The organism is Robertkochia sediminum, from assembly GCF_016786255.1.
Classification (GTDB): Bacteria; Bacteroidota; Bacteroidia; order Flavobacteriales; family Flavobacteriaceae; genus Robertkochia; species Robertkochia sediminum.
Map to the genome: position 1 here is coordinate 230686 of NZ_JADMKT010000062.1, position 57671 is coordinate 288356.

43 protein-coding genes and 1 tRNA gene (2 of these 44 only partly in view) are annotated in these 57671 nt (G+C 48.1%); 19 read left to right on the top strand and 25 right to left on the bottom strand.

Annotated elements, in window-relative coordinates:
• Window positions 1–1099: the 3' portion of a M13 family metallopeptidase gene (locus tag IS446_RS01290; RefSeq protein ID WP_203057552.1), read on the top strand. Its footprint begins 917 nt before the window's first position; the window shows 1099 of its 2016 coding nt (coding positions 918–2016); its start codon lies beyond the left edge, outside the window; the stop codon is at window positions 1097–1099.
• Between the two features lie 185 nt (window positions 1100–1284).
• Here the strand turns inward: IS446_RS01290 and IS446_RS01295 are convergent, their stop codons facing one another.
• Together IS446_RS01295 and IS446_RS01300 are read right to left on the bottom strand one after the other, a co-directional pair.
• The gene (locus tag IS446_RS01295) at window positions 1285–7605 is read right to left on the bottom strand and encodes an alpha-2-macroglobulin family protein (protein WP_203057561.1); all 6321 of its coding nucleotides are present in this window, start codon (window positions 7603–7605) and stop codon (window positions 1285–1287) included.
• Window positions 7606–7796: 191 nt separating this feature from the next.
• The gene (locus tag IS446_RS01300; RefSeq protein ID WP_235996359.1) at window positions 7797–8237 is read right to left on the bottom strand and encodes a nuclear transport factor 2 family protein; all 441 of its coding nucleotides are present in this window, start codon (window positions 8235–8237) and stop codon (window positions 7797–7799) included.
• 103 nt (window positions 8238–8340) lie between these two features.
• Here IS446_RS01300 and IS446_RS01305 point away from each other — a divergent pair, with 103 nt between their 5' ends.
• A complete protein-coding gene (locus IS446_RS01305) occupies window positions 8341–9276 on the top strand; it encodes a carbon-nitrogen hydrolase family protein (protein ID WP_203057563.1) in 936 nt (311 codons plus the stop codon).
• A 206-nt stretch (window positions 9277–9482) separates the two neighbouring features.
• Here IS446_RS01305 and IS446_RS01310 read toward each other — a convergent pair whose 3' ends face one another.
• From IS446_RS01310 to IS446_RS01340, 7 genes are all read right to left on the bottom strand, one after another.
• Window positions 9483–9938, bottom strand: coding sequence for a YybH family protein (locus tag IS446_RS01310; protein ID WP_203057565.1), 456 nt, complete (start codon window positions 9936–9938; stop codon window positions 9483–9485).
• A gap of 330 nt (window positions 9939–10268) precedes the next feature.
• Window positions 10269–11642, bottom strand: a complete 1374-nt coding sequence (locus tag IS446_RS01315) for an Ig-like domain-containing protein (protein WP_203057567.1) — start codon at window positions 11640–11642, stop codon at window positions 10269–10271.
• A 134-nt stretch (window positions 11643–11776) separates the two neighbouring features.
• Window positions 11777–13558: an Ig-like domain-containing protein gene (locus tag IS446_RS01320; protein ID WP_203057569.1), complete on the bottom strand. Its 1782-nt coding sequence runs from the start codon at window positions 13556–13558 to the stop codon at window positions 11777–11779.
• A 28-nt stretch (window positions 13559–13586) separates the two neighbouring features.
• Window positions 13587–15065: an SLC13 family permease gene (locus IS446_RS01325; protein ID WP_203057578.1), complete on the bottom strand. Its 1479-nt coding sequence runs from the start codon at window positions 15063–15065 to the stop codon at window positions 13587–13589.
• Window positions 15065–15850 carry a DUF4886 domain-containing protein gene (locus tag IS446_RS01330; protein ID WP_203057580.1) on the bottom strand — a complete coding sequence of 262 codons (786 nt, stop codon included), beginning with the start codon at window positions 15848–15850 and terminating at the stop codon, window positions 15065–15067. Before IS446_RS01330 ends, IS446_RS01325 begins: the two co-directional genes overlap by 1 nt.
• A 4-nt stretch (window positions 15851–15854) precedes the next feature.
• Window positions 15855–17276: a SusD/RagB family nutrient-binding outer membrane lipoprotein gene (locus IS446_RS01335; RefSeq protein ID WP_203057590.1), complete on the bottom strand. Its 1422-nt coding sequence runs from the start codon at window positions 17274–17276 to the stop codon at window positions 15855–15857.
• 17 nt (window positions 17277–17293) lie between these two features.
• Window positions 17294–20548 (bottom strand): SusC/RagA family TonB-linked outer membrane protein, encoded by a 3255-nt coding sequence (locus IS446_RS01340; RefSeq protein WP_203057599.1) that lies wholly within the window; start codon window positions 20546–20548, stop codon window positions 17294–17296.
• Window positions 20549–20730: 182 nt separating this feature from the next.
• Here IS446_RS01340 and IS446_RS01345 point away from each other — a divergent pair, with 182 nt between their 5' ends.
• Complete coding sequence (locus IS446_RS01345) at window positions 20731–21885, top strand: hypothetical protein (protein ID WP_203057601.1); 1155 nt, start codon at window positions 20731–20733, stop codon at window positions 21883–21885.
• 118 nt (window positions 21886–22003) lie between these two features.
• On the opposite strand, the gene IS446_RS01350 is transcribed toward IS446_RS01345, so the two are convergent.
• On the bottom strand, window positions 22004–22444 hold the full coding sequence (locus tag IS446_RS01350; RefSeq protein ID WP_235996360.1) for a nuclear transport factor 2 family protein: 441 nt from the start codon (window positions 22442–22444) through the stop codon (window positions 22004–22006).
• A gap of 368 nt (window positions 22445–22812) precedes the next feature.
• Here IS446_RS01350 and IS446_RS01355 point away from each other — a divergent pair, with 368 nt between their 5' ends.
• A complete protein-coding gene (locus IS446_RS01355; RefSeq protein ID WP_203057603.1) occupies window positions 22813–23724 on the top strand; it encodes a hypothetical protein in 912 nt (303 codons plus the stop codon).
• A 107-nt stretch (window positions 23725–23831) separates the two neighbouring features.
• On the opposite strand, the gene IS446_RS01360 is transcribed toward IS446_RS01355, so the two are convergent.
• Window positions 23832–24077, bottom strand: coding sequence for a hypothetical protein (locus IS446_RS01360; protein WP_203057605.1), 246 nt, complete (start codon window positions 24075–24077; stop codon window positions 23832–23834).
• Window positions 24078–24387: 310 nt separating this feature from the next.
• On the opposite strand from IS446_RS01360, the gene IS446_RS01365 reads away from it, so the two are divergent.
• Window positions 24388–24735, top strand: a complete 348-nt coding sequence (locus IS446_RS01365; RefSeq protein WP_203057607.1) for a four helix bundle protein — start codon at window positions 24388–24390, stop codon at window positions 24733–24735.
• A 22-nt stretch (window positions 24736–24757) separates the two neighbouring features.
• Here IS446_RS01365 and IS446_RS01370 read toward each other — a convergent pair whose 3' ends face one another.
• The gene (locus IS446_RS01370) at window positions 24758–25507 is read right to left on the bottom strand and encodes an arylesterase (protein WP_235996361.1); all 750 of its coding nucleotides are present in this window, start codon (window positions 25505–25507) and stop codon (window positions 24758–24760) included.
• Window positions 25508–25542: 35 nt separating this feature from the next.
• On the opposite strand from IS446_RS01370, the gene IS446_RS01375 reads away from it, so the two are divergent.
• Window positions 25543–26226: an ABC transporter ATP-binding protein gene (locus IS446_RS01375; protein ID WP_203057609.1), complete on the top strand. Its 684-nt coding sequence runs from the start codon at window positions 25543–25545 to the stop codon at window positions 26224–26226.
• Window positions 26223–28766, top strand: coding sequence for an ABC transporter permease (locus IS446_RS01380; RefSeq protein ID WP_203057617.1), 2544 nt, complete (start codon window positions 26223–26225; stop codon window positions 28764–28766). The genes IS446_RS01375 and IS446_RS01380 overlap by 4 nt, the downstream gene beginning before the upstream one ends.
• Window positions 28767–28997: 231 nt before the next feature.
• On the opposite strand, the gene IS446_RS01385 is transcribed toward IS446_RS01380, so the two are convergent.
• Both IS446_RS01385 and IS446_RS01390 read right to left on the bottom strand, forming a co-directional pair.
• Window positions 28998–29291, bottom strand: a complete 294-nt coding sequence (locus IS446_RS01385; protein WP_203057619.1) for a GIY-YIG nuclease family protein — start codon at window positions 29289–29291, stop codon at window positions 28998–29000.
• A gap of 67 nt (window positions 29292–29358) precedes the next feature.
• Window positions 29359–30405, bottom strand: a complete 1047-nt coding sequence (locus IS446_RS01390; protein ID WP_203057621.1) for an amidohydrolase family protein — start codon at window positions 30403–30405, stop codon at window positions 29359–29361.
• Between the two features lie 142 nt (window positions 30406–30547).
• Between IS446_RS01390 and IS446_RS01395 the strand changes: the two genes are divergently transcribed.
• The 3 genes from IS446_RS01395 to IS446_RS01405 all read left to right on the top strand — a co-directional run bounded on the left by IS446_RS01395 (window position 30548) and on the right by IS446_RS01405 (window position 33368).
• Window positions 30548–31399, top strand: a complete 852-nt coding sequence (locus IS446_RS01395) for a ChaN family lipoprotein (protein ID WP_203057623.1) — start codon at window positions 30548–30550, stop codon at window positions 31397–31399.
• A gap of 38 nt (window positions 31400–31437) precedes the next feature.
• Entirely contained in the window at window positions 31438–32250 is an 813-nt protein-coding gene (locus IS446_RS01400; protein WP_203057625.1) for a LytTR family DNA-binding domain-containing protein, read from the top strand.
• Between the two features lie 113 nt (window positions 32251–32363).
• Window positions 32364–33368: a S41 family peptidase gene (locus IS446_RS01405; RefSeq protein ID WP_203057627.1), complete on the top strand. Its 1005-nt coding sequence runs from the start codon at window positions 32364–32366 to the stop codon at window positions 33366–33368.
• Window positions 33369–33465: 97 nt separating this feature from the next.
• Here IS446_RS01405 and IS446_RS01410 read toward each other — a convergent pair whose 3' ends face one another.
• The 6 genes from IS446_RS01410 to IS446_RS01435 all read right to left on the bottom strand — a co-directional run bounded on the left by IS446_RS01410 (window position 33466) and on the right by IS446_RS01435 (window position 42428).
• Entirely contained in the window at window positions 33466–33612 is a 147-nt protein-coding gene (locus IS446_RS01410) for a hypothetical protein (RefSeq protein ID WP_203057629.1), read from the bottom strand.
• A gap of 445 nt (window positions 33613–34057) precedes the next feature.
• A complete protein-coding gene (locus tag IS446_RS01415) occupies window positions 34058–34729 on the bottom strand; it encodes an ion channel (protein ID WP_203057631.1) in 672 nt (223 codons plus the stop codon).
• A gap of 3 nt (window positions 34730–34732) precedes the next feature.
• Window positions 34733–37852 (bottom strand): efflux RND transporter permease subunit, encoded by a 3120-nt coding sequence (locus tag IS446_RS01420; protein ID WP_203057633.1) that lies wholly within the window; start codon window positions 37850–37852, stop codon window positions 34733–34735.
• A gap of 7 nt (window positions 37853–37859) precedes the next feature.
• The gene (locus tag IS446_RS01425) at window positions 37860–38960 is read right to left on the bottom strand and encodes an efflux RND transporter periplasmic adaptor subunit (RefSeq protein ID WP_235996362.1); all 1101 of its coding nucleotides are present in this window, start codon (window positions 38958–38960) and stop codon (window positions 37860–37862) included.
• A gap of 4 nt (window positions 38961–38964) precedes the next feature.
• Window positions 38965–41307 carry a TolC family protein gene (locus tag IS446_RS01430; protein ID WP_203057635.1) on the bottom strand — a complete coding sequence of 781 codons (2343 nt, stop codon included), beginning with the start codon at window positions 41305–41307 and terminating at the stop codon, window positions 38965–38967.
• 212 nt (window positions 41308–41519) lie between these two features.
• Entirely contained in the window at window positions 41520–42428 is a 909-nt protein-coding gene (locus IS446_RS01435; protein WP_203057637.1) for a DUF6607 family protein, read from the bottom strand.
• Between the two features lie 214 nt (window positions 42429–42642).
• On the opposite strand from IS446_RS01435, the gene IS446_RS01440 reads away from it, so the two are divergent.
• The 3 genes from IS446_RS01440 to IS446_RS01450 all read left to right on the top strand — a co-directional run bounded on the left by IS446_RS01440 (window position 42643) and on the right by IS446_RS01450 (window position 44330).
• On the top strand, window positions 42643–43152 hold the full coding sequence (locus tag IS446_RS01440; protein ID WP_203057639.1) for a c-type cytochrome: 510 nt from the start codon (window positions 42643–42645) through the stop codon (window positions 43150–43152).
• A 409-nt stretch (window positions 43153–43561) separates the two neighbouring features.
• On the top strand, window positions 43562–44026 hold the full coding sequence (locus IS446_RS01445) for a hypothetical protein (RefSeq protein WP_203057641.1): 465 nt from the start codon (window positions 43562–43564) through the stop codon (window positions 44024–44026).
• A 124-nt stretch (window positions 44027–44150) separates the two neighbouring features.
• Window positions 44151–44330, top strand: a complete 180-nt coding sequence (locus IS446_RS01450; protein ID WP_203057643.1) for a hypothetical protein — start codon at window positions 44151–44153, stop codon at window positions 44328–44330.
• Window positions 44331–44442: 112 nt separating this feature from the next.
• On the opposite strand, the gene IS446_RS01455 is transcribed toward IS446_RS01450, so the two are convergent.
• Window positions 44443–46800, bottom strand: coding sequence for a TonB-dependent receptor (locus tag IS446_RS01455; protein WP_203057651.1), 2358 nt, complete (start codon window positions 46798–46800; stop codon window positions 44443–44445).
• Between the two features lie 430 nt (window positions 46801–47230).
• Here IS446_RS01455 and IS446_RS01460 point away from each other — a divergent pair, with 430 nt between their 5' ends.
• Both IS446_RS01460 and IS446_RS01465 read left to right on the top strand, forming a co-directional pair.
• Window positions 47231–47815, top strand: coding sequence for a hypothetical protein (locus tag IS446_RS01460; RefSeq protein WP_203057653.1), 585 nt, complete (start codon window positions 47231–47233; stop codon window positions 47813–47815).
• A gap of 37 nt (window positions 47816–47852) precedes the next feature.
• Complete coding sequence (locus IS446_RS01465; protein ID WP_203057655.1) at window positions 47853–48473, top strand: hypothetical protein; 621 nt, start codon at window positions 47853–47855, stop codon at window positions 48471–48473.
• Window positions 48474–48956: 483 nt separating this feature from the next.
• On the opposite strand, the gene IS446_RS01470 is transcribed toward IS446_RS01465, so the two are convergent.
• Together IS446_RS01470 and mce are read right to left on the bottom strand one after the other, a co-directional pair.
• Window positions 48957–49030: transfer RNA gene (locus IS446_RS01470), tRNA-Ile, on the bottom strand.
• Between the two features lie 177 nt (window positions 49031–49207).
• The gene (mce, locus tag IS446_RS01475; protein ID WP_203057665.1) at window positions 49208–49612 is read right to left on the bottom strand and encodes a methylmalonyl-CoA epimerase; all 405 of its coding nucleotides are present in this window, start codon (window positions 49610–49612) and stop codon (window positions 49208–49210) included.
• A 120-nt stretch (window positions 49613–49732) separates the two neighbouring features.
• Here mce and IS446_RS01480 point away from each other — a divergent pair, with 120 nt between their 5' ends.
• The 3 genes from IS446_RS01480 to IS446_RS01490 all read left to right on the top strand — a co-directional run bounded on the left by IS446_RS01480 (window position 49733) and on the right by IS446_RS01490 (window position 51975).
• The gene (locus tag IS446_RS01480; RefSeq protein ID WP_203057667.1) at window positions 49733–50164 is read left to right on the top strand and encodes a hypothetical protein; all 432 of its coding nucleotides are present in this window, start codon (window positions 49733–49735) and stop codon (window positions 50162–50164) included.
• 212 nt (window positions 50165–50376) lie between these two features.
• Window positions 50377–50769 (top strand): 30S ribosome-binding factor RbfA, encoded by a 393-nt coding sequence (rbfA, locus tag IS446_RS01485; RefSeq protein WP_203057671.1) that lies wholly within the window; start codon window positions 50377–50379, stop codon window positions 50767–50769.
• Window positions 50770–50772: 3 nt separating this feature from the next.
• Entirely contained in the window at window positions 50773–51975 is a 1203-nt protein-coding gene (locus IS446_RS01490; protein ID WP_203057672.1) for an ABC transporter permease, read from the top strand.
• A 292-nt stretch (window positions 51976–52267) separates the two neighbouring features.
• Here IS446_RS01490 and dusB read toward each other — a convergent pair whose 3' ends face one another.
• Entirely contained in the window at window positions 52268–53260 is a 993-nt protein-coding gene (gene dusB, locus IS446_RS01495; protein WP_203057673.1) for a tRNA dihydrouridine synthase DusB, read from the bottom strand.
• A 77-nt stretch (window positions 53261–53337) separates the two neighbouring features.
• Entirely contained in the window at window positions 53338–55749 is a 2412-nt protein-coding gene (locus IS446_RS01500; RefSeq protein ID WP_203057674.1) for an outer membrane beta-barrel family protein, read from the bottom strand.
• A 154-nt stretch (window positions 55750–55903) separates the two neighbouring features.
• Between IS446_RS01500 and lepA the strand changes: the two genes are divergently transcribed.
• On the top strand, window positions 55904–57671 hold the 5' portion of the coding sequence (lepA, locus tag IS446_RS01505; protein WP_203057675.1) for a translation elongation factor 4. The gene runs 29 nt beyond the window's last position; only the first 1768 of its 1797 coding nucleotides appear in the window; the start codon lies at window positions 55904–55906; the stop codon falls past the right edge of the window.

Sequence of the window (57671 nt, forward strand, 5' to 3'; positions counted from 1 at the left end):
TACTCTGAGCAATTACGCCAGCTACCTGAGTACGCCTTTTACCGATGCGCAGTTTGCCTACAGCAAGCTCCTTTCCGGACAGGCCGAACAGCAGGAACGCGGAGAGCAGATCGCCTCACAGATCGACGGGATGCTGGGAGAAGCCCTCGGACAGATCTACGTAAAGAAATACTTCCCGGAAGAAGCCAAAACGCGTATGCTGGAATTGGTGAACAATACCCAAAAAGCCTACGCCAAAAGGATCGATAACCTGGAATGGATGAACGACACCACCAAAATGAAGGCCAAGGAAAAACTCTTCGCCATCACCAAAAAGATCGGGTATCCCGATAAATGGCGCGATTACAGCGGGGTGGACATCCAACCCGGAAAATACTTTGAAAATGTAGCTGCGGCAACCAAAGCTGCTTTCCAATACAACCTCAACAAACTGGGCAAGCCGGTAGATCGTTCCGAATGGTATACCACACCTTCGACCGTTACCGCCTATTACAATCCGAGCGCCAATGAGATCGTATTCCCCGCAGGGATCCTGCAACCCCCGTATTTTGACTACAAAGCCGATGATGCCCTGAACTACGGAGGTATCGGAATGGTTATCGGCCATGAGCTATCCCATGCCTTTGACGACCAGGGAGCGCAGTTCGATAAGGACGGAAACGTGAAGAACTGGTGGACCGAAGAAGATTATGAGCAGTTTAAACAACGTACGGGAGCTGTAGCCGACCTCTATAGCACTTTTACCGTACTCGACACCCTGCACATTAACGGGGCGATGACCGTTGGAGAGAACACTGCTGATGTGAGTGGTGTTGCCGCGGCCTATGATGCCTTTAAGATGACCGCCCAGGGACAGGACACGACCAAAATAGGAGGATTTACCCCGGACCAGCGTTTCTTCCTATCGATCGCCAGGATCTGGAGGGTGAAGATGAAGGAGGAATATTTAAGATACTGGATACAGAACGATCCGCATTCCCCACCGATCTGGAGGGTTAACGGTCCGCTGATGAACACTCCGGCCTTTTATAGCGCCTTTGACGTTAAGGAAGGTGATGCCATGTATTTACCGGAAGAAGACCGTATCGTGGTTTGGTAGTTATCACCTTCGCTAACGCTCAGGTGAATTATAGATTTTAGATGATAAATTGTGAATGGTCTGAAGCATTACACTTCAGACCATTCTTTTTTTGACGGGCATTTCAATTCCAGTGGCTTACTTAAGCCAAAACCTCTCGATACGATTTCGCAAAACAAAATCACTCAAGGGGACACATTAAGCAATTACTCCTTAATCCTTATTCTTTCTCCCATACTTTGGGCTGAGAATTCCGGGGCGTACATACTTTTCAAGGTAGCAAACCCATTGGTGAAGGCCCCGGCGTGATTGGCACGCACCCGGTATTCGATCACATAAACGCCTTTAGGCATACTGTCAAAGAAAAAGTGGGTAGCCAGATCGCGCGTACTTTGATAATACCCCAGTCCGTCCTGCCATCGGTATCCTGAGATCACATCAACAGGTTCGAGTCCGCTGGCACGCAAATCTTCCAGGTGTAAGAACTCCAGGTCGCTACCTGCAGTGATCTCCAGGCGCACGGTTACCAGGTCGCCTACCTCGATGGGGGCTGTTTCATCAACCTTTACCAGGCGCGACCCTGCCATGGTCTCTTTTTGTACAAAAACCTTTTTTGTTACCGACAGGTCCTTACTACCCGAAGCCCTAACCTTATCGGCGGCTTCAAAATAGGTCCAGTACACCCCTCCGTAACCGGGTACCTCACTTTTATTCTTTACTGTTATCTCTGCCATCTCAGGAGTAACTTCCTTCGACGACCAACGTAACTGCATGTACCCTGTCCCTGCTTCTTTTTCGGTTTCACGTAGTTTAGCCGAACGAATGGTGTTATCGCCCAGACGAATTACCGTTTGATCTTTTACAGACAGCCAATCACTACCCTCCATAATGAGGGCATAGATAGCCTCAGTGGTAGCTTTGGTGGTGGGCCAGTTCTTTATTTGCTTCTGCCTTAACAACCATATTTTCATAGCGTCAAGTACTTCCTTCTTCTCTCCCGCCTTGGCAAATCCTTCGATGAGCAATGCCTGGGTCTCTACAGGACTGCGGTACCAGTACCAGCCTTTTTTATTGGCCTTCCAGTACATGCCGTATTGGGTTTCCATCACCGACTGTTCTTTTAAGGCAGTGATCATTTTTTGGGCCTGCTCTTCCTTATTCCAGGAGAACAGATAATTGACCATCAAGGCACGGACATACATTTCTTCCTTTAACCAATCTTGTGCGGCAACCGAAAGATACTCGTCAATCATGGCTGTAACCGCCTCCTCAGGAGGAAAGGCCTCCCGGTAAAAGGCACGCATATACAGGTAATGATGCACGGCAGTGGTGATCGCCGGTTTACCGTCCCTTTCTTTCATCCTCCGGAATCGTTCCAGGGCATAGGCGTCTGTCCAATGCAGGGCCTTTTCAATGATCTTCTTTTCCTGTGTTGTGTACTCTTTACGTTGTTCCAGCACCTTCAAGTGCCCGAATCCTGCCAGGATATGCCTGGTAATAAAGGCATTATCTCTCCCTCCGGAAAACCAGGGGAAAGCTCCGGAAGATAATTGCAACTCTTTGAGCTTTGCCAGGGTATTATTGCCCATGACCTCCAAGGTTGTTTCATCGAACAACGCCGACAGCCGTGCTCTCTGCTGCTTATCGCTCTGCAAGTCTTTAAGCCATGGGGTAGCCTTTAGCAGGGCTTGTTGCTTAGCTTCTTCTTGCTTATTGATGTTTTTACTGTCTGAAACCCATTGATCAAACACCGCCCTTATCTCCGGGTTCTTCGCGAGTAAATGTCCCCCGAGGGCATTAGCATAATAGCGGGCAAAGGTTTGTTCTGCACATTCATAGGGAAACTCGATCAGGTAGGGCAAAGAAGTAATGGCCGTCCACGTAGGGTTAGAGGTATACTCCAAGGAAAAAGAGAGGTCTTCTCTTGTAGCCGAAGGGACTTTCATATTCTCAAAACCTACGGTAGTGCTACTCCCCGGGGGCACCCACAGTGCATGGGATTCCATCAGCAACCTGCGGTTTTCGAGTACTGGGATAACACCCCCTTCTCCGTCGGTATGAGTGCCTGCACGGGCGGTGATCTTATATTCCAAACCTTGCAGTCCATTGGGTACCACAAGAGTCCAACGGGCCACACCTCCCCTTTTTGCGGGAATCGTAAGCAGCTGACTTTCGTTTTGCCCCTGGAAAAACATTTTCACCGACTTACCGGTGGTGGCATCGCGAAGTTCAAGACGTGCTTCTGCCTGCATGGAGCCTTCGGTGAGGTTTTGCAAGCGGGCGGTCAGTGTCAGGGTATCTCCTGAACGCATAAACCTGGGCAGGTTGGGCAACACACTAAGCTCTTTTTGGGTGACAGCATACTTTTCGGTATACCCCTTCTTAACCGCTTTGGTATGCCCCAGCAGCATCATTCGCCATTGGGTGAGGGCCTGGGGCGCCTTGAAGTTCAGGTAGAGACCTCCCTTTTCATCGGTAGTAAGGTGGGGCATAAAAAAGGCGGTTTCTCCAAGATCGGTTCTGACCTTCACCTCAGCCTCTCCCGGTGATACTGTTGTAAGCTGCTCTAAAATTTCTACTCCTGCTGCCTTTGAAACAAGGACACTGTCTGCCTCTTCTTCTATCGCATAACCCACAACGACCACCTCCTCAAGCGCCTGGGAATCGGCTTCAAGGCTTACATTAATCACTGCAGGTATTTTATCGATCACTATTCTTTGAGTTTTATAGCCGATGTAAGTAACCTCCAGCACATCACCTATTTTGGCATCCAGACTAAAAAGGCCATCGAAATCCGTTTGGGTACCCTGACTGGTGCCTTGAACTATAACGGTAGTTCCTGGAAGTGGAAGTCCGTCTTCATCAACCACTACCCCCTTAACATTTCCGGAGCCCTTATTGGTAATATCTCTGGGAATATACCTATTAAAACTTCGTTCCGGATCCCCAAGATCGAGTCCAAACCATTCCAGGTGAGGATAATTTTTTAGTTGTCTTGACAGGTTCTGTTTACGTCCATAATTCAACGATCTATAATTGCCAAGCATAAATTGGTCGGTGTAAAAATTAACCCCGACATAATAGGTATATGCCTCCCAGGTCAGGTCAGTCTCCCAACGATGCTCCTTGAATTCCTCCAGAGAGTAATCGTACATACTGGCCAGGAACTCTGCATTAGCCGCCTGCCCTACATGATCTGTTACCTTAAAGCTCCAGGTTTCCCCGGCATCGGGCAATAAGCGGTCACGAAAGCTCAGGGTCTCTACTTTTAGTCCGCCTTCAGTTTCCGGCAAACGTAGATTCTTATTATTTTGAAAGCTACTATTATTCCATACCGACAATACGCCTACCTGTATATTTCCTGAAATTTTTGACGATAAGGGTATCTTCAGGTTTGTGGTTCCCGGGGCGATCTCAATGACCTTGTCATAAAACAATTCGCCATTATGCACGGCATAAACCTGAACAGGTAGCCCATCAACAGCGGTACGAAGCGCAATTTTCAAGCGGCGCTCTTCACTTATTTTTAAGGGATCTGTCACCTCCCAGGACAGAAAGACAGGGTGGGTGATCGCTTTTTCATCAACCGGCAGTAATTTCAGGTCTTTACGCACCGAAAGGGTATCCCCGGCCTTGTTCTTTGCAAAAAGTTTCACCCTATAGGTGCCTGCTTTCCAGTTGGCAGCACCGGGCAATTCTACACGAATGGAATCATTGACCTCTCCTGTAAACTCAAAAACCGGATCCCCTTCAGGCCAGTGCTCTTGTAATTCGACAGCCTCATAAACCTCGTGAGGAAACAATTCGAGATACTTTTGCTTATCGAGATATTGCCAATCAACAAGATCCCATCGTTTTGCCAATAACAGTCGTTCCGGCGCAATTAAGGGAACCACCTGGATATCAACCGAAGCCTCTGCCGGCAAGCCGTTCAGATCGGTTGCCGTAAGCTCCAAAGCGATCTTTTCATCGATACGGAAGGCTTCTTTCTGATGCATGTCCACCCTTAAGTTCTGATATCCCATTCTGAAGTCGCGTTCCCCGGTTCGTGTTTCCCCACTGATATCGGTCACTGTTGCTTCTATGGTATAATTAAACACAGGATATTCTTTTTTATCGGCCGTAACATCCGGAAGTGCAGGGAAGCTGATCATAAAATTACCATCGGCATCAGTGGTTGTAGTATCTGTGATGATAATCGTAGTATTTGCCGACATATATTCCCAAGGATCGTAGGCCTCTGTTCTCCTGGTTACCTTATATCGCACTTCGGCCTGATCAACAGGTGTACCCATAAAGGCCTGTGCCAATCCTTTGATCTGTACTGTATCTCCCAGGGCATAGTTGGTGCCCGGGGCTTCAAGGGCTACCGAAAACCGCGGACGCTTGTATTCTTCAACAGAAAAGTACACTTCCCGGTATTCAAAGTCATCCGGTTTCTCCCACCAGGGGTCATCATCTCCATCCTCGTTATAATCCTCATCCATTTCAATTGAAAATTCCCCGGTAAGCAATCCCATCGGTAGGGTATAGCTCCCACTGACACTCCCAAATTCATTGGTCTTTAACCTTTCATAATGAATCTCATCTCCATTGGTATCATAGATGTTAATGGTGACATACACCCCGGGCACCACCGAGGACTTCCCTTTACGGGTTTGGATGAGTAGCCCCTTATAGTATACAGTCTGGCCGGGACGGTAGATTGATCGATCAAGGAACAAACTGGCCTTCGCTAAAAACTCCTCATCTTCATCATCATCCCCATACCTACGTAAAAACACCTCGCTGGTTTTCAGGGTATCTCCCGGAGCCATAAGTTCGAGATATATATCACGTGATTTTCCTTCAGGTTTCTTAAAACGTATACGTCCGCGGGAGTCTGATTTTCCACTTTTATATGGCACCCCGTGCTCATAGGCTGTATATGACAAGTTGGCGAGTGCCAGCCCTGACTGACGGTCTACTGCGCGATATTCGATGTACTTATTGGTACTCAGGGTAAGCACCGCTATGGATGATACTTGTAATTCCTGATACCCAAACAGATCTTTTGGCCCCGGTTCGGGTGTTTCTGAAGCAACAAGCAGGTAGCGCCCGAGTGACAATGCGGGGAGATCGATCTCTGTGGTGTGTTCAAAATAATCAGTTCTGGGTTGCAATTGATAGAACCTGGTGATCACCGGCTTATTTGCCATCATATACTTTATGGCCTCTGCATCTCTATTGCCATATCGAGGGTCAGGTATATCGTTATCTTTCAGGGTATAGATATTTATATACAGGCTGTCGACTGCCTTAAACGCTACTTTGCTCAAAACAGGTTTTCCGGGTAATACCGTTCCCTGGGTGGTGAGGCTCAACTTAGGCTTTGCAATTCGGGGTTTGAGTATTCGTGCCATAATACCGCCATCGCTATCCGGATGATTTTCAAGCGCCCAATTCACATACTCCAATGCCCGGATACGATACTGTTTTAGTTCAGGGTCATTTTTACTATTACCGTAAGTGGTCTTATCAAAGAGCATTGAGGCCAGGGTGTGGGCGATCAATGCAGAAGCGGGATGATCTTCGTACTTATCTAAGGCCTGTTGCAGGGAATTAAAGAACAGGGAATCCTTTTGTTCGAGAAGTGTCTTTTTCCGGGCCTTCTCGAGGCGAAGGAGAAAGACATCTATCATGGCGGTAGTATCTGCTCTTTGATTGTGAATCGCCTCCAGTCGCTGGTAACCATTGAACGCTCTTCCTATGGAATGCACAGTGTCTTCTTCTACGAAAGTTAACTGTTGAAATTGATCGGGAAGTCCCAAAAGATGAGGACTTTTCAAATTGACCGAATCGATCTTTCTCGGAAGTCCCGGCCAGCTGTCTTCATGAAAATCAATAGCGCGATGGGCAAGGAGGTCGTAAAGGGTAGGCCGGTATGGAGCAGGTTTGTCTGCTTTGGTGAGTAAGATCCCGGCATCGGTAACATCAATGGCAAGTAGCTCTGAGGCCGGGACGAGAGACGCATCATAGCGTTTGTTGATCTCTTTTACCATGGTCAGGATATCCCACGACTGAAAGTTTGCAATATCAGGTTCCGCGGAAGTACTCAGGGGGGTGCGACGACTGATCCTGTATCTATTCTTTCGCAGGTATTGCTCCAGCATCCCGGCATACACTGATCGTAGCAGGTTTTTTGCAGGCACTTCAGCCCTATCGATCTCTTGTTCCAACCGCTTCAACACCTCGATCTCCGTGTCTTCAAACAACATCAGTTTGTACTTGGACCAATGCAGGTAAGCCTTGACCAACTGATAGGAATCCTTTTTCTTCGAGGCCCTTTTAAATATGGATTCCACAATGGGATAAGCACTTTGGGAAAGGCCCTGGACCTCCTGCTGATACACTTCTTCCCATTTTTTATCATACCAGGATTGGGCACTGGTCAATTGCGGAAGGAAGAAAAAGAGAATGAAGGTGATCCTGATCACAGACTTAAAACAGGAGGCAAGAGAAGGTTGATACATACTCAGAATGATCATGTTATTAACTAGTTAAATGTAGCTTTTATTCTACAAAAATGTAGTCAATTCGCGAATCAATTCATAAGTTGTTTAGACCGGGATGTTATTAAAGTCAATTTGAAAGACTGGTCTGTAATACCTTTTCGGACAGGTCTTAAGGTTGGCGCGGGCCTTCCTACTTATCTTGGGAAAGCATCACGAAGATAATGCTACTCATGTAAACTGATCACCCGGTGAATCTTCCAACCATTGGGAGTGTCTTTCCAAACCACCACAAACGTACTGGGAGCCGGCCTGCTATCGCCCTCCATATGGTTAATGAATATATGCTTGCCGATCTCAACCGCTCCGAACCCTGGCACCGGCGACACCTGTATACTTCCTTCCACTAACTCACGGCTTACCTTTCCGCAGATATTGTCCTTTATTGACTGTAGAAGCGCCTCCTTATCGGTTGACAGTCCGCCGCTATCGTGATAAAATTCCAGGTCTTCATCATAGATATCGGCCTGGGTCTCCATGTCGCAATTATTATAGGCTTCAAAGTATTTTTGATCCATAGCCTTGATGGCCTCGGTGAGGTCATCCTGGGCAAAACAGAAGAACGCATTGCCTAATAACAAGGCTGCTCCGGTAAATAATAATTTCATGATTCCGGTTTTTAATTGATGTACCTGTTAGTTGCAGGGTGGCATACTTTGTTACAAAACCTTTACCTTGTAACTCATAACCCGTAACCCGTAACGTTCAACAATGAAACTCGCTCTCGCACAGATCGCCCCGGTATGGCTCGACAAGCAAAAGACCCTGGAAAAGGTGGTGACCTATATCCAAAAAGCAGGAACAGAAAAGGCCGACCTCGTGGTTTTCGGGGAGGCCTTACTTCCCGGGTATCCCTTTTGGCTGGCGCATTTCAAGGGAGCGGAATTCGAGGCGGAGCACAATAAGAAACTCCACGCCCACTACCTTAAAAACAGCGTGTGTATTGAAAACGGCGACCTCCAACCGATATGTGATGCGGCCAAAACATCGGGCACTGCGGTCTACCTGGGGATCATGGAAAAACCCCAGGATCGCGGAGGCCATTCCCTCTACTGTTCCCTGGTGTATGTCGATAAATCGGGAACCATACGATCGGTGCATCGCAAGCTACAACCCACTTACGAGGAGCGCCTGTGCTGGTCGCCCGGTGATGGTAACGGACTAAAAACGCACGCCCTCGAGGAGTTTACCGTGGGCGGACTCAATTGTTGGGAGAACTGGATGCCCATGCCACGGGCAGCCCTCTATGCACAAGGGGAAAACCTGCATATCGCCGTATGGCCCGGAAACCTCAGCAATACCAAAAACATCACCCGGTTTATCGCCAAAGAATCCCGTAGTTATGTGGTTTCCGTAAGCGGGCTCCATACCAAAAATGACATCCCTGAAAACACCCCTTATTACGAGGAGCTCATCAAGGTCATGCCCGAGGTATCTGCCAACGGAGGTTCGTGTATTGCCGGTCCTGACGGGGAATGGGTATTGGAACCCGTCGTGGAAAGGGAAGGCCTTTTTACCGCAGATATCAGCATTGACAAGGTGCTGGAGGAACGCCAGAATTTTGATCCCTCAGGGCATTATTCCCGTCCGGATGTATTAAAGCTTCAGCTGAATAACGAAAGACAAGGCGTATTGAATCAAGATTAAAGAGTAAAGAATAAAGACAGGTTCCGGGAGTTGGGGAATCGGCCATTTACCCATTGCCCATTCGCCCTTTTGCTTTCTCCGCTTTCTTAGCGACTTGGCGACTTTATCCTTTTACCCACATTTGGGAGATCGGTTTGTCGCTTCGCTCCTCGCGAAGACAATGCGTTCTCTGGATACGAAGCCGCTTAGCAAAGGATAGCTTATCATTACTTATCCACAACCCTACTCCAGCTGTCCAGATACATCTTCCAGCCTTCTGCGGTCTTTTTCCATACCACCACATATTTACCCTTCCAGACTACAGTTTCTCCATTTTCATCCTGAGACGTGCCCGAATAATACCCGTAATCGTATGCGGTATCGCCTGAGACATGGATCTCTTCCGGAAATAAGTTATGCGAGGTCACCTCAGCCTCATTCTCATTATTCCAGTAGGCTTTAAGGTCATCTCCGCTAAGGATCTTGCTACCTGCCGGAAAGATCTTGGCATTGTCGGTATACATATTTGTCAGGGCTTCCCCATCACCGGCCACCAAAGCAGCAGAAAATGCGCGCATTTGTTCCAGAATGGCCTTTCCTTCCGCCTCATCTCCTGAAATGATCTGGGCATTACTCATTAAACTAAAGGTCAGGGCAAACAGCAATACAATTCTTGATTTCATATCTAGTTGATTTATTTTCAACAAGTTACGAATGTTTTAGGGAATAGGGATTCCTCCTTCGCTAAAGCTTTCTCCTTCACTTATTAGTTTCGGAGAACAAGGCGGACGATGAAATAGGGAATGGGGAATAATTATAGAGGATAGATGCACTCCCTTACCTCTTCACCTCTTTACACCTTTACTTCCCTTTGGCAGATCGCTTCAGTCACCATGTTCCTTCGCGAAAACATTTCCCTTTCACCCTGCGTAGCTTTAGCGAAGTAGGGCTTTAGCAAAAAACCCGGGAAGATCTCCCGGGTTTCTGGTTAGTAGGTATGTAAAAAGGATATGCTAATTCGATATCACTCCTTCCAGGTAAGAAATAAACGCCGATGAACCGTACATGGCACCCGCATCATGGGCGGCGTTGGGTACGGTGATCAGCTCGGTATGGTTTCCTGAAAAGTAGGTGTTCAGGTAGTTGTTGTAATTTTTTCCGCGTTCGAGCCTGTTGCTTCCCAGCAGTACGGCAGCACAATCGTCGGTATTCAAGGTTCCCGTGGTCGAGGTGTCGTTCTCCCCGTGAAAGAGGGTCATGTTCACCGCCGACAATCGCTGTACCACCTCGTTCTTCTCTACCCCGTCCAAATAGGCCGGAGCATAATCGTATCCGTATGGCCAGGAGGTGTATCCCCCGCAATTGGCAGGAGTACTCCAGCTGCCATTGGATTCATCGAAGCGCTGGCCTGTGGGGTAGAAAAAGTACTGACTGTTCAGCACGCTGTACCCAAAGTTCAGACCGGGGTGTTGCGCTGCTACCTCGCTGGAGAGGGCGTAGTAATGGGTGAAGCTCGCTCCGGAAGAATGGCCGGTAACCATCACATTAGCCATATCGGGAAAACGGGTATCTCCCGTAAACTCGTTGATCAGGGCATCGATCACCGCAAAGGAACTTACCGAGGTGCCGGCATTGCTGGCATTGGCACCAAAACGCCATGAGCTGCCCCAGAACAATTCGTCTCCACCTGCTGCAGCATCATCTTTAAAATACGGGGCGATCACCAGGGTCTTCCCTTCCAGTGCCGTTCCAGTAATGGTCTGGTTCATGATCCTGAAATAATTATCGGCATCACGGTTTTGACCGTGTACCACCACGATAAGATTTTTGATCCCGGCCCACACCTGCTCCGGGTCACCGGTGACATCGTAATTGCTGTAGAACTGGAATCCGTGACCGGTGCCATTCGCATCGATGGAAAACGAACGCAAACAGGCTGCTGTTCCCGAAGTACACGCGCTAAAGCTATTATCGGCTACCGTAGTAAACCTAAAGGTGAGTGCCTCTTGCAGGCGTTCTCCTTTTTCGCCCAGGCTTCCGGTACGCAGTTCGAATTGGTGTTCGGCCATAGGCGCAAGGTCATTCAGAGTAATATTCGCCGTAGCAGCCGCATTGGAGTAACTCACCTCAAAGGGTACAGCCCCGTTAGGGTCTGTAATGCTCAGCGCACTCTCAAAGGCCGATCGCTTCAGGGCCGATGAGAAATTTATACTGATCGTGGTATTCAGGGCCACCCCTTCAGGATTGCTCCTGCCATTCATTCCGCTTACCGTTACCCCGAAAACCGAAAGCGCCGGGGCGTCAGTCTCTTCGCTGCCGGAGCTACACCCCACAAGGGTAAGTAAGACCAGGCACAAAGGCATGAGGCGTTTAAAAAGATCATTCATAATAGATAGGGTTGGTTAAAAGTATGGGGATAAATATCGGGATTTCTCCTTCCATTTACCCCCAATCCACTTCCTGAACTTTACACAAACTCCCGTTTTCCTGAAGATCCCGCGAGTCGTGCAACTAATTATATTTAATTACATTCCGGGTACGGACATGCAGAGTTGGCGTTGCTGGTTGCTGTCGCCGCACAATCGAGTCCGCCAACCGTCCAGATACCATCCATCTTATAGGCCCAGGTACCGCTGTATTCCCAGCCTTCACCGGTTCCGTCTACATTGGCATCCCCATAGGTTTCGATCACCACACCGTTCTCAAAGAGCTCGATGGCATCGTCACCATTCTGGTTGGCTGTATCCTGAGAGTCGATCACCAGGTCGAACTTATTGGCACAACCTCCGAAATATGCGGTGATGGTTCCCGGCTCACGGGCGATAAGGATATTATCACCTTCCTTAGCAGAAACTGCCGGAAGCGTAAATTCTTGTCCGTCGGTTCCTCCACCGTTATTGGCAACCCCAATTCCGTAGATACTGAGGTCTTCTACATCTTTATTCACTCTCAGGTGCCATGCCTTACCTCCGTTGGTTCCACTTCCGTCCCACAGGAGGGCAAGCACTCCCTTAAGCTCAACGGCCGGGGCACAAAGCGGATACACACAAGATGAAGCATCCATGGTCGTCGCTCCTACGGTACAATCCACACCACCGGTGATCCATTCACCGTCGTACTTATACGCCCAGCTTCCGGTATACTCCCATGGCTCTCCTGTTCCGTCTACATTGGCATCTCCATAGGTTTCGATCACCTGGTCGCCACTAAAGAGTTCGATGGCATCGTCTCCGTTCTGGGTTACAGCAGTAGCCACAGGGATCACATGGTCGAATTCTGCAAAGCAGGCTCCAAAATAAGCCTCCAGCAGGGCAGGCTCACGCACCACAAGAATATGGTCTCCGGCAGCAACGCTTATCGCAGGAAGGTCCAGCTCGCGACCGTCGGTTCCTCCACCGTTATTCGCAATACCGAGTCCGTAAACACTCAGGTCGGCAATCGCTTCATTAGCGATAAGGTGAATGGCCTTACCGTCATTGGTTCCTGAACCATCCCAGGTCATGGCCATGATCCCTTTAAGTGATAATGGGGCTGCCTGTTCCTGAATGGTTACAACAACAGAAGAAGGCTCTCCGGCATCGGCATTGGTCACAGAGGCGATACCGATAATGATCTCTTCATTGATCTCATTCTCGCTATCGAGTAATGAGGTGATGGTGGCTGTTGCTTCCAGGCTCCCTGCAGGGATCACCACACTAAGTGGATCCAGGGTGAAGTCGGCATCCAGGGTAGCTGAACCTACTGATTCCAGTACTACAGTTACGTCGTTATCGGCAGGCTTATCAAGCGCTGCGGTAAGGGTGGCAGAACCACCGTTCTCTTCGATCTCGATCGTAGTTACCGAAAGCGATACCTGAGGCGGAATAAAGGCCTGGGTGGTGAACGATACTGAAAAATCGTCATTCAGGGTTTCTCCTTTAGCTCCATAAGCACCTGCAGGCAGGCTAATGGTATAGGTGGTTTCATAGGCCAGTTCATCGCTACTGCTCAACAGCAGGGTCGAATTCGTATTGGTGAAATCCACGTTGAAATCGGCTGCACCGTTCCCGCCGCTAATGCTCAGATTATCGGTAACCGCTGCGGTAACCATTTCATGAGAAAAGATCAGGCTTATATCAACATTGGTAAGCACGTCGGTAGCGCTATCCTTAAATTCGGCGCCATTGAGTTCTCCTTCCATAAAGATCAGGTTGGAGTCGTCTATAGCCGCCTCATCGTCGTCGTCACAGGAAACGACCAGGGTAAACATCCCCAGCATAAAGGCGGGGGCGATATACTTCAAAAGGTTAGACATTTTTTTCATATCAAAGTTTTAATGATTTCTGTGTTGTTTAATTGGTTGTTTTTACAAATTCCTGACCGAGTGACAGCGGATCGAAATCCCATACCAAGGGTAGCAGGAAATAAACGAATACCGACAAGAGTACAATGGAAATGATGTTCATCCATATTCCGGTACGTATCATATCGGGTATTCTCAAATATCCCGATCCAAACACCACGGCATTGGGCGGAGTAGCCACCGGAAGCATAAAGGCACAGGAGGCTGCAACGGTCGTGGCGACCATCAGGATATACGGATTCACCCCCAGCGAGATGGCTACCGGTGCCAGGATAGGCAACAGCATGGCCGTGGTCGCCAGGTTGGAGGTCATTTCGGTAATGAAGTTCACACTGGCGATAATGAGCACTACCAGCAATACCAATGGGAGGAATTGCAGCAGGGTCATACTGTTACCCAGCCAAACTGCCAGACCGGACGATTCAAAGGCGGCGGCCAGGGCCATACCACCCCCAAAGAGGATGATGATCCCCCAGGGCATCTTTACGGCCTCTTCCCAATTGATCAGGTTGCGCGACCCTTTGGCCGGCAAACAGAACAGGGCGATACCTGCGCACATGGCTATGATAGTATCGTCTATAGCAGGGAAGATCTTTTGTAAGAAGAACGAGCGGGTGATCCAGGCAAAGGCGGTAAGTACGAAAATGGTAAGCACCATCTTCTCTTCCCTTTTCATGGGTCCGAGTTCTGCAATGAGTCTTTGGATCTCTGCCTTACCTCCCGGGAACTCCTTTTGTTTAAAGGTAAAAGCCTTACGCGTGAGGTAGTACCAGCTTATGGCCAGCAGGAATACCGAAATAGGCAGCCCGAACATCAACCACTGGAAAAAGGTGATCTCGATATCGTACACCTCCTGCACATATCCGGCCAGCACCAGGTTGGGTGGTGTCCCGATCAGGGTAGCAATACCACCAATGGAGGCCGAATAGGCGATGCTGAGCATCAGGGCCTTCCCGAAAATAGCATTCTCATCGGCTACGGTATCGGGGTTGTCTTTAAGCTGACTAATGATCGACATGGCAATAGGCAACATCATCACCGAGGTCGCGGTATTGGAGATCCACATACTCATAAAGGCCGTGGCTACCATAAACCCTAAGATGATTCGGGTCACATTGGTTCCGATCAGGCTAATAATGTGCAAGGCAATACGCTTGTGCAGTCCCCATTTCTCTATGGCTATGGCCAGCATAAATCCGCCCATATAGAGAAAGATGTACTTGTGCCCGTACGACGCCGTGGTGCTCACCAGGTCGTTCGCCCCGGTGAGGGGGAACAGCACGATGGGGAGCAGGGCCGTTACGGCAATAGGCACCGCTTCGGTAACCCACCACAAGGCGATCCACAGGGTGGCGCTTAGCACATCCCAGGCCGCATCCGGCATGCCTCCGGGGGTGTCTATCGCCTGCATGATCAGGAATAGCACAGGCCCCAGGATGATAAATAAGTTCTTTTTAGTTTGGTTCATCAATTCGAAAAATTAGTGTTCGCTACATCAAATCGTTCTACAAGGTCTCTCAGGAATTTTCCGTTCTCCGGCAGGATAAAGGTCAGGTACAACTTCTCTCCATCTGCTGTGATCACCGACAGTCGGTTCGGGATCTCTGCCACCGATCGCCCCGTGAGGGTCTTATAGATCAGTAAGGCATTGAGGTAGGTCCCTTCCGGGGTCTGATGCTTGTCGTCAAAGAAGAGGTCGAGGTCCGGACGCAGGTTTCTGGCCTGCTCCCATACCATTCCGGCAGGGATCACGCGAACGCCCTTTTCTTTACCCAGCTTCAGATACTCCTCGGTGATCTCGGGTTGCATCACCGGATTCGAGTCATAGGCCCAGGTGAGAAAGAGCACAGGCTCTGCCTGCTTTTCCCTTACCAGGTCGATAAACTTCCCGGCGTATTCGCGAAAGCGTTCGGTATGGGCTATGGTGCTGGTACTGTGATCCTGTATGATCACGCGGCTCCATGACTCTTCTTCTAAACGCTTGCGGGTTTGGGTGTTCTTTTCTCCCTCCCAGTGTTGTTTCAGGTGACTACCACCCACGGTACTTTGAAAAGCATCAAGGTTCACGCCCTGGTCTTTGGCCATGGCCTCTACCAGTTGGGGAGTATTCCAGAAAAAGGTGAAACTGTTACCGATGAACAATACGCGTTCTTCTTCATTGTCCTGAGCGCTAACGCTGAGGCTGGCAAGCCCCAGGGTTAGCAATAGGATGATCCATTGTATTCGGGATATCATGTTCGCAATTTTATTCATCTACTTATTGGTTTACCGGGGTCGGTGCAAAGAAGTCCGGAATTGGGTTCGGAGCATTCTCATTACGATCTACTTCGGTTTGCGGGATCAGGAAGCGCTGTGGCAACTGGCTACCCGTGTTTGGTGTTACCGGAACACGCACTGACGCTTCTCCCTCTGTTCTTCGGGTGTCATTAAAAGTTTCAATTTGACCGAAAAGGGTAATATAGCGCTCTTCGAGGATCTCTCTGAGCAGGGCATCGGCAGGAGCGATCCCGTCGGTATTCTCGATCCCTCCGTTATCAAAGTCGGCTGCCACATAGGCGTCGTATTGAATATCGGCCGCATCGGCGCTGGTCATATAACCACCTCCGGCCAGGTAGGCTCGGTATTCGTTAAGATGGGTGAGTCCGGTATCGAAGCCTCCCGAACGCAGTCCGGCCTCGGCCAGGATGAGCATGTTCTCTTCGAAGGTCACCAAAGGAGCAGAAGCCTCCATAGCTGCAAATCCGTTATTCGTATTCGGCTGTATCCCTACACTGTTCTTGGTGAGCAGGTATTTAAAGCGTCCGGCCTCATTGGTCTTAGCGTTACCGCGGTAGTTCGCCGGGATCGGATTTCCTGTTCCCGGTTCGATGAGGCTCGCCATAAAGTCGGATACTACGAGGTCTGCACCGCGGGTTTCCAGGGCAAAGAACTGATAATAGAGATTGTTGGCTTCCTGGGCCGAACCGGCGGGTGCCATCATATTGTTAGCAGGATCTGCGATCCCGTTCTGAGCGGCACTATAGGCCATGGCATATTCTCCGGTGTGCATATAAAAACGGGCTTTCAGGGTATATGCAGCAGCGATCCATTGTTGCGGATTCCCGTCAAAATAGATCTCTGTTCCCGATTGTGGTCTTCCGGTTCCCGCAGCGAGGTCGGCAATGGCTGCATCCAGCAGGCCTTGTACCTTGGCATATACTGTAAGCTGATCTTCGTATACCGGATTCAGCACGTTCTCTTCGGCTGCTTCGTCAAAAGGAATATTCCCGAAAAGGGAGGTTGCCGTTCCGAAGGCATAGGCCTGAAGTACGCGGGTGATACCTCGGGAAACGGGAGCTTCTTCCCCATTTTCAGCGATCACATCTTCGGCGATCTTGGCATTTCTAATGGTATTTACAAAGGTGGCATACCACAGCGGATCAAAATCACTCGCAATAACCGAGTATTGAGAGAATCCCAAATGCTGACGATCGATCCCGGTAAATTGTCCGGCGAAGATCCCGGCTCTTCGGGCCGATTCTCCTGTTTGCAATACGATATTTCCGACCTCAGCCCCTGTGATAATATTCTCGTACGGACTGCTGGTCACATTGTTGGGGTCCTGGTTGATGTCTCCCACTGCTTCACTGCAAGACCAGAGACACAGGGCGGCTCCTAAACTATATATTAGCGTTTTCATTTTCATCGTTTTAATAATTACAGGTTCAGGGTTAAACTAAATACATACGACTTGGTACCGGGGTTGTTGAAGTAATCGATACCTCTTGCTTTACTTACCCCTGAGAGGTTGGTATCGGGATCGTTCCCTTCGAATTCGGTCCATAAGAAGAGGTTTCTTCCCATTACCGAGAACTGTACAGACTCAAAAGAGGTCTTCTCTTTCAACCAGTCTGAAGACCAGTTGTAGGAAAGGGCGATCTCACGAATACGACTCCAGGAACCGTCTTCGATGTAGAGCTCATCATTTCCTCCTCCGAAGAATCCTCCTTCACCGTTATACCAGGTTTCGGTAAGCGCTACCGGTCCACCTCCAAAGTCGGCTACATTCCCACGGAAGGTCTCCCCGATATTGATAATGTTTCCGTTCGCCTCGAAATAGTTTCGGGTTGCAGTCACTTCATTGGCTGTACTCTCCCAACGACCAAGGTCGGTAAGTACCGATTTGGTACCGGCGTAGATATCTGCCCCCTGGTAGGTTTCGAACAATACGCGCAGGTTAAATCCTTTATAGCTCAATGAGCTGGTCAAGGCACCCTGCCAATCAGGGTTAGGGTCTCCGATCACGCCTTCGGTCTGATCCTGTACCGGGAAACCGTACTCATCGAGCACCACATTTCCGGCTTCGTCTCTAAGGCTTTTAGATCCCCAAAGCACACCCAGCGGATAGCCTTCAACGGCTCTTGAACTCACTGCTGCAAGTCCGCCCAGGTTAAGGGAAGCAATGCCGCGTAGCTCGGTAACCTCATTACGGATTCGGGTGTAGTTACCTCCGATCTCCCAGTTCCAGTCTTCTCCGGAAATGATCTGATAACCCATATCGACTTCGACCCCTTTGTTGGTGATCTCTCCGGCATTGTCGTAGATCTCTGCAAATCCGGTGGAATTGGCCAGGGAAATATCGAGTAAGACATCTTCTGTAACGTTATCAAAGTAGGTTCCGCTAAAAGAAAGACGATCGTTAAAGAAACGCAGGTCTACCCCTATTTCGAACTCTTTCTTACGCTCCGGTCTTAGCTGGTTGTTACCCAGTCTTGCGCTTGGCACAAAAGCACCGTTCCCAAAGAGTCCTGTATTTAACTCACCTCCCAGGTTATCGCCAAAGGTAGGCTGCACATAGTTATTAAGTGTCCTGTAAGGTCTTGGCTCAACCCCCACCTCTCCGTAGGAAGCTCTCAGCTTACCAAAAGACAGGGTGTTATTCTCAGGGAAAAGCTCGGTAAACTGCCATGCTGTAGATACCGATGGGAAGGTAAAGGTGTCTCCGGACTCCGAACCAAAGGTTGAAGCCGCTTCCGTACGCAGGGAAGCATTGAGGAAGAACATCTCATAGGCCGAGAAGTTCATGGTTCCGAATACGGCCGCCTTGCGCTGACTCGTACTTCCGTATCCCGCCTGGATGTTTTCAGGCAGGGAATTGTTAAGGTCTCTTATCCCGCTGGCCACATCGATGAATTGGATGAAATTGGTCGCGGTGGCAGAATTCACTACAGAACGATCTGAGAAATAGTTGAATCCGACGATCCCGTCGAGAGAAAAGTCTTTGTGGATCTTAGGATCGATCTTCGCCATCCAGGTGGTATTGAATACGGTATTGTGGGCCTGAGAAACCGCCATATATCCCGGGCGGAACTCACCTGCTGCCGATCCCGGTGTGAGGAACTGTGATCTTTCTTCGGTATACTGGTCTAAACCGGTTCTTGAGATCAGGTCTAACCACGGTGTTGGCGATGCCGTAAATTCTACATTGGTAATGTAACGGTCTACCACGGCCAGGTTTTCCTGTTCGTTAATGGTCCATAATGGGTTGTTGTAGGTTGGTGTGCCATCGGCTCCCAGCGGCTCTCTGTACGATCGGTGTCTGTTAGCGATCGGGGAAGCATCGGGTGAACTGTAGTAATCTCCTCTATATCCTGAGATATCGAAATCGGCCGGGGTTCTGAGCAATCCAAGGTAGAGCCCTGAAGAACTCGCTCCCTTACGAATACGGTTCGAGCTGGTACGCGAATAGTTCGAGGTGAACTTCATACGCAGCCAGTCGTTAAAACGGTGTTTTGCATTAAAACGAGCCGTTGTTCTTCTGTAGTCAGAATTGTTCTTGATGACCCCTTGTTGGTCAAGGTCTCCTAAACTGAAGAATACAGAAGTGTTCTTTCCTCCTCCTGTAATACTGAGGTTATTCTCGAAGAAGTATCCGTTATCGAATACCTGGTCAAAGTTCGAATCGTCGTAGATACGCTGTGAATTCTTATTGATGATCGGATAGTAGGTGCGCCCATCCTGGTCTACATAAAACTCTCCGGTCGTATCGAACTCATCTTCTCCGCCTGCACGGTCGGCGATCTTATCTCCCCAGGAGTCACGGGCACGTTGGTCGTAAACCCCGTTATCTCCTTGTCCGAACCTGGTTTGCAGCGGATAACGACGGTTGATCTCATCGTAAGAGAAGGTACTCTGGTAGCTGATCGACATTTTTTCATTGAACTTACCACTCTTGGTAGTGATCATGATCACCCCACCGAGGGCCTGCGTTCCCCATAGGGCTGCAGCAGAAGCTCCCTTAAGTACCGACATGCTTTCGATGTCGTTAGGGTTAAGGTCATTCAAACGTGATTGCTGAGATACCCCACTGCGGTCACTGTTACCACGGGTGTCATTACTAATAGGCACCCCATCTACAATAATAAGGGGCTGGGTAGAACGATCTATAGAAGACAATCCACGAATCTGAATATACGAACCGGCACCCGGGTCACCCGAGTTCCTGGTAATACGCACTCCTGAAGATTTCCCTGAGAGTCCGTTAAGCAGGGTAGCCTCCTTGGCCTGTACCACAGCTTCTCCTTCTACCAGGGTGTTGGCATAACCCAATTCATCAGATCGCTCTTCAAAACCAAGTGATGTCACCACCACACCTTCAAGGGTGGTCACATCGGTTTGCATAATAACTTGCAGAGGGACAGTAGCATTAGCCAACGCAATCGTTTGCGTTTTAAAGCCAATATAAGAAAACACGAGGTTGGCGTTACCTCCGGAGACGGTCAGGGTAAACTCGCCGTCAAAATTGGTCACCGTACCGTTGGAAGTTCCTTCTTCCATTACGGCAACCCCGGCCATTGGCAATTGGGTGTCGTCTAAGACCGTACCCGTAATGCGCTGTTGATCCTGGGCAAAACTGATATGGGCAAGCAAGATCCCTAATACCAGAAAAGTCTTTTTTAGGTAAATTTTCATTCGTAATTGATTTAAGTTTCGGGTGAAATAACGATTGTTTAACACGTAATTACCGTAATGTTCATACGGCAATTTTGTCAATATTATAAAAATGGCTTCTGCTGAGCGGTGTTTTAAGCGTTTTTATCAATTTTTAGTGAATTTTATCCATATTTGCACTATCAACCAAGGCCCTACACATCATGTCGGATAAGAACCACATCGCTGCACTGCATCAAAATTTTATCGAATTGCTGGAACGTATCTACGGTTGCTTCGACAGGGAGAAGAATAAATTTGAATCGACCAGTAATTCGAAGATCGCCCGCGACCTTTTTTACAGTGATTCGCAATTCTCCAGGTTGATCAACGGAACGGCTTCTGAGGGTGAATTCGGAAGAGCGGTACGCAATGTGCAACGTTCCCTGGAATTGATGAAAGCCAAAGAGCACAGTAATGAGGTTGTTGTTGAAGTAAAAAAGAATCCGTTAAACAAACTTTTACTTGCCCTGGTTGCTGCCCTTGTGCTTGGCGGGCTTTATTTAGTGTATAAGTATACCCCTGTGATGCCGGCAGAAAATGACGTGGTATCTACATCCGATTCGCGTTATGACATGCTGAAATGGAGTTTCGAAAACCACTATATCAATCCTTATGTAAAGCTGAAGGAACTCCCCGACGATTGCTATTATCCCTGTTATAAGTACCAGGGGAAGTGGACGCTAAAGCAGGAATATAAGATCCCGTTCTTCAGGGAGCGCAACGGATTTCACTATGTGGCCAAGGAAGCCACCATGTATACCAATTGTTTACAAACGGGCGACACGCAGAATGGCGAGGCTTTTGAGGGTTACGAATACCAAAAACACGAGATCTGGTATGATGTGAGGGAGCTCCCTATTGATTCCTTTCTGGTGGAAGCCGGATCGACCAAGGTGCGTCCGGAATACAATAATTCCCGTATGGAAGACGATCAGAACTTTGTCAAGATCGCCTACATCCACACCTTTTTCCGTAGTGAATACCAAATAGATTCATTGGGAATTCACCGCCAGGGAAAGGTGATCGGCAGGGATATCGAGTTTGTCGAGCAGACAGCACTACTCGACGGATTGGGAGATGCGAAACTGGTTAGTGATGTGAAGTCGGAAATGAATGCCATCGCACAAAACCGACTGGAAGACTTCTCCAAACCCATAAGCTGTGATCCCGGGAAACTCCCCAGGGCTGACTTCCATGCTATTGATGAAGGTGATGAACTCGAGTTTAATTGTCAGTTTAGCACCGGCCGATTCCTGGTAGACTACAAGAAGACCTATGTGCTGGATTACCAGTATATCAATAATGTGTGTAGGTAGTGGTTAGGGAGTAGGGAGTAGGGAGTAGTGAGTAGGGCTTACCCTCCTTTCAGCTCTTTACCCATTAACCTTTTCATCCTCCGAAACCTTGGTACAGGAGGGATTTTTCCCCTTTACCTTAGTGCAAACTGATCACGCGGTATATCTTCCAACCCTCGGGGGTGTCCTTCCAAACCACAACAAACTTACTGGGTTCAGACTTACTGTCGCCTTCCATGTGGTTGATAAAGGAGTGTTTCCCTATCGCTACGGCACCAAAGCCCGGTATGGCTGAGACTTCGATGCTCCCCTCTAACAGTTCCCTGCTCACCTTACCGCAAATATTCTCTTCGATAGACTTCAGCAAAGCCTGCTTGTCGGTGACCAATCCGCCACTATCGTGATAGAATTCAATATCCTCATGATAGAAATCGGCCTGAGTATCCATATCACATTCGTTATAGGCCTTAAAATAAAGACTGTCCATTTTTCTTATGGTATTGGTAAGATCGCTTTGCGCCAACACCCCTAAGGTGCCGCTAAGAAAAAGCATCATACTGAAAGTCATTATATGTTTCATATGGTGGTGCTATTGATGATTCATATTGGTTAGTATCAGAAACCCGGATTTGTTACAAGGGTGAAATAGAGCGTAGAGAATGGAGAATGGAGAGTAGAGAATAGGTAGGGCGGAGATTTCATCCTCGCGAGTTCACCTCCCGGAGAGAGGCGGGTGGAGGACGACGTGGCGATCTCATGAGTTTGGTAGATGGGCATATAGGCTTGGGAGTTTTTAGGGAATGGTGATTTGTTGGCCGTGAGAAAAGGATCGATCAATTTGATCATAATCCACCCAAGTGTAACAATTTTGTTTTGACATCATCTTTAAAAGACCGAAGCACTTCTTGTGCTTCTGAAGCAATACATCATCAATCAAAAAACAGTATTATGTTAAAATCCTTTTTGGCCTTGTTTATGGCCCTTTTGCCTTTATGCGCCATAGCCCAGGACATCCCCGCACTTGCAGGTATCCAAATGAACGCACCGCTTGCTGAAGTGGAGGCCCTTATGCAAGAACGGTCTGCTTCCACAAAACTGATCACCATTGCCGAACCGCGGTTTCCGCTGGCGGAAAAGGAAGAGGCTCACCTTATTTGCCATGGCGTTACTACAGCCACTGGTACGCTGGAAAAGGTGGTTTTCACCTTTGCAGATAACCAGTTAGTCTATGTCGAAGCGCGAGGGAATGCCTCCGAAATATTTCCGAAGGCCGCAACCGATTCGATTCGTACCTATATGGACTACGACGTCTTCTTTGCCGATAAACTATTTATTCAGAAGAAGCAAGATACCGCATGGATACTCAGTGATGCCGCCCTGCATGTGAATCTCTTCGCCTGGGAAAATCCGTTTTTGCAAAACCCCGACCGTACAGCTTATCCTCCAATAAAAGAAACCGGGATACCGGCCTTTCTCACCATGGGAGCTTCCCTGGAGACCATGACCCCGTTAATGGAACAGCACAGTATGGTCACCTTTAAAGAAACCCTTGACGGTTCGGACCCTAACGCCCAGGTACAGGTGAATTGCTTTGGGGTAGATTATATGGGATTTCCGAGGAAGGCAGAAGCGCGCTTTGGCGACAACATCCTGAACGTAGTGTGGATTCTCACCGGAAAGGGAGAGGAAGACCGCATTCGCAAAGCCCTTAGGACAGCATATGGAGCGCCGGTATACACCAACGACGACTGGGAGATCTACAACAACTGGCAGGTCGGATTGCGAAAAGACAAACCCGAGGTATTGCTTATGGAGCAGAGCATCGGATCAGGATATAAAAAGAGCTATTTTAATCAGTAAAGAGCATGGAATTCCCTTGGCGAAAGGATGTCCTTGAAATAAAAAAAGGGTTTAACCACCTGATGTGCTCAACCCTCCTTCTATTTTAACGCTAATTCGAACTTTTCTTATTCACAACGATCAAGACAATCGCTATTGAGCGATCGCAAACGTTCTCCGCTGTAATAGGTGTCTTCACCTTTCACATCATCGGCATCCAACGGATCGGGAAGCCATTGGTTGATCTCGGGATAATAGGTGCATCCACAAGATTCCAGTTCATCAGAATCGTTGGTACAGGCAATGACAAGCGTGGCCATACCGAATACGATAGCCATAGCCCAACCCATTTGAGATAACTTTCTGTTTTTCATCTTACTTCGTTTATTGACTATTACACCGCAATATTAAAACACGCGGTTCACCCTGTAGTTAAGGCTGTGTTAGGGAAAGGTTAGAATTTCTTACAGGAAGATTAAGTTGAAGTAAACTCAGGGGTGAGTTTATTAAAGATACGGAAAAGTCGGGAAAGAGGGAAAGAGGGAAATGGGGAAAGAGGGAAAGAGGGAAAGAGGGAAATGGGGAAAGAGGGAAATGGGGAAACGGGGAAACGGGAATTAGTTTTGATATTGACAATAATAAATATAGATTATTTTCTACATTTATAGAAATAAAATAAATTAAATGCATACAGATTTAGACGTTTATAATCGCAGTATGGATCTTGTTGAAGAGATCTATAACCTCACAAAACAGTTTCCTGATTATGAGAGGTACGGGCTTGTTTCTCAAATTAACCGAGCGGTAGTATCCATACCGTCGAATATAGCTGAAGGTGCTGCCAGAGGAAGTACTAAAGATTACTGTCGCTTTATAAATATTGCACTGGGATCTGCATCAGAATTAGAAACCTTGCTAAGGTTATCAGAACGTCTTCGACTTGCCAATACCGAGAATATCATTAAGGATCGTCTTATCCCAGTACAGAAAATGCTATATAAACAAAGAGTAGGGCTTCAAAGAAGAATATAATAATCCCTAAATCCCGATTTCCCTACTTCCCTAATTCCCCACTCAAAACCTCCCACACATTCTCCATCAACACCTTCTGCCCTTCGGCGGTGGGGTGAATGCCGTCTTCCTGGTTGAGGCTGGGATCGCCGGCTACGCCGTCTAATAAGAAGGGAATAAGCGGCAGGTTGTTTTCTTTGGCGAGTTCGGGGTATATATTCTTAAAGGTGGTGGTGTATTCCGGTCCCAGGTTGGGTGGCATTTGCATTCCTGCGAGGATAATGGTGGCTTCCGGATATTTGGCTTTTACCTTATCGATCATCGTTTGCAGGTTCTTACGCGTTTCTGTAAGTGGGATTCCGCGTAAACCATCATTGGCGCCGAGCTCCAGGATAAAGATATCGACCTCCCCTTCCAGCACCCAATCCAAACGGGAGAGTCCGCTGGCGGTCGTATCCCCGCTCAATCCGGCATTGATCACCTTATAGCCGAGCTGTAGCGAATCCAGACGATCCTGCACCAGGGCAGGAAAAGCTTCTTCAGTATCGAGTCCCATCCCTGCGGTAAGGCTGTTCCCAAAGAAGAGAATGGTTTTGGTTTGGGCCGGATTGATTTCCTCAGATGGTCCCTTTTCATTATCCGACTCACTACTCCCTACTCCCAACTCACTACTCCTTACTCCCTCTTTACTATCGGCTTTTTCCTTACATCCTATAAAGAGTATCGATATGAGGCATGCCATTAAGCCCACCCATTTTCTTATCTTCACCGTTCCCAATGTATTTCGATGCATTGTTTCCTGATTAATGTTTCTGCAAAATACCAAAAATGGCATACATACTAAAGGTCGACAACCTCACGAAATCCTATTCCAGCGGCAACAGGTCGCTTACCGTGCTTAACGACGTTTCTTTTGTGATCCCCGAAGGATCGTCCTTTTCGATAGTGGGGCCTTCCGGTTCCGGGAAAACAACCCTACTCGGACTCTGCGCCGGATTAGACACCACCGACAGCGGGAGTATTACCCTGTGCGGTACCGAACTAAAGACCTTGAGTGAAGACCAGCGGGCGGTCTTACGCAACCAGAAGGTAGGTTTTGTGTTCCAGGATTTTCAACTGCTACCAACCCTTACGGCCATTGAAAATGTGGTCGTTCCACTGGAATTACAGGGCGTAAAGAATGCCGATGCTACGGGGCGCGAGCTTCTGGAAAAAGTAGGCCTTGGAGAGCGTATGCACCACTATCCCAATCAGCTTTCCGGCGGAGAGCAACAGCGGGTAGCCCTGGCGCGGGCATTTTCGAACAAGCCACAGATCCTCTTTGCCGATGAGCCCACCGGGAACCTGGACGAAGCCACAGGAGAGAAGGTTACCGAACTGCTCTTTAACCTCAATAAAGAAGCCGGTACTACCCTGGTGATCGTTACCCACGATATGGAATTGGCGAGAATGACCGATCATATGATACGCCTTAAAGGCGGGAAACTCATCGAAAACAAAGCTGCCCTATGAGTACTCCACGCACCTCAAAAGCCGGTTTTGGATGGCTGCTAAAAATGGCATGGCGGGATGGCCGTGCCAGCTGGGGACGTATCCTCCTGTTCATGGCCTCGACCATCCTCGGGATCGCAGCCGTGGTCTCCATACAATCGTTTAGCGACACCTTGAAAGACAATATCGCCCTCCAGTCCAAAGAGCTTATGGGGGCCGATTTCACCATTGACACCGATAAGAAGCCCAATGAACGGGTGACCTTTTTAATGGACTCCCTCGGCGGATACGATGCCCGGGAGGTGAGTTTTGCCTCTATGGCTTCCTTTTCGAATACCGACCAGACGCGATTGGTGCGCGTTCGCGGGATCGAAGGGAACTTTCCCTTCTACGGGAGCCTGGAAACCGAACCGGCAACGGCGGCGGCAAACTACCAAAGCAATGGCGGCGCATTGGTTGACGCCACCCTGATGATGCAATTTGGCATCAGTCCCGGAGACACGATCAACCTCGGAGAGATCAGCCTTCCCGTTCTCGGCGCCCTGGAAAAGGCTCCCGGAAGCACCTCCATGTTCGGAGCCATCGCCCCACCGGTGATCATTCCGCATCAGTTTATCGGTCCGTCCCAACTCGTACAGCTGGGCAGCCGCGTCGATTACAACTTTTATTTTGAAGATACGACCACCAATCTCGAGCTCCTCGATCAAAAGGTCGATCCCATACTCGACGATGAGAATGCCGATATGGACACCCATACTTCTACCAGCAGCCGACTGGGAAGGCGGTATGAGAATTTCGGAAAGTTCCTGAACCTGGTCGCCTTTATCGCCCTGTTATTAGGGTGTGTGGGTATTGCAAGCTCCATACATATCTACATCAAAGAAAAACTACCTTCGGCAGCCCTGCTCAAATGCCTCGGTGCCAGCCGTAAACAAACCTTTATGATCTACCTCCTTCAGATCGCCTTTATGGGACTATTAGGAGGTATTCTCGGGGTGGTCATCGGCCTGCTCTTACAACAGCTCTTCCCTTATTTCCTGGAAGACCTGTTACCTGTAAGCCTTAGCCTGAGCATCTCGGTACCGGCCGTAGTTAGCGGACTTCTCCTGGGAGTACTTATGAGCGTGCTTTTCGCCTTGTATCCGCTATTGAGCACCCTGGGGGTTTCTCCCCTGGCGACACTGAGAAAGCAGGACACCCAAAATGCCCTGCCCAAAAAGTGGGGATGGGGCGTTTTTGCCCTCATCCTGCTCAGTATCTTTTTGATCTCGCTGTGGCTCCTCGATAATGCCAAATATGCCATTTGGTTCGTAGTAGGTATTGCCATCACCTTTGCCATACTCAGCGGGGTGGCCCACCTCTTTATGCAGGGAATCAAAAAGTTCTTCCCCAAGCATTGGAATTTCGAGGCGCGACAGAGCCTGCTGAACCTATTTCGTCCGCAAAACCAGACCCTCATCCTTATCCTTGCTATCGGGGTGGGAAGTTTTTTGATCTCTACCCTCTATTTTACCAAAGACATGCTGTTGCAGGAAGCCACCCTGGCCGACCAACAGGACAATCCGAACATCGTCTTGCTCGATGTGCAAAGTGATCAGCGCGAAGGGGTAGCACAAACCATTGAGGGGAACGAAATGAACGTGATCAGCGATATTCCCATTGTCACCATGCGGGTGGCCAGTATTAAGGGACGTTCGGTCAATGACCTGCGTCGCGATACCACCTCCACGATCAACCGCTGGGTGCTGAGTCATGAGTTTCGCACCACCTACCGCGATCATATGGTCAAGTCGGAAACCTTGCTGGAAGGAGAGTTCATCGACTCTGCATCAAGACAGGGAGTGATCCCCATCTCGGTGAGCGAGAATTTTGCCCGAGACACACAAACCAATGTAGGCGATACTGTAGCCTTCAATATTCAGGGCGTGGTGATGACCACGGAGGTGAAGAGTATCCGCACCGTAGACTGGAGCCGGATGGAGCCTAATTTTAATATCGTATTCCCGGCCGGGATCTTAGAGAATGCCCCCCAGTTCAGGGTGTTCACCACCAAGGCCGGAAGTGAAACGGTATCGGCACAATTTCAGCAGCAATTGGTGAAATTGTATCCCAATATCTCGGTATTAGACTTGCGTCAGCTCCTCAGTATCCTGCAGGACTTGCTGGCCAAGATCTCATGGATCATCAACTTTATAGCCTCCTTCAGCATCTTTACCGGGATCATTGTATTGTTCGGTGCCATTCGAAGCACGAAGTTCCAGCGTACTAAGGAAAGTGTATTGTTACGCACCTTAGGTGCCAAAGGCAAGCAGATCACCAAGATCGTCGCTTTGGAATACCTCTACCTGGGCGCTTTGGGAAGCCTGATCGGGATCCTGCTTTCGTTGATCGGTTGCTGGCTATTGGCGTGGTTTGCTTTTGAAACTACCTTTACCCCTTCGTGGTTCCCGTTCTTGGTGCTCTTCCCGGCGATCACCCTGCTCACCTTATTCATTGGGTGGAGTAACAGCCGTGGGGTGATCAAGAGTCCGCCGTTGCAGGTGCTTAGGCGGGGGTCGTAATATAATAACCTTGTTTCTTAAATTACCTCTCGATACGATCGCTACGCGATCACTCGAGGTGACAACCTCGTCAGTTCGAGTGCTGCGACGGAAGGAGCAGTATATCGAGAACGCTTCACCATATAAAAGGATTCCAAAAACCAATACCTCTCGATACGACCGCTACGCGATCATCATTCCTTCAATATGCAAGCATATTCTCGGTAGACAAGCTCGAGGTGACAAACCCGGTTATTTATTAAACTTCTTCTTAGCAAGCTCCGGTAATTTGTCATATTCTTCATTGATAAGGCATTCTTTCTTGGCTCTTGACCATCTCTTAATCATTTTCTCATATTCAAAAGCCTGTTCAATGTTGGTGAAATCACAATAGAACCTGAGAATAACAGGGCGCCGACTATGAGTATAACTACCTTTAAAGGTTCCGTTATTGTGCTGTTGCATACGTTGATCAAGATCTGTAGTTACTCCAGTGTAATAACTTCCATCCGCACACTCCAAAATATAAACATAACTGATGCGCATCTTATCGCGTTTTAATATAGAACTTCGCCCTAAGGGACGTCAGGCTATACCTGATACGAAGCATAAATCATAAATTGCCATCTTTATTCTTTACTCTTTGTTCTTCCATCTTTGCTCTTTGCTCCTGCATCTTAGACAGCACCACCCGGTGATGCAAATGCTTCTCACTTTCCGATAAGCCCAAAAACCTCGCGGCATTGAAGTACATGATGTCGCGCTTCTGAGCTTCGTTGAGCCAGCCGATATTGTAGATCACCCGAAGGTTGTCTTCGATGGTGCCTTCAAAATCGGAACCGAACATAAGCCGATCCCCGAGTCTGCTGGCATAAAGCATCCTGAGATTGGGTTCCCATACCTCTTTGGGCTGGTATAGGGAGATGGCACTGATATCGCAATACACCCCGGGGTAGTCACGCATGAGGGCCAGTGCCTGCTGTGAATAGGTGTCGCCGTAGTGCATAAGGTATAGCTTGAGATTGGGATATTTTTCCAGTACCGGCCTGAGCAATTCAGGATCGGCATAATCGGGACGGTAATTCGGACGCTCTCTTTCATTCACCTTATTCGGTCCTGCATCGGCATGCACCCCTATGGGTAGTTGTAGCGCTTCTGCCACCGCCCAATAGGGATCCAGACGCGGATCGGTAGGTGGAATGCCATAGTAATTGAACAGGGTTTCGCCCATGGCCCTGAGGTTGTGGTTGGCATAGAGCTCCTTAAGCTCCTCCAGGGTCATAAACTCTTTTTCACAAGGCCAGTCCCGGGCCACCTGCTTACTACACGGAAAGGTGATCCCCGCCCAGATACGCGTATCGGCTTTGGCGTATTCCTTAGCATATTTCACACTTCCGCCACCAATGGCCAGTACCACCTGGTTGCGATCGAGGGTTTCGATGAGCCAGGCTTCTCTCAGGCTATCCAAAGTCGCCCCGTTTTGAAGTCCGCCGGGATTGTAGTGTTCACTTTTCGCATCGCCCCGATACAGGTGGAGGTGCACATCGATGACCGGCTGACCGCGCATGAACTGTTCAAAGGTTTGTGCATTGACCGTGGGAAGGATGAGTAAGCAGCATGCTGAGAGCAATACCGCTGAGACATTTTTTATTTTTAACATATAAGGAGTTCCTGGATCGTTAGCTCAAATTACATAATTATGCCATGGCTTTCTCTTAGTGTTCTGTTAAGAGGTAAGTTTCAAGGCGTATCGTTACATTTACTCTAACTTACTTATATTTATCGGAAAACTATTACATATCATGAAGCACCTTATTCTTTCAACCTTTTTCCTCCTTACTGCCACTACCCTTTTGGCCCAAAAAGAACCGTATAAAATTTTTGACCAGAATGGGAAGAAGGTGCGATACAAAAAAATGCTTCGTGAAATGGAGAAGTCAGACCTTGTCTTTCTCGGGGAGCTGCACAACGACCCTATCGTCCACTGGCTACAACTGGAGATCACAAAAGACCTTAATGAAGACAGGGACCTGGTGCTGGGTGCAGAAATGTTCGAAGCCGACAATCAGGAAGCTGTAGATCGTTATCTGAAGGGAGAGATCGATCAAAAGGCCCTGGATACCCTGGCCCGACTTTGGCCTAATTATGCCACCGACTACGCCCCCTTACTGAACTACGCAAAAGACAACGACCTTAAATTTATCGCCACCAATATTCCGCGTCGCTATGCCAATATGGTATACAAAGGCGGATTCGAGGTGCTGGATTCTCTTAGCGATCAGGAAAAAAGCTGGATGGCACCGCTGCCTATGGCTTTCGAGCCTGAGCTACCCACTTATAAGAAGATCCTCGAGATGATGGGTGGCCACGGCTCACAGGCCCTGGTGATGGCACAGGCCACTAAAGATGCTACTATGGCGCATTTTATCCTGAACCATATGAAAGACGATGTGCTGTTCATTCACTACAACGGCTCTTACCATTCTGATTTTAAAGAGGGCATCGTTTGGTATATCAAGCGGCAAGAGCCGCAAACCAAGGTGATCACCTTTACCACCGTACTTCAGAAAGACCTGAAAAAGCTCAAGGAAGAACACGAGGGGAAAGCCGATTTTATCCTGGTGGTCGATGAGGATATGACGCGGACGTATTAACAAACTTCTTTGTATTTTTCTTAAATCAATTCATAAGCATGCAACTCAACCGGTCGATCGCTTTTACCGCTTCCTGGAAATACACCTTCCTGATCGCATTGATCCTGGGAGCGCTCATTAGCTTCATCCTGATCTTTTTGCAGCCTTTTGACACCTACCAGCATAACATTTCCAATAAAAACCTGTTGTTGAGCGGTTACGGCCTATGCATTGCCATCCCTGTATTACTCATTCATTTCCCTGAACTGTTTTGGTACAGGTCCCAAAGATCAAAGTGGTATCTATTCAATGAACTCCTCATTCTGGCTGTGGGGTTACTACTCATCACCGCTCTTTGCTTTGTGTATAACAATGTCGTGATCAACGGGTATCCGGTTACCTGGGCATACTTCTGGGAGTGGCTCATGACTTTTGGGCTTCCTTTCGTACCCTTTATCATGCCGGTTTGGATCTACCTTAGGTTTAGATTCAGCGGGGTCACCATTGCACAAGACATTGCAGACATGGCTCCTATTATCATCGAAGGGGAAAATGTGAACGAGCAATTACAGTTCACCCCGGAACAATTCATATTCGCCCAGGTGCAATCCAACTACGTGGATATCTACCTCCTGAATGATCAGAAAAAAGCGGAAAAACACGTACTGAGGAGTACCCTCTCGGCCCTGGTCGACCAGATCCCTCATGCCGAGCAGGTACACCGTTCCTACCTGGTGAATCCGCAATACATCACTTCCCTGGAGGGCAACACTCGTAAAGGTGCTGCGGTATTACAACACATTGCCGATCCCATTCCCGTTTCTCCAAAACACTTCAAAGGACTCAAATCCTACCTTCAGGATCGTCCCTGAAACTTCAATTTAGCCCCTGTTCATACGGGTTTATCACGAAATCTTCAATCCGGTCACACTTATTTTTTCATAAGGAATGAGTGGCATTACTTTGCTTCAAAATCATTCGAATCATGAAAATTATCATCACCATCATCATCAGTTTTTTAAGCCTGTTCGTGCAGGCTAATGACCCGATCAAAGAACGCAAGCAGTTATTAGACCAGATCTTTGAGATCCTGGAAACCAACATTGCCAATCCGGCCTGGTTGGAAGAAGACGCCTATGTGAAATTCAAGAACACCCTTTACAGTGAAAAGGTGTTACACCTAAGCGAGGAAAAATTCATTGCCCTGTTCAAACAGCAACGCCACACGTTGCCCTTTTCCCATTTTGACCTTAGGTTTCCGCAGGGTGCACCGGGAGGGGAAGCAGACAGCGACCAAACAAATACAGCCGAAAAACAGGAGGTCCTTACCTGGAAGGCCATCGACGAGCATACGGCCTACCTTGATGTGAATACCTTTGTTACCGATGCGGCGCCCATGATCAAAGCGGTGCAGGAAATTGGCATTGATCGCTACGAGAACCTCATCATTGACCTTCGTGGCAATGGAGGCGGTTCATTGGATGCTCCCGTGGTACTGGGGCAATTCCTAACAGACAAACCCATGGATGCAGGTGTGTATCTCACCCGTAAATGGTTTGAGCGGGAGGGCCGACAAGCCACCCATGAAGATATCGCGAAAATGCCCTTTTTGCAGGATATGACCTATCAGGGTATCGGAAAGATGTTTGCTGAAGAAGCCGCTTTTCGCATGGTACTCCCGGGTCATAACCGTCCCATATTCAAAGGAAAAGTATACGTGCTCATTGACGGTGCCACGGGAAGTGCCTGTGAGCCACTGGTAGACCTGTTCAAAAAAGAAAAGATCGGCACCCTGGTGGGAGAGAAGACGTTTGGAGGGATGCTGAGCGGAAAGACCTTCCCCCTAAATGAGAAGATCAAGGTGTTCTTACCCATAGCCGATTTTCAAACGGCTACCGGAGAGCGCATCGATAAGGTAGGGGTGTCGCCGGATATCCGTGTACTTGCAGATGACGCTTTGGACTATGTTCTGGAAAACCTGATCAAATAAGATAAATAGCGACTAAAAACCATACGTTGAATTGGTTCGCGAGCGTCCCGGAAGATGATTGATGTTGTCTTTGGGGCGCTCTTTTTTTGTCTTAAGGCTAAAGATCCCTACCCGTCCACACCAGATACCCGATGATCACGAATCCTAAAGCGGTTAATCCCGGCGCCGAGATGCGGTTGATCACAGCAAGAATAAACAGCCAGAGGGCCAAAAAGAATAACACAATTGCCAGTGCCTTTCGCATGTGATTTTTTTGAAAAGTTGCGCTAAGTTAATCTTTTATCACATTCCTAATCAGGTGTTTGGAGATAATTTTAAGATTGCATCTGTTTTAGGGCCGGTAACGGTAGAGGAGTAAAGCCCTTCTTCGCTAAAGCTACGAAGGGTGAAAAGGTTAAGGAGTGAAGACCATTCAATTTTTCATCAACCGGCGCGTTCGCCAAAACTCTAGTGAAGGAGAAAACCTTGGCGAAGGTTGACCGCCCTGACCGTCTACCTGCATACCCCTCTCGATACAATTGCTACGCAATCACTCGAGGTGACGATCTTGTTTCCCTATTTACCGGCCTACCTCTCTACCTGTCTACCCTCATTCAGGAGATCGCCACGTCCTCCTTCATCCTCTCCCTTCGGGAGACAGGCTCGCGAAGTCGAAATATTCAATCACCATAGTTCCCTACTCCCATTAACTAATCCCTCAAATACTTCCCGACGATAAATGCGATCACGGTAGTGAGATAGAACTGTCCGGCGAGGCCCAGGAGTACGACCGTTTTTTGGGCAAGCATGGAATTAGGTACAATATCACCATACCCGATCGTGAGCAGGGTAATAAAAGAGAAATACATAAGCTGAGAACCATCGCCAGGCGTAGTACCTGGGATATCTCTGGAAAATGAAATGGCATCAGGATTGCCCTGCATAATGAGCTGCAGCAGGAAGAGTCCGATAAATCCAAGGGTGACATAGCCGCTGAACATCCCCAGGATCACCCGAACTCCGACCTTTTGTTCCTGTATGATCTGGGAAATGATCTCTACGAACAATACCAGGTACAGTATAACGAACAAGGCTACCCTCAGGTTATCTAAAAATGAGAAGAGCCACGGCTGAAGGGCCAGCAGCAGTTCAATAACGATCAGGGAGATCAAAAAGTAGAACAGCTTCTTTCTCCTGAAAATAATGGTGAGCCCCGCAATGAGATTGCCGAGCATGAACAGGGACAAGACCAGTTTATGGAGGGCTTCGGCCTCCAGCAGGATCTTTTCAAATGGCACCAGCAAACTCCCGAACAATACCAGGAGCTGACTAAAGAAAAAGATGTGAAACCGCCAGCGGTAAATGGCCTTAAGAAATTTCATTAGCTATTCTTTCAGGAGTTCCGGATCGAATTCATAATCCTTATAGCTCACCTTGTACAGCAGTCCGTAAAGGGCCGGTACAAATACCAGGGTGATCACCGTACCAAAGAGGAGTCCGATCATAATACTCACGGCCATACCTTCCCACATATCCCCTCCGCTTATATACAAAGGTATAAGTCCTAATACCGTGGTAAAGGTCGCCAGTAATATCGGACGGAAGCGCTGTAAACAGGCGCTTATGATACCGTCTTGTGCACTTTTGCCCAATTGATTCTGTTCGATCTCCATCCGGTCGATGAGTACGATGGCGTTATTGATCACGATCCCTGCCAGGGAGATCACCCCTAAGAAAGGCATGAATCCGAAAGCCTGCCGGAAAAGCAAAAGACCGATCACCACCCCGATGATCCCCAGCGGAATGGTAAGCACGACGATGAGCATTTTTCGATAAGAGTTAAACTGAATCACCAACAGTAAAACGATAATAAAGGCACTCAGCGGAAGGTATTTCACCACGGCGCCCATATTCTCAGCCGTGTTTTTGGCATCTCCCCCCAGCTGGTAAAAGAAGCCCTGGGGCCAATCTTCCTGGATCTCATCTAACCAGGGCAGCATGGTCGACATCACCTCAGCCGCATTTCCGCTTGCCGTAAGCTCACTGGATACGGTGATGGTTCGAAACTGGTCAAAACGCACGATCTTGGCATACTGCCACAAGGGTACGATGCTGGCCACCTGTAAAAGCGGCACGCTTTGTCCCGTACTTTGAGAATAGACATTCAAGGTTTCGAGCGATTCCAGGCTTTGCTGCTGATCGCTGTCGCCACGCATCAGGATAGGTATAGACTTATCATCTTCGCGGTACTCCCCTGTTTTGAATCCGTCGAGTACGGTTTGCAGGGAGATCGCAATGTCCTGGCTGGTTACCCCTGCCAGTTGCGCCCGGTTCTGATCGATATTGATGAGCAGCTTTTTACTTTTCGGTCCCCAGTCGTCTTTGACGTTCTTGGTGCCCGGGAGCTTACTCAGTCTCCGGCGAATATCCAGGGAGATCTCCGACAAGACATCGGGATCTTCACCAGACACCCTGATCTCTATCGGGGTCCCTCCACCGCCACTGCCCAGAGACGACACCTTGATATCGGCATTCGGAAACGAATTAAAACAGTATTTGTCGAGCTTTTCGATCATGGCATTGTTCATTTCGAACGAACTGGTATTTACCAGCATATGCGCATAATTGGAGTTGGGCTCGTCGGGTGAGTACCCCAGGTCATAGGATTCCGGACCTTTGCCCACATAGGCCGACCAGTCTACAATACCTTCCTGCCTGTTATCATTTACCTGGAGGGAGTCCCGCATATAGGTTTCCAGGGTATGAATCAGGGCTTCTGTACTTTCAATACGCGTACCTTCGGGCAGGTTCACATCGACGGTGATCAGGTTCCTGTCGCTATCCGGGAAGAACAGAAAGGGGATGAGACCGAAGCCGATTATAGACAGTACGAACATAGCAAAGATGGCCGAGATCACCAACGCTTTTCGGGTAAGGGCGAACATGATCAGGTCCTTGTATTTCAGTTTGAGCTTATAGAGTACCTTATCGATAAATGAAGGTTCGGATTCCGCTGTTTTATTACTCGGTTTTAAAAAGAGGTAGCACAGCAATGGGATCACGGTAAGGGCGATGACCCATGAAGACAGGAGCGAGATGGAGATCACTACGAAGATCGGTCCTACGATGTCTCCCATGGTCGATTCGGCCAGGTAAAAGGCCAGGAAGGCAGCCGAGGTGGTCAGGGTCGATATCAGCAAGGGTACCGAAAGTTCGGAATACGCTTCTACGGCCGCCTGTTTGGGCGCAATTCCTTCATCCATTTTTACCATAATGGTCTCTGCGACCACGATGGCATTATCTACCATCATTCCCAGCGCCATGATGAGCGCTGCGAGGGTCACCTGGTTAAGACCGATATTCAGCACCCCCATGATCATGAGGGTCATTAGTATCACCATGGGGATCAAACTGGCGATCACCAGCCCGGAACGCAGTCCGAGGAAAAAGAGCATCACCAGAAGTACGATCACGACCGACTGCCCGAGGTTCACCACAAAGTCTTTGATCTTGAGGTCGATATAGGTATCCAGAGAAGAGATGCGTGTAAGCTTCATCCCGACGGGCAGGATGCCCTCCCATTTGGTCATCACCTTGTCTACATCGGCTCCAAGGTTGACGATATTTGCGCCTTCGATAAGGTTCACATGGATGGAGATCCCTTCCTTCCCTTCAATGGTCACGATCTGCGAAGGCGGATCAATATACCCTTTGGCAACGACGGCAAGATCACCCAGGGCCACCATTTGCTGACCCTGTTCCCCTACGGGAATAAGCATTTCCCTTATGTCGTCTATGCTGTTAAAGTTCCCTGTGGGCTCCAGGATAATACGTTCCTGTTCGAGGTTGATCTCTCCCCCGGAGCTCAGGATATTGGTTGAATTGATCAGATTCTGCAGGCGTCCGGAGGTGAGTCCGTACTCTTTGAGTTTTGCATCGTCGTATTCCACAAAGATCCTTTCGTCCTGCACCCCTCCAAGTTCTACTTTGGCGGCATCGGGAAGTTTGATCATCTCATCCTTGATATCGTCGGCGTAATCTTTAAGTTCGGCATAGGAGAATCCGTCGCCGGTGAGTCCGACCACGATCCCATACACATCACCGATCCCCTCATCGTCGAGGTAGGGGTTGACCCCATCCGGGAGGCCATCCATAGATTGAAGTTTTCTTCTGAGAAGGTCCCACACTTCCTGTAATCTTTCCGGAGGCACCTCATCTTTCAAGGTTACGGTAACCACAGAGAGTCCCGTTCTGGAGGTACTGCTCATCTCTTTGAGTTCCGGAAGCTCCTGGGCGATCTTTTCCACCCGGTCGGTCACCAAAAGCTCGGTACGTTCAGGTCCTGCCCCGGGGAACTGGGTGATGATATTGGCCACCCGCACCGTGTATGGCGGCATGCTATCCCGCGACAGGGAAACGAAAAGCGTGAGTCCGAGGATAATGATCGTACCCAGGACGGTAAAGGTAATTCGGTTGCTATCAATAGAAAATCGACTGAGATTCATACAGAGATCATTTATACAGTTTAACCTCCTGCCCGTCGAGCAGGGTTTGCAGTCCTGCCGTAGCGATACGCTCCCCTTTTTGGAGTCCGGAATTCACGATAAATCCTTCGGAGGTCAGTTCTCCCAGGTCTACGGGTTGCTTCCTAACGAAGAGGGCCGAATCTTCTTCCTTGATCACATAGACAAAGTTCGATTCGCTGTCTTCTCCCACGGCATAGGCGGGCACTACCAGTCTGTTCTTTTGTTCTTCGGGTGTATCAGAAAAGTTAAAGGTCACACTCGCTGCCATCCCGCTTTTTACCTCATCGGCATCTTCTTCCAGGCGTACCCGTACCGGATAGGTGGCGGTGGCAGCATCTACTGCAGGAGCCACTTCGGTCACCACTCCCTTATAGGCCCTTCCGGGCAGGGAGGTAAAGGTTACCAGGGTTTTTAGTCCTACCTTGACCTCATTGATCACACTCTCGGGAATACCGAGGCTGATCTCCATATCGGTACCCGCATTGAGGACGGCGACCACCTGTCCGGGACTCACATTTTCATCGACCTCGGCACTTATGCCGGAAATGGTTCCATTTTCGGGCGCATAGAGGTACCCAAACCGTATTTGTTCTTCCTGGATCGCCACACTTCTTTTTGCCGATTCAAAACTCTGCTGGGCGGTGCGGAAGGAGTTTCGCGCCGCTTCAAAATCGCTGAGTGACAAACTCCCTTCCTCATACAGTTTTTCTACCCTGTTGAGGTTAAGCTTAGCCGTATTCATTTGCGACATGGCACTGTTCTGCTGGGTAATAGCCTGTTCGTGCGCAAGTCTTGCCTGCACATTATCCAGTTCGCCGAGGAGCTCTCCCTTCTTCACGTTTTGTCCCAGGTTCATATCGAGATTGATAATGATCCCACTATTGCGAAAACTCAGGTTGATGATCTTTTCGGTGCGGGAAGATCCGCTAAAGGTGCGTATCCTGTCGCCTTTTAAATAGTCCACATCGGTATATTTAACAGGGCGAACGATCTTTTCTTCCTGAACCTCTTTCTTACAAGACGCCCCCATGAAGAGCATCATGGCGCATCCCAACATGCAGAGGCGATAAAAAGCGTGTTTTTTCATGTGATTAGTTTTGATCCAAGTATTCGATGAACCGTTGTTCAAATTCTATATTCTCTTCAGGCGTATGCAGCAGGAAGCTGTAACCGATAAGGCGCTCCAGCTGTATAGCGTTCAGCAAGTAGTTATAGGTGGCATTCGATTGGGCGAGCTGGGCCCTGAGCAGGTTGTTCTGCGCATCGATCAATTGCACGATGTTCACTGCTCCCTGGGTATACGACTCCTGGGTGAGTTGCAGCACTTCGCGGGCCGTTTCGGCCGAGATCTCTGATAAGCGAATGTTGGAGACCTGGTTGATCAGGTTGTACACCACAGCACGAATATTGGTCTCGTTATTCTGTACGAGTCCGCTACGCTGAATTTCCAATTGATCTTTTTGTATCTCCGAGGTTTGGCGCTCTATGCTGAACCGATTCTGCTGAAAAATAGGCAGGCTTACATTGACCCCGGCGGTGAGAAAGCCTTTGGGCCTGAGGTCTCCGGCACCTTCTCCCCATTGATTAAAGTCATAGGTGTAGCCACCTTGCAAGCCCAACTGCGGTAGAAGCCTGCCGGTGGTATTGAATTTAATATTGCGTTCTGTGGCCTCCAGGGTACGGTCGAGCACCTTAAATTCCGGGAGGTTGCGTTCGGCCTCCTCGATTAGAAAGGCAATAAAAGGCTCCCTAAGCTTCGGATTGTCCAGCAGGTCTGAAAGTTTATCGTAGTTATACGAGGTAAACACTCCCCGGCCAAGCTCGGCATCCTGAATAGCGATAGGGATATCCAGGGGAATATTGATCTGTCGTTTGATATCGATATAGGCCACGCTGAGCTGGTTACTCGCCTCGATCAGGCTTTGGGTGTTCTGGGCCATCTCACTGCGAAACCGCAGCATATCGGTTCTTCCCGATTGTCCCGCCCGGTAATTCTGTTCTGCCAGCTGAAGGTTTCTGCGGGTGAGGTCGCGGTTCTCCCTTTGAATGCTCAGATTGATCTTTGAGATGAGGGCATTGAAATAGAGGGAAGACACCTGGAGAATAGCGTCTAGTGTGGCTGTATTGAACTGTTCTTCCTGGGCTTCCCGAAGGCGCTTTTGAATGCTGATATTGGCATTGGCCGCCTCGGAGAACACCAGCTGATTTACCGAGAGGTTTCCCTGGGTGGCGAATTCCGGAAGTAAGGGTGAAAATGTACGACCGGCATCGCGATAGCTTCCGGAGGCGGCAGCATTGACATTAGGAAGATAGGAGCTGCCTGCAAATTTCACATCCTGACCGCTCAGTTCCACGTCTTTTTGCTGTTGCTGAAGCTGTAGGTTATCCCTAAGGGTCTTATCGATAAGCTCCAGGAGGTTATACGTGTAATCTACCGGAATACCGCTGTAATTCCCCAGGATATTAGATCCTGCCAGCAGGCTGTATTTCAGCGGAAGTTCGATCCGGTTGATGGTATTGATATTTAAGGTGAGTTGTTCGTTAAGGTCGAGGAATACTGGCATGTCTTCCAGGGGGGTGCCACTAATGTACTGCTGAACATTCAGGGCGATCCTTCTGAAGATCCTTGTAAAATTATCGGCTCCCTGGTTGGTCGCCATGATCCCATTGGACACATCATTGTAGAAGGAGGACGTAAAAGAAGGAATCTTACGGTCGATCAGGGCATTTGCCAAATCCTTGATCTCTGCATCGGTGAGGTAAAACGCTTCTGCCAGGTAAACAGCATCAACAGCATCCAGCTGAGGCGCCAGCTCTTCGGCCCGCTCATAGAACAGCAGCTCATGCTCTACCCCCAGCTCGGCCGTGACCTTATCGAAGGTTTCCTTAAGGTTGAGGGCTTCGTAAAAGGCCTTTCGCAACATGATCCCCACCTTGTTGAATTGGGTGAGTTTATGAAAGGTCTTGAGGTCATTTTCCAGGGATTGGTTGGTCACCAGGTAGTGAAAGTTGGGTACGCCGGATGTTTCACCTTCCAAAGGAAGCTTGAGGCCGGGAGCATTTATTCCTGCGAACGAGATCACCGGCTTGGGAAATACCGGATCTTTAAGGAGCACCTCATTATTCAGGGTTCCTATACTCAAGATGAGGTCGGCATCCGATACCTGTAGTTCCCGGTATTGGGCGCGTGCCGTTTCAATGTTAAAATTATTGACCTTGAATAATTCCTTAGGAAAGGTAACGCGTGCATCTTCTCCCACTACCCTTGTGATCTCCTGTTGCAATTCGCCGAGCAATTGTTCCGACTCTTCTGTCTGCACCTCCATCATGAGGGCAATTCTGAATTCAGGGGACTGCTGGGCATAGGCCGGATGCAATGTCAGCAACAAACTGAATACACAAGTGCCTATAAACAAAATGATTCTTGGATGCATGAAGACTGGTTATCTGATTGAAAGACTATTGATCTTTCAAAGTAGCAAGAACCGACTGAACCCTAAAGGTTTACCGATTAATTACTCATAAAATAGGGTAAATAAGACATGGATATTTATATCATTGTCCGTCAAAAATAAACCCCGGGATCACTTCTCTCGTTGAAGTAACCCCGGGGCAGATAACCACGATGAGATTGCAGGCTTTTGAATTATTTACCAATAAAGGTATCGATCACCTCATCTATGGACTCCTTGTCGCTATACGCCTCATTATCTAAGAGGTAATGAAACAGTGGTTTATCGTCGAGACTTTTTCTGAGTAAAAGGTCTTGTTTTTTGGCAAAGACCGTTTCCCATTTGCTGCGCACCTTCGCCCACTTTTCGGCATGTGCAGCCCAGTAATCGATGGCCGCCTTACATTTACTGCTGTCTACTTTTGTATAGGTATTGTACCCTTTCTCTTCTGCCAGCACCTGGTCTTCTGCATCGGCTTTGCGTATCACCTTCTGGTTGTCCTGCTCATGAACCCATCCGTTTGGGGTGATCTCATGGCGGTTTAATCTGGAGGTTACGTTATAATCCTTTCGAATAGAAAACTCCCTTCGCGGGAGGGGCGCATCGGCCTTGCTCTCCCAGTAGCTCTTGCCATCTACGTGTACCCAAGAGGCCGTGCCTTCGTATCGCGGACTGTCATCGACCTGGAAGACCTTTTGGGTCCACTGCCCTTTCACCGCTTCCGGGGTAAGGGAGGTGTAGGTCCACTTGTTCCCGTGATCGTAGGTGTAGAGGTCGGTATTCTCATAGATCCAATCCTGTCGCCAGTGTTTGACCACCTGTTTGGCCTGTGGGGGTCCCACCACGAGAAGGTGTTGCATGACGATCTTGTTATCGCTGTCTTCGACCAGTTCTACCCACTCAATGCCCCCGGAATGTTTGTCGGCAGAAGGCATATAGGTCGAGTCATTGGCGTAGTTGAAGGTTTCGGCAAAGTTGAACTTTACCTCATAACAGCCACACATGTCTTTGATGGCTTTTTTGTCCTGGGTTTTTTTGTCTTGGGCAGTTAAGGACAGGCTGCCGGCGAGGGCTAACGCAGTTACTACAAGTTTCGATCTCATAACTAATTTTTGTGATTTTAAGTTGACAGATTTAGCATCTGAGGTTGCATCGATCAAAATTATATGTAATGAGTCTAAATAAAAATAATAATGGTTTTATATTTTTTATGAATGCATAAATGCTGAAGGTCCGACGACTTTTTAACATGACAACCATCATATCTCAATTTAACAGCGGGCTGTATCTTGCTTAAAGTTCTGTAAGCATGTACATATGAAGTCTTCATTATTCTTATTCGCCGCCGCGCTTGTGTTGGCATTTACAGGTTGTAAATCGGAAACAAAGGAAAAGGAAACCTTCTCCTATGAGCAACCAAATACCTCATCTAAAAAAGCATCATCACAAAATGACGATGCATTAAAACCATCGCAGACCGTTGATCTTTCTACTAAAGGGATCGGCCCGGTAACGGAAGTTGTTCTTCCGGCAACCATAGATGCAGAAATGGCTGCCCGTGGCGAAAAGGTTTTTGTCAGAGCATGTACGGTTTGTCATACCACAGACAAGCGCATGGTTGGTCCTGCGATGAAGGGGATCACCAAAAAACGCACCCCGGAGTGGATCATGAATCTGATCATTAATCCGCAAAAAATGGCCATGGAAGATCCGTTAGCCAAAGCCTTGTTGGAAGAGTACAAGCAGGCCATCATGCCCAACCAGGGCATTACCGAAGCCCAGGCCAGAGACATCCTGGAGTATTTCAGGCAGATCGATGGGGAGTAAGGTCTTTTAACGTGAACCGAGAGTCGAGAGTCGCTCTTTTTACTTATTACCTATTACTTTTTACCCCTGGTAAAACCTTTACTGCTTTACGCTCCGAAGCTTAAGCGTAGGAGCTCTTTACCCCTTTACCTTCATTCATGAGATTGCCACGCCCTGCTATCGCATGGCTCGCAAAGACACGAGGATATCTTGCGTAGGAAGATTTTATCGAGAGGTGCTTCAGCAGTTGCTGTCATTTCCAATTTGTTCTCGATACACCGCCCCTTCAGGCCGGCACTCGAACTGACCCCTTTGTTACTCTTGTCACCCCTGTTACCCTTGTCACCTCTGTTACCCCTGTTACCTTTGTCACCTATCACCCTTTGTAACATTTCCGTCCCTCCATCGTCTTCTATAAAAACACATCAACATGAAAACAATAGTTATGACGCTTATGGCGCTTTTTATGGCCTCCTCTATGGTTGCCCAACAGCGTATTAAAGAAAAGGACGTTTTAGGAACGTGGAAATTCAAACTCGATCTTAAGGAGGCTATCGACGAAGAGTCGGAAGACATGGGCTTTTTTGAAGGAATGATCGCCAAAGCCGTTTCAGGAATGGCTCAGGATATTGTCAATGAAATGGACATCACCTTTAATTTTAAGCGCGATCATGTCGTACTCCTTACCATCAATAATATCGAAGAAGACAAAGAAGAAATTGAAGAACTCACCTGGCAGATCAACGACCGCGGATATGTTGTCATCGACGATATCGACAATGACAATGTACAGGTAAACAACGACGGCTACTGGATCGTTCAGGGCGACAAACTTATTGCCTATGACGACGATGGCTCTGAAGAAACTAAAGTTTGGATGGAGCGCGCTAGATAGCCCCACCCCATAAACAAACTGACAAAAGACCTCCCGCTCATCACGGGAGGTTTTTTTGTATCCATCCCCTCGAATTTTCGTAAATTAGATAGAAATAACTTCCTGATAACCAAAACGAAAAATCATGACCAATTCCAAGAATGATAAAACCACCTGGGCTATTGGCGGCGGTGTCCTTACCGGGCTCGGCGCAGGCTTCTTTTTTCTGAGCTCCTCCCCCGCCCTTTATTTTGTAGGCTCCATTATCGCCGGTTTAGGTATCGGACTCATCATTACCTCCATCCTCTCGGTGATACAAAGGTAATCAGAATAGCACTCTATTCCTTAAAGCAAACACAACTGCATAAAAAAAGAACCCCCTCCTGAACAGGAAGGGGTTGCATTCTTAAACTCCTATGTAGGCTTCCGGATTTCCTCTAAAAATCTACCACGATCCCGATACTCGGAATGGGTTGCCCTGTATCGCTATCCAGGGCCACCAGGGAGCGGGGCTCTACGATGCTTCCATCAGGGTTCCTGTTCAATCCGTATTCTGTAGGTTGGGGAATATTTTGCCCCAATACGTTCTGGGCTTCAAAGAATACGTTCAGGGCGAACTTTTTCAGGTTCCATTTCTTATCGATACGGATATCCAACTGACTGAAATTCGCTAGTTTTTCTTCCCCTAAACGATCGTAATCCAGTACCACTTCCGGGTAACGCTCCAGGGTAGCTTCTACATCGGTAGGCACGAATGGCGTTCTTCCCGCAAAGCGGTAGCGGGAACTGAACTCCCAGTTGCGTCCAAACTTATAGCCTCCGGTGAAGGATATCAGGTGACGGCTGTCCCATACCGATGGCAGGTATTCATCACTATCCAATCCGGTAAATTCACTAAAGAACCAGGTATAGGCAAAGATGCCATAGAAATTATCGGTGAGTTTTTGCTGGAACTGCAATTCGGCACCATAGCTTCTCCCTTGTCCGTTAGTCACCACATCTTCACTCCCCAAAACTTCGAATCCGCCCCCCTTATTGGCCAGGGAAACCCCATCGACCACAGAGACCGGGTAATCGTCATAGCGCTTGTAGAAGCCTTCAACCGAAATGGTAGCCGACGGACTAAAATAGTGCTCAACACCAAGCACGTAGTGATCACTCAGGGTATAATCCACGTCCTTGTTCAGCAGGTTTCCGGTATTGTCGCGGAAGCCAAGGATGGTATATGGAGGGATCTTGTAATAGCGCCCGAGGGAACCGTTAAGCCTCCAGTTCTTCACGAACTCATAAGAGAGGGCCAGGCGCGGGGAAAAGGTCGAGAGCAGGTCGTCGTTCTCCGTAAACGTATCGTCGTCCATACGGAAGCCAAAAGACACATCCAGCTTATCGTTGAAAAAGGATTTGGTGAGGTTGGAGAAGAGTCCGTATTTAAAGAAGTTAATGTTGGTATCGAATTGCAATCCGCCATTCACATCGATGGTCGAATTCTCGTAATCGGAGAACTGCGCATTGAAACCACTGGTCAGTTTCCATCCATTAAAAAAGTTGGTCATGGCATAGCGCAGCTTGGTTTCTGACTCTACAGCGTCGTTGTTAAAGAGCACCCCTTCTTCATTCTCAGAATCCTCATAACGGGTAAATTCATTGTTGAGCACGTTATTGCTCAGGGTGGTTTCCATGAAACCTGTACCGTCCTTGAAGCGCTTCCTCCATGTTACCCCGATGGCATTGGTACGCTGGTTGATAAACGGCGCCTGCTCCAGGGCAGCCTGCTGATTCTCATCGAATTCTTCAGGGGCTTCCAGGGTAAAATCGTCAATAGATCCGAGTCCGATGAAACTGATCTCGTTATAGGCATCGATCTTATGGTTCACCTTGTACTGGTAATCCCAGTAGCTGGGACGGAAAGGCAATCCGATCACGCTGAAGAGGAACTGCAGGTAGCTGCGACGTACCGAAGCGAGGAAGGTCGTTTTGGACTCATCATTGTTGCCCTTGAACAGTGGCCCTTCGAAGGTAAGGGCGGCCTCACTGGCACTCACACGGAAGTTCCCCCGGAACTGACGGGCGTTTCCGTTGCGCTGGCGGAATTGTAAAACTCCGGACAGCGGATTGTCGTACCGTGCACCAAAGGCCGAAGTAGACAGGGTTACATCTTCAATAAAAGAGACGTTAACCATCCCAACGGGTCCGCCCGCACTTCCCTGGGTTGAAAAGTGGTTGATGTTGGGAATTTCCATTCCGTCAAGGTAGTACACCGTTTCATTGGGCGCACCCCCGCGAATGATCAAGTCGTTTCGGAATCCGCCGATCGAGGGTGATACTCCGGGGAGCGACTGGGCTACCTGCACCACATCGTTATTACTCCCGGGATAAGTGGCGATCTCTACGGCCGAAAGCGATTTGGTAGAGAGGGGTGTTTCCTTGGGGCGGCTAATACGGTTGGTTTCGGTAACCACCACCTCATCGAGCACTTCGGTATCTTCTTCAAGGGTGAAGTTGTAATCGGGAGTTCCCACCGATCGCACGAGGATGTTGAATTTGGTTTGGGTTTTGAAGCCGATATAGCTCGCGATCAGGTTATAGGACCCGGGGCTTACGTTCTTGATCACGTACTTCCCGTCCATATCGGTCTGGGCACCTTGCTGTGTGCCTTCGAGAAATACGGAAGCCCCGGGAATGGGTTCCCCAAGCTTATCGGTAACCGTACCGTAAATATTAGTCTCCACCTGGGCCATGGTGAGCTGAAAGGCCAGGAGGGTAAGGATGAATGCAAAGAATCTTTGAATTGCCATTACATGTAAAGGGTTAAATATTTTTGTTTCAAAAATACGCCGCATCACTTAAACAATATTCTTTATTCATAGGTATTCTTTATACGGTTATAAATGCAGGTGTAAAGAGCTTAGGGTGAAGGGGGTGTTGACGGGGTTTAAGAAAATTTTAAAACGGGAAAAATCATCCCCTGGTCCTCCCGATACCGCGGACGTCCTCGTTAGTGGGGAATGCAAGTGAAGATATATATGCCTTGGTTAGCCCGCTGCGCTTCAGAAAAATGTTTTTAAGCGATTAAGGACATTCTTTTTTTTTGAGTAAAAAATCTATATTTGAATCTTTGAGGTAAAAATCCCACGAGATATTGCCATTATAGCCCTTCCCAGGCTTATTGCAGATCTTCATTTAAAAGCCTGCAGAGGCATTCGATCTTAGGAGGAAAAGAAATCGTTGAATCCGATCATAAAGAATATAGACATGAAGTCCCCAATATTAAGCATCGTATCTACTATAATTTTAATGGCTTTTTTCCAGAATGGATCAGCCCAAAATTCAGCGTCTCACACTTCCCTGGAGAACGTTTGGAGAGTTAAGTTCATTAATCCGGGTGTTGAGTATGAGCTTCCCGCAGGCAATACCACTTCCTTTATTTTTAATGCCGGAATTGGATATGGGGGCAGTTACCCGGAATTAGGGCGCGGCTCCGGATTTCAATATGTTATTGCTCCCTTCATTGATATAGAGTTCAGAAAATATTACAATCGGGAAAAGCAATTTTCAAAAGGCAGATCAGTACACTACAATTCGGGGAATTTCGTGTCTTTCAGAGCTGTCGGAAACGGATGGGCCATTGCTGAAAATGTGAATAGAAAAGATGATCTCGATTTTGCAATAGGGCCTACCTGGGGCCTGCAAAGAAACTTTAATAAATTACATTTCCTCATGAATCTTGGGCCAACATATTATTTCAATACCATAGGCAACTCCGGGTTTTATCCCTTAATGCTCCAACTAAATTTCGGCCTGAATCTTTAGATCTGCTAAAAATACAAGAAAAGGAAAGTTACTGCAGGTGCTCTTATCTGCGGCTTTTTTTATTGTTCTCCATGCTGAAGCCCAAACCCCACGCCCTTTCGCTAAACTGAACGGCTTCATCAGTAAAGAGCTCAATAACAATTTTTATCCGCAGATCGATCTGGGCCTGGAATTGTTCAGCATCCCGTTCTTTGCCCCTGAGGTTTCCTATTCCTATTTCGCAGCGCAAACCGATGAGATCGTCATTTTAACAAGCCCCAACCCATCCCGCATACAGATCAATTCCTGGGTTAAAGGCAGCCTGATCACCCTGACACCTAAAATAGCGATCCCTTTAGAGGAGTGGACACTATACTTTCTGCCGAATTATTCTTTTGGAAAAGCTACGGCCGATTCACGAAGGGAATCTTTGGTGAATGATGACGTCAATTTTGAAAGGGTTACCTATGCTGAACGTGTGCGTTTCTTCAGTTTTGGAGTGGGATTTGAGAAAGACCTAACAGAGAAGATCAGTTGGGGAGGACAGCTCATGTACACCCAAAACAATTCCGGAAGGATCCTGGAGAACATTGAGTTTAATGATCCTGAATTAGGATTAAAGGGTATTAATCTGGAAACTATCGGTTTTGGCGTAGTTGTCTATTACGACCTTTTTTGATCTATTGGGTTAGCTCGCTGCGCCCTTCGTAGCTGAAGCGAAGAAGGGCTGCGATCGCTGGGCCAGGGGACCGAGCGTTAAGAAAATAGCCTGTGGCTGTTTTTAGCGAAGGGGCCAGCCGGCGCGCTGGCGGAGTGAAAATGTTAACCCATGCCCTTTTACTGTATAATACATCAAAGTGTGGCTCCTTCCCCTGTCGGGGAAGGTGGCATTGCAAAGTAAAGACGGAAGGGGGGGGAATACGATCCAAAGCTCACTGGGTGTTTCACCTGGGTTAGCTCGCTGCGCCCTTCGTAGCTGAAGCGAAGAAGGGCTGCGGTCGCTGGGCCAGGGGTTCCCGCTCCTGAAAATGTTAAACCCACGCCCTGCTTCGCAGCGCTAGTTTTTTTATTACTCTTACACTCTCCAAAAGCAAGCTTTTTGTCCGTTTCAGAGCAATAAAAAAACCCCCACTCCATTCAGAGTGAGGGTTTACGCTTTAAGTGGTCCCACCTGGGCTCGAACCAGGGACCACCTGATTATGAGTCAGGTGCTCTAACCAACTGAGCTATAGGACCAATTCTTTTACGGGAAAAGAATTTTATTTTTGGTTATTCGCTTTCTTACAGAACGTCTTTCAGATTCGCACTTTCAAAGTACACATTTAATCTGAAAATCGGAGTGCAATATTACTACTAATTCTGCAACAGTGCAAACCTTTTACTCCTCAAATTAGGAGGGACAAGGCTTCACGCTTATTCTTCGATATCCTGACAAAGCTCGACCAGAACGCCATTCGTGTTCTTAGGGTGTAAGAAGGCTACCCACTTATTATCTGCTCCTCGTTTTGGGGTTTCATTCAATACGATGAAGCCCTCCCCTTTCAGGCGTTCGATCTCCTTATGGATATCGCTAACAGCAAATGCAATATGGTGGATCCCCTCCCCTTTCTTTTCAATGAATTTAGCTATAGGACTATCTTCTTTTGTGGCTTCCAGTAATTCGATCTTGCTCTCTCCCATTTCAAAGAAAGAGGTCTTTACCCCTTCTGATGCGACTTCTTCTTCTTTATATGGGGCAACGCCAAGGAGTTTGGAAAACAATTCGTTCGAGGCAGTAAGGTCCTTTACCGCAATGCCTAAGTGCTCTATTTTATGCATATCTGATGGTTCTTTATTTAAAGATTTCCTAAGTTTATAAGACGGAAATAATTGTAGTATGAAGGTACGATTTACCCCCTGAAACCTCCAACCTGTTTTTAATAAAATTAAAGATCTACGATGACCAGATCCGAATTCATCACGGCCTGCGAACGGTTAAATGTGAACATGCTGGAACCTTTGATCGAAGACCACGAGGAGTTCTGTGGTATGCCTAAATGGGAATTCCTGGCTTACCTCCGTGACCTATTTGCCGAACTGGACGATCAGGAAGTGGGTTCACTGAAAGCAGTGGAGCAGTTCTGTAGGGTCTGTCATCCCAAAATGGAGATCCTGGAATTTTACGAATTTACCCATGCATCCGAATACTGGCGATATCACAGGCGACTGGATGATAAGCGGGTCGTGATCCCTAAATTTGCCTTTGCCATAACCCGTAATACGAAAAACCATTTTGATATCGAACGATGCTTTAATTCCAGCGGATTTAAAGGACCCGGATCCTTTAAAGGTAAAATGGAACTCCTTAAGCTGATCCAGAAGAAAGTGTAATTGTCGATAGCCCGGATATTTCTTTATCACTTCATCATCCAACATAGCTTTAGCGAAGGTGGACATCACCTTATAATCCCTTCACTGTCCGGGCAGATCGCTTCGTCACTTCCCTACTCGCGAAGACAGCATAACTGTCTAACTCCCCCCCAAATAACCTCATAACCTTATAACTTCGTAACCTCGTAACTTTATTTCGTACTTTTGCATTTATGGAGACGAACAGACAGAAGAAGATCGCGGGGGTTTTACGGAAAGACCTGGCCGATATATTGCAGAGAGCAGCCCAGGGGGGCGGACTCACAAACACCCTGATCAGTGTGACCAAGGTAAAGGTGACCACCGACCTTTCAATTGCTAAGGTATATATTAGCTTTTTCCCGCCGGAGAAAGGAAAGGAGCTCCTGGACGGTATCCGTTCCAATCAGCCACTTATCAAGCACGACCTGGCACAGCGTACAAAGAACCAACTGCGCAGGGTTCCGGAACTGGAATTTTTTATTGACGACTCCCTGGAGTACATCAACAAGATCGAGCGCTCCCTGAAAGGAGATGACAACCCCATTGATAACCCTGACCTATTAGACAAAAGACAGCGTTCCTAAGCATTGAACATTGCCCTTTACATAGCCCAACGCTACCTGGTATCCAAAAGCTCCCAGAATGCCGTGAACATCATCAACCTGGTGACCTTCCTGGTGATCGTGATCGGAGCCGCGGCTTTGTTTATCGTACTTTCGGCCTTTGCCGGACTCAAAACCTTTAGTCTTTCCTTTGCGAATAATTTTGATCCCGACCTGAAGGCTACGGCCTCCACAGGGAAATACTTTGTACTTGAGCCGGAAGAAGAGCAGAAACTGGAAGACCTTGAAGGCGTAGCGGCCTTTTCTAAAGAGATCGAAGAACGCATCTTTCTCACCCATGACCAAAAAAATCACGTAGGCTGGATCAAGGCCGTAGATACCAACTATCCGCAGGTAGTGGCCGTTGATACCCTGGTCTATTTTGGCGATTGGATGCAGGACAACCCTTATGAGGTAGTTCCCGGAATCACCATTGCCAACCTGCTTAACCTGGGCATTAACGATTATCGGAGTCCGCTGCAGATCCTTGCACCAAAGCCCGGAGAAGGAAGTATTACCCGCAGTAAAAAGCCATACAATCAGCTATCGGTTACCGTTTCCGGGGTCTATGCCGTGAACGAGGAACTCGATAAGAAATATGTTTTTGCCTACCTGCCCACCGTGCAGCCCTTACTGGAAAAAGACAGCCTGGAGATCACCGGGATCAATTTTAAAATAACTCCGGAAGCCGATGAGGCTACCGTGATCGCCGGAATTCAAAACATTCTTGGGAATAAGACCATCGTGAAGAACAGGGCTCAGCTTAACGATGCCCTATACAAGATGCTCAATACCGAGAACCTGGCCATCTACCTCATCTTTACCCTGGTGCTTATCATTGCCCTCTTCAATGTCGTGGGAGCTATTATCATGATGATCCTCGATAAAAAAGGTAATCTCACCACCTTATTTAGCTTAGGCGTTCCTATTAAAAAACTACGAAGGATCTATTTCCTTCAGGGATTACTTGTAACCTCTGCAGGAGGCTTATTAGGGATCTTCCTCGCTTCGTTATTGGTATGGAGTCAGATCGCTTTCCAGTGGATACGCCTTACCCCTTCCCTGCCCTACCCCGTAGAATTCCAGTTTTCTAATGTACTCCTGGTATTCGCTACGATCTTTGTACTGGGCTTTATCGCCTCTAAGATCGCTTCGGCAAGGATCAATAAGGCGTTGCTTACGCTTTAGAATCAAGAACCAAGAATAAAGAGTAAGGAATAAAGATGATTTTGTGTGATTCGGGAGTCGAGAATCTGAATCGCCCTTATTACATATTACCTGTTACCGCTGTCACCCCTGTTACCTTTGTCACTTCTCTTTACCTCTTTACGCTCCGAAGCTTTAGCGCAGGAGGGCTTCTCCCCTTTACCATAAAAAAAAAGGCCCTCCATTTCCGGAAAGCCTTCTTCTATATTTTCGCGTCTCGCATCACGCGTCTCACATTTCACTCTTAGCTCTTAGCTCTTAACCCTTAGCCCGATCAAGCAAACTGAAAATCTGCAAAATCGGCCAGCGCTTCATCAAAAGCAGCAAACACATCGGCTGCCTCATCGCTGGTCACCATTTTGGTGCGGTGCTCCTTGAAGTGCGGAATGCCCTTAAAATAGTTCGTATAGTGACGACGGGTTTCAAACACCCCAAGCTTATCTCCCTTCCAGTCGATAGCCATCTGTAAATGCCTTCTCGCGGCCTCTACGCGCTCTTCCATAGTTGGAGGTGCCAGGTGTTCCCCGGTCTCGATAAAGTGCTTTACCTCCTTAAAAAACCACGGATAACCGATACTTGCACGACCGATCATCGCCCCATCGAGTCCGTACTCATCACGCATCTTCACCGCCATCTCAGGCGTGTTCACATCACCATTACCAAAAACAGGAATGTGCATGCGCTGATTATTCTTTACCTCAGCAATGGGACCCCAGTCGGCATTACCCTTATACATCTGGGTACGGGTACGGCCGTGAATAGAAATTGCCTTGATACCCACATCCTGGAGTCTTTCGGCTACCTCAACGATCTTAATGCTGTTGTGATCCCATCCCAGACGTGTCTTTACGGTCACAGGAAGGTCGGTACGCTTCACCATCTCTTCGGTGAGCTTTACCATAAGGGGAATATCTCTTAGAATACCGGCTCCGGCATTCTTACATACCACTTTCTTTACGGGACACCCGAAGTTGATATCAATAATATCGGGCTTGGATTCAGCAACGATATCTATAGCCTGCAGCATGGAATCCAGCTCCGAACCGAAGATCTGTATACCCACCGGACGCTCCTTTTCATAGATGTCCAGCTTCATGACGCTTTTGGCAGCATCGCGTATGAGTCCTTCCGAAGAAATAAACTCTGTATATACCACATCGGCCCCCTGCTCCTTGCATAACTTCCTGAAAGGCGGATCACTCACGTCTTCCATCGGTGCCAGCAGCAATGGGAAATCTCCTAATTCTATATCTCCGATCTTAACCAATTTCCTCTATTTTAGGGATTTGCGGTGCAAAGATAATCCATTTTAGCATATAACAAGAAGTTTAAGAATTCCTTAAACTAGCTTCCGGCGTTAAGTCGCTCCAGTTCAGCCGGATTGTTTCTGCTGCGGTTGTTGTCGTTGAGCCTGAAGTTTCCGAAGTTATAGCGAAAGGCCAGGAAGAATTTACGCGTTTCGGGACGTGCCAGGAAGCCATTATCCTGGTTGAGGTACCTGGAATTCATCTGTACGTTAGTGGTATTGAAAACATCATTAAGTCCCATAGTTAAAGAAGCCCTGTCGTTCCAGAGATTCTTGCGCACCGAAATGTCGAGGTAATGCATGTTCTGATATTTTTCAGACCCGGAGATCATATCACTAATAAAGACATAAGAGACATCCAGGTTGGTATCTTCCTTTTTACCTAAAGTGGTTCCACTGGAGAGGAAAGTCAGAAATCCGTTGGTATTGTTCTTCACCAGGATATTTCCGCTTTCCCTGGCTATAAATTGATTTTCCATATAATACCCCGAGGCCACCACATAGGCGTACCAATTGCGCATAATATTTAACGGCGCCATAAAATCCAGGTTATACTGCCTGAACTGCTGGATATTCTCTTCTCTTCTATACAACTGCCTGTTCCCATTGTCCTGGAAGGGCAGGCTGTTGATATCCCCGTCTATATTCTGGAACCCAATCTCAAAAGTATAGGTATTATTATAGGTGTAGCTCAGGGCCAATTTATCTTCAATGGCCCGGGTGAGCTCTGGATTTCCTTCATTGTAGCGATCTTCAATGATGTAATACCTGAACGGATTCAGACTCTGGTAGCGCGGACGCGTAAGGCTTCTTCCGTAACTCATGCCGTAGCTGTTCGCTTCTGAAGGAACATATTGCACACCCAGGGAAGGAAAGATCCCGAAATATTTTTGGGTGTTAACGTCGCCCAGGGCGATCGAATTGGCGGTAACATCGGTATACTCCATACGAGAGCCCAACTGAAGCTCCCACTTTTCCCATGATCGTCCGTATTCTGCATAGAACGCATAGATCGCCTCGTTATAGTCAAAATCATCATCCAGGGCGTTATCCGGTATAGAAGGTCCGGAAAAGCCGATACCACTGGAAGAATTGATGTTCACGAATTTGAGTCCCGTCTTTACATCGCCTCCGGCCCAGGTGCCTGAGAGATCGGTTTGCAGGGTGAAGATGTTGGTTTGCTGTTGCCCTTCGGTATCAAAGGCATTAAGATCTTCCGGTACGCCGAAAGGATCGAAGTAGGCCGTAGTAAGGGCTTGTAGCTGATCTTGTTCGTAATAAATATAATTGGCCACACTCTCCAGGGTGGTACCCTCATCATCGAGCTCGGTGTCGAATTCGGCACCAAACACGTAATTATAGGTGTCATACTCCATATCGCTATCGGTGTTGAAGTAAGACGCGAGGGTATTGTCCGGTCCTGCGATATTGGTAACCGCTGAATTGTCAAAGGTCTTGTCCGGAGACCAAAGCACATTGGCACTAAGACTTAGCGTACTGCTTTCGCCGGTATCGATATCGAGAATGGCATTTACGCTATGGTCGTTAAGACGAGTGATCTTTTTAAAGTTGGTATTCCACGCTTCGGTGCCCTCCCCTACATCGGTGAAATTGATGAACGACAGGTCGTTCTTGAACAACTTGCTGCGATTAAAATTGTAGTTGAAGAAAAAGTCAAGTCCTTTGGTCTTGTAGTAATGCTGGGTGTTGAAGTTGTATTTTGGATACACCGCGAAGGTTCCCCTGGTTTCCAGAGACCCCTTATACCCTATCGATACATTGCTACGGGTAACGATGTTGAGTACCACGCTCCCTTCGGCGTCATAGCTTGCCGGCGGATTGGTGATCACCTCTACGGCTTCGACATTTACCCCTGCAAATCCCTGCAGCAAACTGTTGAGTTCTGCATTGCTCAGGTATACGCGTTTATCGTTAAGATAGACCACCGGCTCTGAGTTCTTGACCATAAGCTGCTCGTTCATCACGATGACCCCCGGTGTTCGCTTCAGGATCTCATATCCCGATAATGAAGACAGGGTCGTATTGGCCACATTAAAAACGAGGCGGTCAGGACGTTTTTCTATGGTAGGCTTGCGATAGCTCACCGTTACCCCTTGAAGGGTTTCGGTAGCCGGCATGAGCTTTATGGTTTCTGTAGCGGTATTTCCATTAACCTCCACCGGCAAAAAATGGGTTTGATACCCTATATACGACGACTGGATCACATAATTCCCTGCAGTAACATCCTGAAAAAGGAAACGACCGTCGTCACCGGATATCACCCCGTTCACCAGGGTCGAATCCTGAGCATTCAACAAAAGAATATTTACAAAGGAAAGTGGAAGATCCTCACTGTCAGTGATCTTTCCGGAAAGATCATAATCTTGTGCAGTACTTAAAAAACTGCATAAGAAGAATATCCCGAAAATTTTAACAAAAGGTCGGTGCATAAAGTAGGTCGGCGGTTAATTTCGCTTAAAAATAATGCTTTATTAACAATATCAAACCCGAAAGGTCAAAATTGTGGTTTCTATCGGGCGGCATTCTTGAGCCTGCGTATTAAAATACCGTATATTTGCACACTCATTCGATGTAAAGACGGCTATGAAGCATATAAGAAACTTTTGTATCATCGCGCATATTGACCACGGTAAAAGTACCCTGGCCGACCGTTTACTTGATTTTACGGGAAGCGTTACCGAGCGCGAGAAACAAGACCAGTTACTTGACAATATGGACCTGGAGCGCGAGCGTGGAATTACCATTAAGAGCCACGCCATCCAGATGGAATATCACTATAAAGGGGAAGATTATATCTTAAACCTGATCGACACCCCCGGTCACGTGGATTTCTCTTACGAGGTGTCCCGCTCTATTGCGGCTTGTGAAGGGGCTTTGTTGATCGTTGATGCCGCCCAGAGTATCCAGGCACAGACCATCTCTAACCTCTACCTTGCCCTTGAGAACGACCTGGAGATCATTCCTGTGCTCAATAAGGTCGATCTGCCATCGGCGAATCCTGAAGAGGTAACAGATGACATCGTAGACCTGTTAGGTTGTGATCCTGAAGATGTGATCCCTGCCAGTGCCAAGACCGGTATCGGGATCGAAGAGATCCTCGAAGCTATTATCGAGCGCATTCCGGCACCCAAAGGAAACCCGGATGAGCCTTTACAGGCACTGATCTTTGACTCCGTATACAATCCGTTTCGCGGCGTAGAGACCTACTTCCGTGTGATCAATGGAGAGATCAAAAAAGGACAGAAGATCAAATTCCTCGCTACAGGTAAGAGTTACGATGCCGATGAAGTAGGAACCCTTAAGCTCAAACAACAGCCTAAGCAGGTGATCAAAACCGGTGATGTAGGATACCTGATCACAGGGATCAAAGATGCCCGTGAGGTAAAAGTGGGTGATACCATTACCGATGCGGCAAATCCAACTGCCAATATGATCGAAGGGTTCGAGAACGTAAAACCTATGGTATTTGCAGGGATCTACCCGGTAGATACGGAGGATTACGAAGAACTTCGAAGCGCTATGGAAAAGCTTCAGCTTAACGATGCTTCCCTCGTATTTGCGCCGGAGAGTTCTGCAGCCCTTGGTTTTGGATTCCGTTGCGGATTCCTGGGTATGCTTCACCTGGAGATCATCCAGGAGCGTTTGGAGCGCGAATTCGATATGACCGTGATCACCACGGTACCTAACGTAAGTTACCACGCCTATACCAAGAAGGAGCCCGATACGAAGATCATCGTGAACAATCCGTCAGACCTTCCGGAACCTTCAAAACTGGACAGGGTAGAAGAGCCGTATATCAAGGCTTCGATCATTACCAAAGCCGATTTCGTAGGACCTGTAATGTCCCTGTGTATCGAAAAAAGAGGGGTGATCACCAATCAAAGCTACCTCACACCAGAACGTGTGGAGCTGAGCTTTGACCTGCCTTTGGCCGAGATCGTATTCGACTTCTACGACCGTTTGAAAACGGTATCTAAAGGATATGCCTCTTTCGACTATTCGCCACTGGGTATGCGCGAATCCAAGCTTGTAAAAGTAGATGTACTTATCAACGCCCAGTCGGTAGATGCCCTGTCTGCGCTTATACATACCGACAACGCCTATAACATTGGTAAAAAGATGTGTGAAAAGCTCAGAGAACTTATCCCGAGACAGCAGTTCGATATTCCGATCCAGGCTGCTATCGGTGCCAAGATCATCTCCAGAGAGACCATCAAGGCCCTTAGAAAGGATGTAACCGCAAAATGTTACGGGGGTGATATCTCACGTAAGCGTAAGCTTCTTGAAAAGCAGAAAAAAGGTAAAAAGCGTATGCGCCAGGTAGGGAACGTAGAGATTCCGCAACAGGCGT

Excerpts from the sequence above, each read along its gene's own strand:
- IS446_RS01295 (WP_203057561.1), bottom strand. The coding sequence starts at position 7,605 with ATGATCATTCTGAGTATGTATCAACCTTCTCTTGCCTCCTGTTTTAAG.
- IS446_RS01300 (WP_235996359.1), bottom strand. The coding sequence starts at position 8,237 with ATGAAATTATTATTTACCGGAGCAGCCTTGTTATTAGGCAATGCGTTC.
- IS446_RS01305 (WP_203057563.1), top strand. The coding sequence starts at position 8,341 with ATGAAACTCGCTCTCGCACAGATCGCCCCGGTATGGCTCGACAAGCAA.
- IS446_RS01310 (WP_203057565.1), bottom strand. The coding sequence starts at position 9,938 with ATGAAATCAAGAATTGTATTGCTGTTTGCCCTGACCTTTAGTTTAATG.
- IS446_RS01315 (WP_203057567.1), bottom strand. The coding sequence starts at position 11,642 with ATGAATGATCTTTTTAAACGCCTCATGCCTTTGTGCCTGGTCTTACTT.
- IS446_RS01320 (WP_203057569.1), bottom strand. The coding sequence starts at position 13,558 with ATGAAAAAAATGTCTAACCTTTTGAAGTATATCGCCCCCGCCTTTATG.
- IS446_RS01325 (WP_203057578.1), bottom strand. The coding sequence starts at position 15,065 with ATGAACCAAACTAAAAAGAACTTATTTATCATCCTGGGGCCTGTGCTA.
- IS446_RS01330 (WP_203057580.1), bottom strand. The coding sequence starts at position 15,850 with ATGAATAAAATTGCGAACATGATATCCCGAATACAATGGATCATCCTA.
- IS446_RS01335 (WP_203057590.1), bottom strand. The coding sequence starts at position 17,276 with ATGAAAACGCTAATATATAGTTTAGGAGCCGCCCTGTGTCTCTGGTCT.
- IS446_RS01340 (WP_203057599.1), bottom strand. The coding sequence starts at position 20,548 with ATGAAAATTTACCTAAAAAAGACTTTTCTGGTATTAGGGATCTTGCTT.
- IS446_RS01345 (WP_203057601.1), top strand. The coding sequence starts at position 20,731 with ATGTCGGATAAGAACCACATCGCTGCACTGCATCAAAATTTTATCGAA.
- IS446_RS01350 (WP_235996360.1), bottom strand. The coding sequence starts at position 22,444 with ATGAAACATATAATGACTTTCAGTATGATGCTTTTTCTTAGCGGCACC.
- IS446_RS01355 (WP_203057603.1), top strand. The coding sequence starts at position 22,813 with ATGTTAAAATCCTTTTTGGCCTTGTTTATGGCCCTTTTGCCTTTATGC.
- IS446_RS01360 (WP_203057605.1), bottom strand. The coding sequence starts at position 24,077 with ATGAAAAACAGAAAGTTATCTCAAATGGGTTGGGCTATGGCTATCGTA.
- IS446_RS01365 (WP_203057607.1), top strand. The coding sequence starts at position 24,388 with ATGCATACAGATTTAGACGTTTATAATCGCAGTATGGATCTTGTTGAA.
- IS446_RS01370 (WP_235996361.1), bottom strand. The coding sequence starts at position 25,507 with ATGCATCGAAATACATTGGGAACGGTGAAGATAAGAAAATGGGTGGGC.
- IS446_RS01375 (WP_203057609.1), top strand. The coding sequence starts at position 25,543 with ATGGCATACATACTAAAGGTCGACAACCTCACGAAATCCTATTCCAGC.
- IS446_RS01380 (WP_203057617.1), top strand. The coding sequence starts at position 26,223 with ATGAGTACTCCACGCACCTCAAAAGCCGGTTTTGGATGGCTGCTAAAA.
- IS446_RS01385 (WP_203057619.1), bottom strand. The coding sequence starts at position 29,291 with ATGCGCATCAGTTATGTTTATATTTTGGAGTGTGCGGATGGAAGTTAT.
- IS446_RS01390 (WP_203057621.1), bottom strand. The coding sequence starts at position 30,405 with ATGTTAAAAATAAAAAATGTCTCAGCGGTATTGCTCTCAGCATGCTGC.
- IS446_RS01395 (WP_203057623.1), top strand. The coding sequence starts at position 30,548 with ATGAAGCACCTTATTCTTTCAACCTTTTTCCTCCTTACTGCCACTACC.
- IS446_RS01400 (WP_203057625.1), top strand. The coding sequence starts at position 31,438 with ATGCAACTCAACCGGTCGATCGCTTTTACCGCTTCCTGGAAATACACC.
- IS446_RS01405 (WP_203057627.1), top strand. The coding sequence starts at position 32,364 with ATGAAAATTATCATCACCATCATCATCAGTTTTTTAAGCCTGTTCGTG.
- IS446_RS01410 (WP_203057629.1), bottom strand. The coding sequence starts at position 33,612 with ATGCGAAAGGCACTGGCAATTGTGTTATTCTTTTTGGCCCTCTGGCTG.
- IS446_RS01415 (WP_203057631.1), bottom strand. The coding sequence starts at position 34,729 with ATGAAATTTCTTAAGGCCATTTACCGCTGGCGGTTTCACATCTTTTTC.
- IS446_RS01420 (WP_203057633.1), bottom strand. The coding sequence starts at position 37,852 with ATGAATCTCAGTCGATTTTCTATTGATAGCAACCGAATTACCTTTACC.
- IS446_RS01425 (WP_235996362.1), bottom strand. The coding sequence starts at position 38,960 with ATGAAAAAACACGCTTTTTATCGCCTCTGCATGTTGGGATGCGCCATG.
- IS446_RS01430 (WP_203057635.1), bottom strand. The coding sequence starts at position 41,307 with ATGCATCCAAGAATCATTTTGTTTATAGGCACTTGTGTATTCAGTTTG.
- IS446_RS01435 (WP_203057637.1), bottom strand. The coding sequence starts at position 42,428 with ATGAGATCGAAACTTGTAGTAACTGCGTTAGCCCTCGCCGGCAGCCTG.
- IS446_RS01440 (WP_203057639.1), top strand. The coding sequence starts at position 42,643 with ATGAAGTCTTCATTATTCTTATTCGCCGCCGCGCTTGTGTTGGCATTT.
- IS446_RS01445 (WP_203057641.1), top strand. The coding sequence starts at position 43,562 with ATGAAAACAATAGTTATGACGCTTATGGCGCTTTTTATGGCCTCCTCT.
- IS446_RS01450 (WP_203057643.1), top strand. The coding sequence starts at position 44,151 with ATGACCAATTCCAAGAATGATAAAACCACCTGGGCTATTGGCGGCGGT.
- IS446_RS01455 (WP_203057651.1), bottom strand. The coding sequence starts at position 46,800 with ATGGCAATTCAAAGATTCTTTGCATTCATCCTTACCCTCCTGGCCTTT.
- mce (WP_203057665.1), bottom strand. The coding sequence starts at position 49,612 with ATGCATAAAATAGAGCACTTAGGCATTGCGGTAAAGGACCTTACTGCC.
- IS446_RS01480 (WP_203057667.1), top strand. The coding sequence starts at position 49,733 with ATGACCAGATCCGAATTCATCACGGCCTGCGAACGGTTAAATGTGAAC.
- rbfA (WP_203057671.1), top strand. The coding sequence starts at position 50,377 with ATGGAGACGAACAGACAGAAGAAGATCGCGGGGGTTTTACGGAAAGAC.
- IS446_RS01500 (WP_203057674.1), bottom strand. The coding sequence starts at position 55,749 with ATGCACCGACCTTTTGTTAAAATTTTCGGGATATTCTTCTTATGCAGT.